At 61.6% G+C, this 56654-nt stretch carries 50 protein-coding genes and 1 pseudogene (2 of these 51 running past the window's edge); 20 read left to right on the top strand and 31 right to left on the bottom strand.

All coding sequences use genetic code 11. The annotated features are described in order from the left end of the window. The 3 genes and pseudogenes from TU75_RS07735 to nhaA all read right to left on the bottom strand — a co-directional run. On the bottom strand, positions 1-84 hold the 5' portion of the coding sequence (locus TU75_RS07735; protein ID WP_003231134.1) for a hypothetical protein. 252 nt of this gene lie to the left of the window's left edge; 84 of the gene's 336 nt are visible here — the first part of the coding sequence; the start codon lies at positions 82-84; the stop codon falls past the left edge of the window. After that, a pseudogene (locus tag TU75_RS26325) lies at positions 81-933 on the bottom strand (S-type pyocin domain-containing protein). The gene TU75_RS07735 and the pseudogene TU75_RS26325 overlap by 4 nt, the downstream one beginning before the upstream one ends. 153 nt (positions 934-1086) lie before the next feature. Further along, positions 1087-2262, bottom strand: coding sequence for a Na+/H+ antiporter NhaA (gene nhaA / locus TU75_RS07725; protein ID WP_060548605.1), 1176 nt, complete (start codon positions 2260-2262; stop codon positions 1087-1089). 217 nt (positions 2263-2479) lie between these two features. Here nhaA and TU75_RS07720 point away from each other — a divergent pair, with 217 nt between their 5' ends. Further along, the gene (locus TU75_RS07720) at positions 2480-3574 is read left to right on the top strand and encodes a PLP-dependent cysteine synthase family protein (RefSeq protein ID WP_060548604.1); all 1095 of its coding nucleotides are present in this window, start codon (positions 2480-2482) and stop codon (positions 3572-3574) included. 230 nt (positions 3575-3804) lie between these two features. Here TU75_RS07720 and TU75_RS07715 read toward each other — a convergent pair whose 3' ends face one another. After that, the gene (locus tag TU75_RS07715; RefSeq protein WP_060548603.1) at positions 3805-5418 is read right to left on the bottom strand and encodes an NAD(P)/FAD-dependent oxidoreductase; all 1614 of its coding nucleotides are present in this window, start codon (positions 5416-5418) and stop codon (positions 3805-3807) included. A gap of 106 nt (positions 5419-5524) precedes the next feature. Continuing rightward, positions 5525-6196, bottom strand: a complete 672-nt coding sequence (locus tag TU75_RS07710; protein ID WP_015371438.1) for a COG3650 family protein — start codon at positions 6194-6196, stop codon at positions 5525-5527. Positions 6197-6279: 83 nt separating this feature from the next. Between TU75_RS07710 and TU75_RS07705 the strand changes: the two genes are divergently transcribed. Continuing rightward, positions 6280-6741 carry a hypothetical protein gene (locus TU75_RS07705; RefSeq protein ID WP_015371439.1) on the top strand — a complete coding sequence of 154 codons (462 nt, stop codon included), beginning with the start codon at positions 6280-6282 and terminating at the stop codon, positions 6739-6741. Here the strand turns inward: TU75_RS07705 and TU75_RS07700 are convergent. After that, on the bottom strand, positions 6726-7325 hold the full coding sequence (locus TU75_RS07700; protein ID WP_015371440.1) for a short chain dehydrogenase: 600 nt from the start codon (positions 7323-7325) through the stop codon (positions 6726-6728). The genes TU75_RS07705 and TU75_RS07700 overlap by 16 nt on opposite strands. Positions 7326-7436: 111 nt before the next feature. Here TU75_RS07700 and TU75_RS07695 point away from each other — a divergent pair, with 111 nt between their 5' ends. Next, positions 7437-8345, top strand: coding sequence for a LysR family transcriptional regulator (locus tag TU75_RS07695; RefSeq protein WP_003231117.1), 909 nt, complete (start codon positions 7437-7439; stop codon positions 8343-8345). Here the strand turns inward: TU75_RS07695 and TU75_RS07690 are convergent. The 9 genes from TU75_RS07690 to TU75_RS07650 all read right to left on the bottom strand — a co-directional run bounded on the left by TU75_RS07690 (position 8342) and on the right by TU75_RS07650 (position 15925). Further along, positions 8342-8827: a DoxX family protein gene (locus tag TU75_RS07690; protein WP_060548602.1), complete on the bottom strand. Its 486-nt coding sequence runs from the start codon at positions 8825-8827 to the stop codon at positions 8342-8344. The two genes, TU75_RS07695 and TU75_RS07690, sit on opposite strands and share 4 nt — an antisense overlap. Then, entirely contained in the window at positions 8824-9579 is a 756-nt protein-coding gene (locus tag TU75_RS07685) for an HvfC/BufC N-terminal domain-containing protein (RefSeq protein ID WP_060548601.1), read from the bottom strand. The genes TU75_RS07690 and TU75_RS07685 overlap by 4 nt, the downstream gene beginning before the upstream one ends. Next, complete coding sequence (bufB, locus tag TU75_RS07680) at positions 9576-10454, bottom strand: MNIO family bufferin maturase (protein WP_060548600.1); 879 nt, start codon at positions 10452-10454, stop codon at positions 9576-9578. Before bufB ends, TU75_RS07685 begins: the two co-directional genes overlap by 4 nt. Positions 10455-10474: 20 nt before the next feature. Beyond that, positions 10475-10759, bottom strand: coding sequence for a BufA1 family periplasmic bufferin-type metallophore (gene bufA1 / locus TU75_RS07675; protein ID WP_060548599.1), 285 nt, complete (start codon positions 10757-10759; stop codon positions 10475-10477). 169 nt (positions 10760-10928) lie between these two features. Further along, on the bottom strand, positions 10929-11630 hold the full coding sequence (locus TU75_RS07670; RefSeq protein WP_003231107.1) for an ABC transporter ATP-binding protein: 702 nt from the start codon (positions 11628-11630) through the stop codon (positions 10929-10931). Between the two features lies 1 nt (position 11631). Then, entirely contained in the window at positions 11632-12399 is a 768-nt protein-coding gene (livG, locus tag TU75_RS07665) for a high-affinity branched-chain amino acid ABC transporter ATP-binding protein LivG (RefSeq protein ID WP_003231105.1), read from the bottom strand. Continuing rightward, positions 12396-13649 carry a high-affinity branched-chain amino acid ABC transporter permease LivM gene (locus TU75_RS07660; protein ID WP_003231103.1) on the bottom strand — a complete coding sequence of 418 codons (1254 nt, stop codon included), beginning with the start codon at positions 13647-13649 and terminating at the stop codon, positions 12396-12398. The genes livG and TU75_RS07660 overlap by 4 nt, the downstream gene beginning before the upstream one ends. Further along, a complete protein-coding gene (livH, locus tag TU75_RS07655) occupies positions 13646-14569 on the bottom strand; it encodes a high-affinity branched-chain amino acid ABC transporter permease LivH (protein ID WP_003231100.1) in 924 nt (307 codons plus the stop codon). The genes TU75_RS07660 and livH overlap by 4 nt, the downstream gene beginning before the upstream one ends. A gap of 228 nt (positions 14570-14797) precedes the next feature. Beyond that, the gene (locus tag TU75_RS07650) at positions 14798-15925 is read right to left on the bottom strand and encodes a branched-chain amino acid ABC transporter substrate-binding protein (RefSeq protein ID WP_003231098.1); all 1128 of its coding nucleotides are present in this window, start codon (positions 15923-15925) and stop codon (positions 14798-14800) included. Between the two features lie 340 nt (positions 15926-16265). Here TU75_RS07650 and TU75_RS07645 point away from each other — a divergent pair, with 340 nt between their 5' ends. Continuing rightward, a complete protein-coding gene (locus TU75_RS07645; RefSeq protein WP_060548598.1) occupies positions 16266-16571 on the top strand; it encodes a DUF2288 domain-containing protein in 306 nt (101 codons plus the stop codon). Between the two features lie 334 nt (positions 16572-16905). Here TU75_RS07645 and TU75_RS07640 read toward each other — a convergent pair whose 3' ends face one another. Together TU75_RS07640 and TU75_RS07635 are read right to left on the bottom strand one after the other, a co-directional pair. Beyond that, positions 16906-19149 (bottom strand): putative bifunctional diguanylate cyclase/phosphodiesterase, encoded by a 2244-nt coding sequence (locus TU75_RS07640; RefSeq protein ID WP_060548597.1) that lies wholly within the window; start codon positions 19147-19149, stop codon positions 16906-16908. 141 nt (positions 19150-19290) lie between these two features. Then, on the bottom strand, positions 19291-19659 hold the full coding sequence (locus tag TU75_RS07635; protein WP_060548596.1) for a YkgJ family cysteine cluster protein: 369 nt from the start codon (positions 19657-19659) through the stop codon (positions 19291-19293). Between the two features lie 255 nt (positions 19660-19914). Here TU75_RS07635 and TU75_RS07630 point away from each other — a divergent pair, with 255 nt between their 5' ends. Further along, complete coding sequence (locus TU75_RS07630; protein ID WP_060548595.1) at positions 19915-21258, top strand: spinster family MFS transporter; 1344 nt, start codon at positions 19915-19917, stop codon at positions 21256-21258. Positions 21259-21416: 158 nt separating this feature from the next. Here the strand turns inward: TU75_RS07630 and rapA are convergent, their stop codons facing one another. Next, positions 21417-24263, bottom strand: a complete 2847-nt coding sequence (gene rapA, locus TU75_RS07625) for an RNA polymerase-associated protein RapA (protein ID WP_003231088.1) — start codon at positions 24261-24263, stop codon at positions 21417-21419. A 219-nt stretch (positions 24264-24482) separates the two neighbouring features. Here rapA and TU75_RS07620 point away from each other — a divergent pair, with 219 nt between their 5' ends. Beyond that, positions 24483-24824 (top strand): hypothetical protein, encoded by a 342-nt coding sequence (locus TU75_RS07620; protein WP_003231086.1) that lies wholly within the window; start codon positions 24483-24485, stop codon positions 24822-24824. A 70-nt stretch (positions 24825-24894) separates the two neighbouring features. Next, positions 24895-25056, top strand: a complete 162-nt coding sequence (locus TU75_RS27625) for a hypothetical protein (protein WP_169794345.1) — start codon at positions 24895-24897, stop codon at positions 25054-25056. 225 nt (positions 25057-25281) lie between these two features. Here the strand turns inward: TU75_RS27625 and TU75_RS07615 are convergent, their stop codons facing one another. After that, positions 25282-26757, bottom strand: coding sequence for an inorganic phosphate transporter (locus TU75_RS07615; protein WP_003231080.1), 1476 nt, complete (start codon positions 26755-26757; stop codon positions 25282-25284). A gap of 334 nt (positions 26758-27091) precedes the next feature. After that, the gene (locus TU75_RS07610) at positions 27092-27292 is read right to left on the bottom strand and encodes a hypothetical protein (protein ID WP_003231079.1); all 201 of its coding nucleotides are present in this window, start codon (positions 27290-27292) and stop codon (positions 27092-27094) included. A 517-nt stretch (positions 27293-27809) separates the two neighbouring features. On the opposite strand from TU75_RS07610, the gene pcaR reads away from it, so the two are divergent. From pcaR to pcaC, 11 genes are all read left to right on the top strand, one after another. Beyond that, positions 27810-28652, top strand: a complete 843-nt coding sequence (gene pcaR / locus TU75_RS07605; protein ID WP_015371448.1) for a pca regulon transcriptional regulator PcaR — start codon at positions 27810-27812, stop codon at positions 28650-28652. A 145-nt stretch (positions 28653-28797) separates the two neighbouring features. Then, on the top strand, positions 28798-30138 hold the full coding sequence (gene pcaK / locus TU75_RS07600; protein WP_015371449.1) for a 4-hydroxybenzoate transporter PcaK: 1341 nt from the start codon (positions 28798-28800) through the stop codon (positions 30136-30138). Positions 30139-30395: 257 nt separating this feature from the next. Beyond that, positions 30396-31253, top strand: a complete 858-nt coding sequence (locus TU75_RS07595) for a CoA transferase subunit A (RefSeq protein ID WP_003231072.1) — start codon at positions 30396-30398, stop codon at positions 31251-31253. Continuing rightward, on the top strand, positions 31253-32032 hold the full coding sequence (locus tag TU75_RS07590; protein ID WP_003231070.1) for a CoA-transferase subunit beta: 780 nt from the start codon (positions 31253-31255) through the stop codon (positions 32030-32032). The genes TU75_RS07595 and TU75_RS07590 overlap by 1 nt, the downstream gene beginning before the upstream one ends. Beyond that, entirely contained in the window at positions 32029-33231 is a 1203-nt protein-coding gene (pcaF, locus tag TU75_RS07585) for a 3-oxoadipyl-CoA thiolase (RefSeq protein WP_169895932.1), read from the top strand. The genes TU75_RS07590 and pcaF overlap by 4 nt, the downstream gene beginning before the upstream one ends. A 17-nt stretch (positions 33232-33248) precedes the next feature. Then, entirely contained in the window at positions 33249-33953 is a 705-nt protein-coding gene (gene pcaH, locus TU75_RS07580) for a protocatechuate 3,4-dioxygenase subunit beta (protein ID WP_003231064.1), read from the top strand. A gap of 1 nt (position 33954) precedes the next feature. Next, positions 33955-34521: a protocatechuate 3,4-dioxygenase subunit alpha gene (gene pcaG, locus TU75_RS07575; RefSeq protein WP_003231062.1), complete on the top strand. Its 567-nt coding sequence runs from the start codon at positions 33955-33957 to the stop codon at positions 34519-34521. Positions 34522-34709: 188 nt separating this feature from the next. Continuing rightward, a complete protein-coding gene (locus TU75_RS07570; protein WP_060548593.1) occupies positions 34710-36005 on the top strand; it encodes an MFS family transporter in 1296 nt (431 codons plus the stop codon). Between the two features lie 10 nt (positions 36006-36015). Continuing rightward, on the top strand, positions 36016-37380 hold the full coding sequence (locus TU75_RS07565) for a 3-carboxy-cis,cis-muconate cycloisomerase (RefSeq protein ID WP_060548592.1): 1365 nt from the start codon (positions 36016-36018) through the stop codon (positions 37378-37380). Between the two features lie 10 nt (positions 37381-37390). After that, entirely contained in the window at positions 37391-38182 is a 792-nt protein-coding gene (gene pcaD / locus TU75_RS07560; protein WP_060548591.1) for a 3-oxoadipate enol-lactonase, read from the top strand. 292 nt (positions 38183-38474) lie between these two features. Continuing rightward, positions 38475-38873, top strand: coding sequence for a 4-carboxymuconolactone decarboxylase (pcaC, locus tag TU75_RS07555; protein WP_015371454.1), 399 nt, complete (start codon positions 38475-38477; stop codon positions 38871-38873). A gap of 129 nt (positions 38874-39002) precedes the next feature. Here the strand turns inward: pcaC and TU75_RS07550 are convergent, their stop codons facing one another. The 8 genes from TU75_RS07550 to TU75_RS07515 form a co-directional block, all read right to left on the bottom strand. Then, entirely contained in the window at positions 39003-39887 is an 885-nt protein-coding gene (locus TU75_RS07550; protein WP_060548590.1) for a polysaccharide deacetylase family protein, read from the bottom strand. A 128-nt stretch (positions 39888-40015) separates the two neighbouring features. Then, positions 40016-41479 (bottom strand): M91 family zinc metallopeptidase, encoded by a 1464-nt coding sequence (locus TU75_RS07545; RefSeq protein WP_231982016.1) that lies wholly within the window; start codon positions 41477-41479, stop codon positions 40016-40018. A 157-nt stretch (positions 41480-41636) separates the two neighbouring features. Then, on the bottom strand, positions 41637-42887 hold the full coding sequence (locus TU75_RS07540; RefSeq protein WP_060548588.1) for an OprD family porin: 1251 nt from the start codon (positions 42885-42887) through the stop codon (positions 41637-41639). 139 nt (positions 42888-43026) lie between these two features. Beyond that, positions 43027-44643 carry a hypothetical protein gene (locus tag TU75_RS07535; protein ID WP_060548587.1) on the bottom strand — a complete coding sequence of 539 codons (1617 nt, stop codon included), beginning with the start codon at positions 44641-44643 and terminating at the stop codon, positions 43027-43029. 12 nt (positions 44644-44655) lie between these two features. Then, complete coding sequence (locus TU75_RS07530; RefSeq protein WP_060548586.1) at positions 44656-46353, bottom strand: molecular chaperone HscC; 1698 nt, start codon at positions 46351-46353, stop codon at positions 44656-44658. Between the two features lie 157 nt (positions 46354-46510). Continuing rightward, complete coding sequence (gene adeC / locus TU75_RS07525) at positions 46511-47968, bottom strand: AdeC/AdeK/OprM family multidrug efflux complex outer membrane factor (protein WP_003233824.1); 1458 nt, start codon at positions 47966-47968, stop codon at positions 46511-46513. Further along, positions 47965-51126, bottom strand: a complete 3162-nt coding sequence (locus TU75_RS07520) for an efflux RND transporter permease subunit (RefSeq protein ID WP_003233826.1) — start codon at positions 51124-51126, stop codon at positions 47965-47967. The genes adeC and TU75_RS07520 overlap by 4 nt, the downstream gene beginning before the upstream one ends. 3 nt (positions 51127-51129) lie before the next feature. Next, entirely contained in the window at positions 51130-52275 is a 1146-nt protein-coding gene (locus tag TU75_RS07515) for an efflux RND transporter periplasmic adaptor subunit (protein ID WP_003233828.1), read from the bottom strand. A 283-nt stretch (positions 52276-52558) separates the two neighbouring features. On the opposite strand from TU75_RS07515, the gene TU75_RS07510 reads away from it, so the two are divergent. After that, complete coding sequence (locus TU75_RS07510) at positions 52559-53191, top strand: TetR family transcriptional regulator (protein WP_003233830.1); 633 nt, start codon at positions 52559-52561, stop codon at positions 53189-53191. 290 nt (positions 53192-53481) lie between these two features. Here the strand turns inward: TU75_RS07510 and TU75_RS07505 are convergent, their stop codons facing one another. The 3 genes from TU75_RS07505 to TU75_RS07495 are packed head-to-tail and all read right to left on the bottom strand — an operon-like array spanning position 53482 to position 56079. Further along, positions 53482-54537 (bottom strand): alkene reductase, encoded by a 1056-nt coding sequence (locus TU75_RS07505; RefSeq protein ID WP_060548585.1) that lies wholly within the window; start codon positions 54535-54537, stop codon positions 53482-53484. Between the two features lie 46 nt (positions 54538-54583). After that, on the bottom strand, positions 54584-55750 hold the full coding sequence (locus TU75_RS07500; RefSeq protein WP_060548584.1) for an MFS transporter: 1167 nt from the start codon (positions 55748-55750) through the stop codon (positions 54584-54586). Positions 55751-55764: 14 nt separating this feature from the next. Next, the gene (locus TU75_RS07495) at positions 55765-56079 is read right to left on the bottom strand and encodes an ArsR/SmtB family transcription factor (protein WP_003233834.1); all 315 of its coding nucleotides are present in this window, start codon (positions 56077-56079) and stop codon (positions 55765-55767) included. Positions 56080-56233: 154 nt separating this feature from the next. On the opposite strand from TU75_RS07495, the gene TU75_RS07490 reads away from it, so the two are divergent. After that, positions 56234-56654 carry the 5' portion of an acyl carrier protein phosphodiesterase gene (locus TU75_RS07490; protein ID WP_060548583.1) on the top strand. 164 nt of this gene lie beyond the right edge of the window, so only the first 421 of its 585 coding nucleotides appear in the window; the start codon lies at positions 56234-56236; the stop codon falls past the right edge of the window.

Raw genomic sequence — 56654 nt, 5'->3', positions numbered from 1 at the left:
TGTTACCTTGCTTCTATCTGTCGTTGCTAAATAACGTACTGCTTCATCGTGATCCAATGATGGGTCGTGGTATCGCATAGTCATTTGGTATCTCCCAATATTTTTCCCTTGCGGTTGGTCTTTCCGGCTTTGATTAAGGCGTTTTTCATCTCTTGCCGTAAGCCACTCCAAGGCCTTACGTGCGCGTGATAGGAGCCTTCAGCTGTGCGATCTATCACCACAAACTCCTTGGTGTGGGGATCAATTGCTATACGTCTACGCGAGTTGGGTGGATTTACTTCTATCGACTCATTGAGTGAATCCAATCCGTTTTCAGGCCTTTTACTTTTAACTGAGTTTCCCTTCTTGCTGTGATAAGGCGCGTCCTCATACTTCCAGCTTACGACGATATACAGGGGCCTGACCCCGGAGTCGGCGGGGAAGACGAGAATGAAGTCCCTGTACTCAGGCGGGTAAATCGGGTCGACAATAATCGTCGCGGCTTTTTCGGTCGGCGGATATACCCATATGTGCGGTGCCGCCTAGTGCCAATGCCCCCAGCCCGGCAGGTATTGCCGCGCCGCTGACTTTTCGCAAGGGCAAACGGCCAGTGGCGTCAGCTTCCAGCGCTCCCAGCAGTGCGTACTCGCCGTAATCCTTGAGTTGATCCAGAGGCACATAACCGGTCGGATCGTGGTAATCGATGAGTGCGTCCGGCAAGTTGCATGACTTGGCAAATACGCAACCCACCTTGGGGGCCTGAGGCGGTGGTGGCTTCACCCGAAAATACGCTTCTTCAGCAATCTGCCGGTCGATCATTTCTCCATGAGCGCGTTGCTGGATGGCCGTCCGGGCCGCTAACTGAGCTTCACTCATGGGCTCAAGTCGTCGATACCCGCCGGTCCCGGTGCCGTAGGATCGCCAGACTTGAACTACGTCCTTGTTGCTTGCCATTGTGCCCTCCTGGCGCGGTGCTTAACGAGATCCGGCGTAGAGGCCGGGTGCTGACGTTAGAACAAGCCGAGGAGGGTGGATGCAGGAAGGAACTGCGAAAGAAGGGGGAATTGGATGAAGCAGGAGCCGGCTCACCGGCTCCTGCTACAAGGGTCAGGCCTTCTTGCGACTTGCCATCGCCGTCACGCCATAACCAATACACGCGGCGAGTATCGACCCGGTGAGGATCCCCATTCGATCCTCCCCGGCAAACTCGCTCGCGCCCGGTACAAATGCCAGAGAGCCGACAAAGAGGCTCATGGTGAAACCGATGCCGCACAGGATCGCCACGCCAAAGACCTGGCCCCAGTTGGCACCGGCGGGCAGGGCGGCGATGCCGGTCTTGATGGCCAGCCAGGTGAGGCCGAAAACGCCGACAGTCTTGCCGATCAGCAAGCCGGCCGCGATGCCCATGGGGACGTGGTGGGTGAAGCTTTCCAGGCTCACGCCGGTGAGTGATACGCCGGCGTTGGCGAACGCGAACAGCGGCAGTATGCCGTAGGCCACCCAGGGGTGCAGGGCGTGTTCGAGGGTGAGCAGCGGTGAGGGTTCGGCGTTCCGGGTACGCATCGGGATGCAGAACGCCAGGGTCACGCCCGCCAGGGTGGCGTGCACGCCGCTCTTGAGCACACAGATCCACAGGATCAAACCGATGATCAGGTAAGGCCCAAGCTTGACTACGCCCAGCCGATTCATCGCGATCAGGGCCACGAGGCAGGCGGCCGCACCGGCCAGCGCAGCGCTGGACAGCTCGGCCGAATAGAACAATGCGATGACGATAATTGCCCCCAGGTCATCGATGATGGCCAGGGTCATCAGGAACAGTTTCAGCGACACCGGCACGCGCTTGCCCAGCAGCGCCAGCACGCCCAGTGCGAAGGCAATGTCGGTGGCCATGGGGATCGCCCAGCCGGAAAGCGCGGCGGGGTAGTCCTTGTTGATCGCCCAGTAGATCAGCGCCGGCACCACCATGCCGCCAATGGCGGCTGCACCCGGCAGCACCACTTGGGACGGTTTGGACAGGTGGCCATCAAGCAGTTCGCGCTTGACCTCCAGCCCGATCAGCAAAAAGAACAGCGCCATCAGGCCGTCGTTGATCCACAACAGGGCCGGTTTGGCGATTTTCAGCGCACCGATCTGCGCCACCACCGGTACATCGAGAAACGCGGTGTACAGGTGCGACAACGGTGAGTTGTTGACAATCAACGCCAACGCGGCGGCCGCGATCAGCAACAGGCCGCTGGCGGCTTCCAACTGGAAGAAACGGGTAAACGAGCTACGCAGAGGCAAGGGGAGGCTCTCCAATCCAGAGTCAATAGGCGGCTACCCTAACCCGTACCGTTAGTTGTTAAAACAAAAGTTATATTCTTATTTGTTATAAGCGAGGGGCTAAGTCAGGCTCGCACTTGAGCCTAGCAATTGTGTGTCCAATTGAGTCGTCACTGTATCTGTGTGATACGTAGGAAACCCCCTAATATCAAGGCTGACATCCTGTGAGAGTCTCCTGATGAGCGACAACCGTACCTGGGCCCGCGAAGCTATTCGTATCATTGAAGCGGACTTCCAGCGCAGCGCCGACACGCACCTGATCCCTCTGCCATTACCTGGCCTGCCGGGTATCGAGTTGTACTTCAAGGATGAGTCCAGCCACCCCACGGGCAGCCTCAAACACCGGCTGGCGCGTTCACTGTTTCTGTATGCGCTGTGCAACGGCTGGCTCAAGCCTGGCGCCCCGGTGATCGAGGCGTCCAGCGGTTCGACCGCAGTGTCGGAGGCCTATTTCGCGCGCCTGCTCGGGCTGCCGTTTATTGCGGTGATGCCCAGCACAACGTCGCGGGAAAAGATTGCCCAGATTGCCTTTTATGGTGGCCAGAGCCATCTGGTAGACGATCCGATGCAGATCTATACCGAGTCCGAACGGCTGGCGCAGGAAAGCGGCGGGCACTTCATGGACCAGTTCACTTTCGCCGAGCGGGCTACCGACTGGCGTGCCAACAACAACATCGCCGAATCGATTTTCCAGCAGATGCGCTTTGAGCAACACCCGGAGCCGAGCTGGTTGATTTCCAACCCCGGCACCGGTGGCACCACCGCGACCCTGGGGCGTTACGTGCGTTATCGCCAGCATTGCACCCGGGTGTTGTGCGCCGATGCCGAGCGTTCAGTATTTTTCGACTATTACCTGAGCGGCGATGCGGGCTTGCGCCTGGACTGCGGTTCACGGATCGAAGGCATCGGCCGGCCAAGGGTCGAAGCGTCGTTTCTGCCCAACGTGATTGATGCGATGGTCAAGGTGCCCGACGCGCTGTCGCTGGCGGCCATGCACTACCTGGCGGGGCGGCTTGGGCGCCGGGTGGGCGGGTCCAGCGGGACTAACCTGGTTGGCGCACTGATGGCCGCGCAGCAGATGAAAGCGGCGGGAGAGTCGGGCTCGATCGTGGCTATTTTATGTGATGGTGGGGAGCGTTACGCCACAACCTATTACGACGAGACTTGGTTGGCGGCCCAGGGGTATGCGCTGGAAGATCTGATCGCGATGGTGGCGGCCAGTGTGGAACAGGGCGAGCCGTTACCGGACAGCATTCGGCGCGCCAATATCTGACACCACCCCACAATCTGCGCAGGCAACTACATCCCTGTGGCGAGCGCGCTTGTTGTGGCGAGCAGGCTTGCCCTGCGTTGGGGTGCGCAGCAGCCCCAGAACCGGCCTCCGCGTAGTATCAGGTATACCGAGGGTTTCTTGATTGGGGGCGCTTCGCACCCCAACGCGGGGCAAGCCCGCTCGCCACAGCAAGCCCGCCTGCCACAACAAGCCCGCTCACCACAACACAGTCAGGCCTCGATACCCAAGATATCCCGCGCCAGCGCCTCGGCAATCCGAATCCCGTCAACGCCCGCCGACAGGATGCCGCCGGCATAACCGGCACCTTCGCCGGCCGGGAACAGGCCTTTCACATTCAGGCTTTGCAGCGAATCGTCACGGGTAATGCGCAGTGGCGAAGAGGTGCGCGTTTCGATCCCGGTCAGCACGGCATCGTGCAGCGAATAGCCCTTGATCTGCTTTTCAAACGCCGGCAACGCTTCGCGAATGGCCTCGATGGCAAACTCAGGCAGGGCCAGGGCCAGATCGCCCAGCGATACGCCGGGTTTGTAGGACGGTTCCACGCTGCCGATGGCGGTAGACGGTCTGCCCGCGATGAAGTCGCCCACCAATTGCGCCGGTGCTTCGTAGTTGCTGCCGCCGAGCACATAGGCATGGGATTCCAGGCGCTCCTGCAACTCGATGCCCGCCAGCGGGCCACCCGGGTAATCCACGTCCGGCGTGATGCCGACCACAATGCCGGAGTTGGCGTTGCGCTCGTTACGCGAGTATTGGCTCATGCCGTTGGTGACCACGCGATTGGGCTCGGAAGTGGCCGCAACCACCGTGCCACCTGGGCACATGCAGAAGCTGTAGACCGAACGGCCGTTTTTGGCGTGGTACACCAGCTTGTAGTCGGCGGCACCGAGTTTCGGGTGCCCGGCGTACTTGCCCAGGCGCGCGGCATCGATCAGCGATTGCGGGTGTTCGATCCGAAAGCCCACCGAGAACGGCTTGGCTTCCATGTACACGCCACGGCCATGCAGCATGCGGAACGTGTCGCGGGCGCTGTGGCCCAGGGCGAGGATCACATGCTTTGAGAGGATCTGCTCGCCGCCGTCAATGACCACGCCGTGCAACTGACCGTCGTCGATCAGCACGTCGGTCACGCGCTGCTCGAAACGCACTTCACCGCCCAGCGCAATGATCTGCTGGCGCATGTTTTCCACCACGCCGGTCAGGCGAAAGGTGCCGATATGCGGTTTGCTGACGTACAGGATTTCTTCCGGAGCGCCGGCCTTGACGAATTCGTGCAGAACCTTGCGGCCGAGGAATTTCGGGTCCTTGATCTGGCTGTAGAGCTTGCCGTCGGAAAAGGTGCCAGCGCCGCCTTCGCCAAACTGCACGTTGGACTCGGGGTTGAGCACGTTTTTGCGCCACAGGCCCCAGGTGTCCTTGGTGCGCTGGCGCACTTCCTTGCCGCGCTCGAGGATGATCGGCTTGAAGCCCATCTGCGCCAGCAACAGACCGGCAAAAATGCCGCACGGGCCAAAGCCGACCACAACCGGCCGTTCGGTCAAACCCTGCGGCGCCTGGCCCACCACCTTGTAGCTGATGTCCGGTGCCGGGTTGACGTTGCGGTCATCGGCAAACTTGAGCAGCAGGGCGGCTTCGCCCACCACGTTCAGGTCGATGGTGTAGATGAAGCACAGCTCCGAGGTTTTCTTGCGGGCATCGTAGCTGCGCTTGAACAGGGTGAAATCGAGCAGGTCATCACTGGCAATCCCCAGGCGCTGCACGATGGCGGGCCGCAGGTCTTCTTCGGGATGGTCGATGGGCAGCTTGAGTTCGGTGATTCGTAACATGACAGGATCCGGTAGGCGGCGGGCAAACAGGCCGGCTGTTTTGCAAACCGGCGATTATAAGCCCCAACCACGGTTTCCCGTCATGCTAAAACAGCGCAGGGGCCAATCAGTCGTCCCGCGAACCACCGAAAGCGGCGCAGCCACGCTGGACTTGACCGTTGATCCGCAATTCGGCGGTCATGTGTTGCAGGCTGCCGCTGACCGGGTCGACGCAGCGTTGCGGGGCCACCCACAATTCGATGTGCTGGTTATTGGCCTCGGTCATCAGGTTGAAACGGCCATCACCCAGTTGCTCTTCAACATAGGGCACCGGCAGCGGCGGCTGGCCTTCGCGTTCCAGCACCATGCCCTTGGCGGTGACGTTGAGTGCCCAGGCCGGCTTGTGGCCATTGGCGCGCAGGATCATGCGCTTGAAATCAGGGTCATCGCAGGCCGAGGTTGAACGCTCGACGCGGTACAGCTGTTGCAGCTCAACCTCGCCCTGAGTGCCGGTGGCCACCCCGGAAAATTTGCCACGCAAGTCGGCAAACAGGGCGCCTTGCTGGCCGGCGAGCGACGCGGCCTCCTGCAGGATGCTGGTGCCGCCGGTGTCCTTGACCATGTAGTTACGCTGGTCGCGACATGGCTGGAACAACAGCTTGCCGCCCACCGCCGTGAGTTCGCCTTGCATACGGGTCATCCCGACGGTGGACGGTTTGGCAGGCTCTCTCTCGAACATCTGGCAGGCAGCGAACAGGGGAAGCAAGGCACACAGAGCAAGGGTACGGGCGGCACGCATTTTCGGGTCTCCTGACAAGTGCCGCCACGTTACGCAGACTGGCGGTGCATCACAAGTGCGGCACACCCTATGGGAAATGGCGCATGGAGGATTCGGACGCGTCCTATCGTCTAGAGTTAGAAAATCGTGGGAGCGTCGGCATCTTTTTTGAAGCGGATACGGCAATGAACATCAAATTGAGCCTCGGTATTGTTCTGCTTTGGGCAAGTGTCGCCGGGGCGGATGAGCCTGCGCGGCTTGTCTTTTCTTCAGTGACGGATTTCACGGACGTTTCGCTCCAGCTTAAAAAGGCCGGAGGCCCTGATCCGGCCAATGTGGAAGTGACTGTCACGTTGAGTCCCGACGCCAGTGCACGGGCAAGGTCCACCACATTGCTGGCTTACCAGAAATACGTGAGGCTTCAGGTGGACGGTTATCAGATCAGCACGTCCAGGGTTCACAGCGTGTTGGGCGCAGAACTCAGGTTTTTGGCTCCCCGCGCACTGGCAATTGAGTGGATGACTCGATTTTCAGGTAACACCCCTGAGTCTCAGCCCACGATGTAGGTCTGACCCGTCTGCAAGCCTTCCACGCTCTTGGCGTAGGCCAACGCCACATCGGCAGCGCTGACCGGCTTGTAACCGCGAAAATACGGCGCGTAGCTGTCCATGGCTTCCAGCAATACCGTCGGGCTGACCGAGTTGATGCGCAGACCCCGTGGCAACTCGATTGCCGCCGCTTTCACAAACGCATCAAGCGCACCATTGACCAGCGCAGCCGAGGCGCCGGTGCGGATCGGGTCGCGGTTGAGGATGCCGCTGGTGAAGGTGAACGAGGCGCCGTCGTTGGCGTATTCACGACCGATCAGCAGCAGATTGACCTGGCCCATCAATTTGTCGCGCAGGCCCAGGTCAAAATCGCTGTCGCGCATGTCGCCCAGCGCGACAAAATTCACGCTGCCGGCCGCGCAGATCAGTGCGTCGAACTTGCCGGTTTGTTCAAACAGCCGACGGATCGAGGCGCTGTCGCTGATATTAGCCTGGAAGTCGCCACTGTCGCGGCCGATGCTGATCACTTCGTGGCGTTGCGCTAACTCTGCCTTGACCGCCGAGCCGATTGTGCCGCTGGCGCCTATCAATAGGATTTTCATCGCGCTGTTCCTCTGAGTCGAAATAAACGTTGGGAAGCTCAGTCTAGGCTGGCTTTGGAGGCGGATAAACGCGCTAATAGGCAACCTTTGGTTTTCAATTGGAAACAATCCATGAGCGAGATGGATGATCTGGCGGCCTTTGCCGTGTTGATCGAAGCGGGCAGTTTTACCGTGGCGGCTGCACGTCTGGGCTGTAGCAAGGGGCAGTTGTCAAAGCGCATCAGCCAGTTGGAAGCACAGTTTGATGTGGTGCTGCTGCACCGTACCACGCGCAAACTGAGCCTCACCGCCGCAGGTGTAGCCTTGTTGCCCCAGGCGCAGGCGTTGGTGGTGCAGATGGAATGCGCGCGTCAGGCATTGGCGCGGCTCAAGGACGATGTGGCCGGGCCGGTGCGCATGACGGTTCCGGTTTCATTGGGTGAAACCTTCTTCGACGGCCTGTTGCTGGACTTTTCCAGGCAATACCCGCAGGTGCAGGTCGAGTTGGAGCTTAACAACAGCTACCGCGATCTGGCGCGGGACGGGTTTGACCTGGGGGTGCGCGCGGGCGACATCGAACATGAGCGGCTCGTGGCCAGGCCCTTGCTGGCCTGGCACGAGATGACCTGCGCCAGCCCCGCCTACCTCGAACAGCACGGTGAACCGCAGACCCCGGCGGATCTGGCCGCCCACACCTGTTTGCTGAACAGCCACTACCGCGGCCGCGAGGAGTGGCTGTACCACCAGCAGCACGAATTATTGCGGGTGCGCGTGAGCGGCACGTTTGCCTCCAACCATTACAACCTGCTGAAGAAGGCCGCGCTGGTCGGCGCCGGTATCGCCCGTCTGCCGTCCTACGCCTTGCCAACGGAACTGGCTGACGGACGACTGCGCTGGCTCCTGCGTGATTATCAGACGCGGAGCATGCCGATGTACCTGGTTCACCCTTACCAGGGCGGGTTGCCACGACGCACCCAGGTATTGGCCGATTATCTCGTGGACTGGTTCAGGCGCAGTGGCGAGGTGTTGAATCGCCTTTAACGGCAGCGACGGGCGATCAAGTGATCGATGGAGAGCCAACCCGGGCCCTTGGCAACCAGCAGCAACAACACTGCGATCCAGGTGCCGTGGGTGGGGTAGGCGTCGGGGTAGACGAACAATTGAATGGTCAGCGTCATCCCGATCAGCGCCAGGGCCGAAAAGCGCGTGGCCAGCCCCACCAGAATCAATGCGGGGAAGAAGTGCTCGGCAAAGGCCGCCATATAGGCGGCCACTTCCGGCGACAGCAGAGGCACCGCATATTCACTGCGAAACAGCGGTACGGTGGAAGCGGCCAGTTTGGGCATGCCCAGTTCGAAGGTGCCGCTGATCAGGTCGATGGCAAAGCCTTCGACCTTGGTTTGCCCGGACTTCCAGAACACTGCCGCGATCGAGAAACGCGCGAGGAACGCGAGCAGGCTGTAGGGGATTTTTTCGAACAGGGCAATGGCCCTGTTTACCTGGCAGGGTGCAGACGTGTTCATGGCGATACCTTCTGTTCCAGATGAGTGATGGCGTCGTGGCTGATCAGCAGCCCGAGGCATTGATGCAGGTCGAATTCGCTTGAGGCTTCGAGGGCATGTTCCACGGCCGTTTCAAGCGCCTCGCTTCGGCCAAGGCTGTTGATAAAGGCCACCGAACCGCTGTCGATACCGAAGATCTTGACCGCCAGCCCGTGGCGCAGCACGAGTGCGCCTTGCGCTTGCCAGGGGTTTACGCTGGCGATGGCGCCCTCGGTCTGGTGGGCGGCCCATATCGTCACGGTCGCGTAGGGCGAGTGCAGCGTGGCGACGCACGGGTGCAGGTGCAGGCGCGACTGGCCGTTCAGTTGCTCGAGAACGCGTGGTTGATCCAGCGCCGGGATGTCAGCTGCGTGATAGGCGCGCACGCGCAGGCGCTTCAGTCTCGCGACATCCGCCAGATAGGGCACGCTCTGGGCCGGCTCGAATGCCTGGATAAAGTCGGCCAGCGTGCTGCCGTACTCGCTGAGCAACGGGCTTTCGGGCGGGTATGCCTGCACGTAGAGGCCGGCCATGGCATGGAAGAATTCATCGCCGACCAACTGCCGCGTCACCGGGTAACTGGTCGCCAGCGCATTGATCAACGCGCTGTGCACATTATTGCGATACACCGCAAAACGGCTGGCCGGGTCGGCGCCGTTGCTGCTGAACACACCCTCGGGGCAGCTCGGTTCGTGAGCGAGCAGGGCCGCGCAGAACGCGTGCTGGGTACTCATGCCATCACCTGCAACAAGTGCCGTTCGGCCTGTTGCGCCTCGGCCTGCAGCACGCTGAAGGCTGGTACCTGGTTATCGCGCTCGATCAACGTTGCGACCGGGCCCGTGCGCGCCAGGACCTGCTCGTACAACTGCCACACCGCGTTGTCGATGGGCGCGCCGTGATCATCGATCAGCAGCCGGTCGCCGAGGCTGTCAGAGTCTTCGGCAAAACCGGCCAGATGAATCTCGCCCACTGCATGCAGGGGGAGCGCGTTGATATAAGCCAGCGGGTCGCGTTGGTGATTGATGCAAGACACGTAGACATTGTTGACGTCCAGCAGCAGGCCGCAACCGGTGCGGCGGATGATCTCGCTGATGAAGTCGGTCTCGTCCAGGGTGGAACGTTGGAACAACAGGTAGGTCGACGGGTTTTCCAGCAGCATTGGCCGCTTGAGCGTGCTTTGTACCTGATCGATGTGCGCGCACACCCGGTTCAGGGTAGTGACGTCGTAAGCCAGGGGCAGCAAGTCATTGAGGAATACCGGGCCATGGCTGGACCAGGCCAGGTGTTCGGAAAAGGCCTGGGGTTGATAGCGTTCGATCAGCGTGGCCAGGCGAGCCAGGTGCGCGCCATTGAGCGGGCCTTCGCCGCCGATGGACAGGCCTACGCCATGCAGCGACAGTGGATACTGCTCGCGAATCAAACCCAGGTAGTGATGAAAAGGCCCGCCGGCCACCATGAAGTTTTCGGCGTGCACTTCAAAAAAACCGAGGTCAGGACGGGTTTCGAGTACTTCAATGAAGTGCTCGCTTTTCAGTCCCAGCCCGGCCCGCAAGGGGAGGCCGGGCACCTGAGCCGGTGAGACCCTGTGGTGGGGTAAATGCGTCATCATCGGCACTCGGTTGGCGGGGATCAGGATTTGGCGGTAAAGGCCTTGTCCTGGCCGAAGCCGGTTGGCGATGTGGTGCTGGGGAGTTGGCCGCAGGTGCCGGCCGGGACCAGTTTCCAGGCGTTGGCCTGGTCCTTGGTTTTGGAGGTGCCGGCGCAGGTTGTACCGGCGCCCGCGCTGCAATCGTTCTTGCCGGCTTCAGCAACGCCGAAGCATTTCTGCATGTCGTCGGCGGCAAAGGCAGGGGCGGTGAGGGCGGACAGGCTCAGAGCCAGGATAAGAGAGGTGGCAGACAGTTTTGTGGTCATGGTGTGACTCCAGCAGTGGGTTGAAGTAGCAGGCTCGATTGCCTGCCTGCACCACTAGAGGCAGTAGGGGGATATTCGTTACAAGGGCATTCGAAAAAAACTGCCTGTCACACAAGGCAATGTGGGAGGGAGCAAGTCGAACCGCCCCTCCCACATTTCAGCGCCGGTTTTAGCCGCCCAGGTACGCTTCACGCACTTTTGGATCGGTGAGCAACTGCTCACCGGTGCCCTGCATCACCACCCGGCCGTTTTCCAACACGTAGGCGCGGTCGGCGATTTTCAGTGCCTGGTTGGCGTTCTGCTCCACCAGAAACACCGTCACCCCGTCCTTGCGCAGCTGTTCGATGATGTCGAAGATCTGCTGGATGATGATCGGCGCCAGTCCCAGGGAGGGTTCGTCCAGCAGCAACAGCTTGGGTTTGCTCATCAGCGCGCGGCCGATGGCGAGCATTTGCTGTTCGCCGCCGGACATGGTGCCGCCGCGCTGGCTGAAACGCTCCTTGAGCCGGGGGAACAGGTGCAGCACCTTGTCCATCTGTTCCTGGTAGTCGCCCTTGTCGGTGAAGAACCCGCCCATGGCCAGGTTCTCTTCGACGGTCAGGCGTGAGAACACGCGGCGGCCTTCGGGCACCACCGCGATGCTCTTGCGCATGATGTGCGACGACTCCTGACCCACCAGCTCTTCACCCAGGTAGCGGATGCTGCCGCTGTGGGCCTGGGGCGATCCGCACAGAGTCATCAGCAGTGTCGACTTGCCCGCGCCGTTGGCACCGATCAGCGTGACGATTTCACCCTGGCGCACTTCCACGTTGACGCTGTGCAGGGCCTGGATCTTGCCGTAGAAAGTGGAAACGTTTTCGAATTGCAGCATTTTACGCTTCCCCCAGATAGGCTTTGATCACTTCAGGATTGTCGCGGATCTGCTCCGGCGTGCCGTTGGCCAGCGGCGTGCCCTGATTGATCACGACGATGTGGTCGGAAATGCTCATGACCAGTTTCATGTCGTGTTCGATCAGCAGCACCGTGGCGTTGTGTTCCTCACGCAGCACGCTGATCAGCGCCTTGAGGTCCTCGGTTTCCTTTGGGTTCAGGCCGGCGGCGGGTTCGTCGAGCATCAGGATCCGCGGGCGGGTCATCATGCAGCGGGCGATTTCCAGGCGACGTTGCTGACCATAGGCCAGGGTGCCGGCAGGACGGTTGGCAAACTCGGTGAGGTTGACCTTGTCCAGCCAGTACTCGGCGTATTCCATGGCCTCGCGCTCGCTCTTGCGAAACGCCGGGGTCTTGAACAGGCCGGCAAAGAAGTTGGTGTTCAGGTGACGGTGCTGGGCAATCAGCAGGTTCTCGACCGCCGTCATGTCCTTGAACAACCGCACGTTCTGAAAGGTGCGCACCACGCCCTTGCGGGCGATTTCGTGACCGGCCAGGCCCTGGATCGGCTGGCCGTCCAGCAGGATGCTGCCGCCACTTGGCTTGTAGAAACCGGTGAGGCAGTTGAACACCGTGGTCTTGCCGGCGCCGTTGGGGCCGATCAACGCAACCACCTGTTTCTCTTTCACGGTCAGGGCCACGCCGTTGACCGCCAGCAAACCGCCAAAGCGCATGCTCAGATTTTCGACTTTCAGGATCTCGCGGCTCATTTGCGCAGCTCCATGTGTGGACGTTGCATGGGCAGCAGGCCTTGCGGGCGCCAGATCATCATCAGCACCATCATGGCGCCGAACATCAACATGCGGTACTCGCTGAACTCACGCATCATTTCCGGCAGCAGGATCATCACGATCGCGGCCAGGATCACGCCCAACTGCGAGCCCATGCCACCCAGTACCACGATGGCGAGGATGATCGCCGACTCGATGAAGGTGAAGGATTCCGGCGTCACCAGGCCCTGGCGAGCCGCGAAGAAGCTGCCGGCGAAACCGGCGAACGCAGCCCCCAGGGTGAACGCGGAGAGTTTGATGATGGTCGGGTTCAGACCCAGCGCACGGCAGGCGATCTCATCCTCGCGCAGCGCTTCCCACGCACGGCCGATTGGCATGCGCAGCAGGCGGTTGATCACGAACAGGGCGGCCAGTGCCAGCAACAGCGCCACCAGGTAGAGGAACACCACCTTGCTCACCGGGTTGTAGGCGATCCCGAAGTACTCGTGGAAGGTCTGCATGCCTTCGGCAGCGGTACGGTCGAACGACAGTCCGAAGAACGTTGGCTTGGGAATGCTGCTGATGCCGTTGGGGCCGCCAGTGATGTCCGTGAGGTTACGCAGGAACAGGCGGATGATTTCCCCGAAACCCAGGGTCACGATGGCCAGGTAGTCACCGCGCAGGCGCAACACCGGGAAGCCCAGCAAGAAGCCGAACGTGGCTGCCGCCATGCCGGCCAGCGGCAGGCAGATCCAGAAGCTCCAACCCAAATAGTGCGAGAGCAGCGCGTAGGTGTAGGCACCCACGGCGTAGAAGCCCACATAACCCAGATCGAGCAGGCCGGCGAGGCCCACCACGATGTTCAGGCCCAGGCCCAGCAACACGTAGATCAGGATCAGGGTTGCGATATCGACCGCGCCGCGCGAGCCGAAGAACGGCCAGATCAACGCCGCCACGATCAGGCCGATGATGATGTAGCGCTGGGTACGCGGCAGGGTCAGGAACTGGCTGACCTTGGGCGACACCAACGGGCCACGGTTGCCCTTGAACAAGGCGCCGACCTGCTGCGTGAACAGCACGCGCAGGAACATCAGCACCGAGCACAGGGCGATGATGGTCAGGGTCACGGGACCGGTGCCATGCACTTCCAGGTTGATGCCGACAATGCTCAGCTTGAGACCCAGCACCGGAAAGGCCACGGCCCACACCAGCAAGGCGCTGAAAAACGCCGATTTAAGATATCTGCTCATACTTTCTCAACCTCCGGACGGCCCAGAATGCCGGTCGGACGGAACAACAGCACCAGAACCAACAGGCCGAACGCCACGACGTCCTTGTACTGATCGCCGAAGATGTCGGCGCCAAACGCTTCGGCCACACCCAGCACCAGCCCGCCGAGCATCGCGCCCGGAATGCTGCCGATGCCGCCCAATACCGCTGCGGTAAAGGCCTTGAGGCCTACCAGGAAACCGGCGTTGGGGTTGATCACGCCGTACTGCATGCTCAGCAGTACCGCCGCGACAGCCGCCAGTGCGGCGCCGATCACGAAGGTGAGGGCGATGATGTTGTTGGTGTTGATGCCCAGCAGGTTGGCCATCTTGATGTCTTCGGCGCAGGCCCGGCAGGCGCGCCCCAGACGGGAACGGGAGATAAACAGCGTGAGACCCAGCATGGCCACCAGGGTGACGACGAAAACCAGAATCTGCATGTAGGAAATCAGCACTTCCTGTGCGCCACCTGGGCCGAAGGAAAAGCTCCCCGGGATCAGGTTGGGGATGGACTTGTCCTTGGAGTCCTGGGACAGCAATACGGTGTTCTGCAGGAAAATCGACATGCCGATGGCGGAAATCAGCGGGATCAGACGGTTGCTGCCACGCAAGGGACGGTAGGCAACGCGCTCGATACTGTAGCCATAGGCACTGGTCACGACGATCGATGCGAGGAATGCAGCGGTCATCAACAGCGGCAGTGAGTGGATACCCATCATGGCCAGCCCGGCAAGGGCGATGAAGGCCACGTAGGAACCAATCATGTACACCTCGCCATGGGCGAAGTTGATCATTCCAATGATGCCGTAAACCATGGTGTAACCAATGGCTATCAAGGCATAGGTGCTGCCAATGGTCAGGCCATTAACCAGCTGTTGGAAAAAATGATAGATCTCAGGCATTACAGCGCTCCTAAAAACCCGATACGCATTTCACTGGTGGAGTCATGTTCCGGCCTTGCGCTGTGTTCTGTGAGCACATTTGCACAAAGCGTTTGCCAGCGAACCGCTGGTGACGGTTTTAAGATTTTCAGGTGAGCCAGCGCCCGGATCGCGGGTGACAGGCCCATAAACCTCGTAAAACAAAGCCCACTGCTCTCACAGTGGGCTTGTTGGGCAGTAACGCCTGGCTTACTGAGGGGAAGCTTCGGTTTTTGGTTTGCCGAAGTGCCATTCGTAGACCACGAACTTGAAGTCCTTCAGGTCGCCCTTGGCGTCAAAGCTCAGATCGCCGGTAGGGGTCTTGAAGGTGCCCGCGTGGATGGCTTCGGCCACTTTGGCGGTGTCTTCGCTTTTTGCAGCGGCGATGCCGCCGGCAATCACTTCAACCGCCGAGTAGGCCGGGAACACGAACGGACCGGTCGGGTCCTGCTTGTTCTTGGTGAACTCTTCAACGATGGCCTTGTTGGCAGGGTCGGTGTCGAAGGATTTCGGCAGGGTTACCAGCAGGCCTTCGGAGGCGCCCTGGGCGATCTGCGAGATGGAGTCGTTGCCGACGCCTTCCGGCCCCATGAATTTCGCGTTCAGGCCTTTTTCTTTGGACTGACGCAGGATCAGGCCCAGCTCCGGGTGGTAGCCGCCGTAGTAGACGAAGTCGACGTTGGCTTGCTTGAGCTTCTGGATGACCGAGGAGAAGTCCTTGTCGCCAGCGTTCAGGCCTTCGAAGACCGCCACTTTCACGCCTTTCTTCTCGAGGGTCTGTTTAACGGCGGTGGCGATGCCTTCACCGTACTGCTGCTTGTCGTGCAATACGGCGACGATTTTCGGTTTTACGTGGTCGGCAATGTAGTTGCCGGCGGCCGGGCCCTGGGCGCTGTCCAGGCCGATGGTGCGGAAGATCAGCTTGTAGCCACGGGCGGTGATTTCCGGGCTGGTGGCGGCCGGGGTAATCATGATGACGCCTTCGTCTTCATAGATGTCCGATGCCGGCTGAGTGGAGCTGGAGCACAGGTGACCGACCACGAACTTGACGCCGTCGTTGACCACTTTGTTGGCGACCGCCACGGCCTGTTTAGGGTCGCAGGCGTCGTCGTATTCCTTGGCCTCAAGCATTTTGCCATCGACGCCGCCCTTGGCGTTGATGTCGGCGATTGCCTGCTTGGCACCCATGAATTGCATGTCACCGTACTGCGTCACAGGACCGGTCTTGGGACCGGCGATGCCGATCTTGATGGTGTCGGCTGCGAACGAATGGCCGGCAACCCCAGCCAGGACCATAGCGGCAAACAGTTTGGAAATCTGCTTAGTAGCCTTATTCATAGTGCTCCACTCATGCTGTTGTATTTTTTATAGTTCCAGCGGCCTTGTGGGCTGCAGAACCGGATCGGATATGCGGATATCCCCCCGGCGGTGCCCTGGCAACTGTACCGGTACAGTGTAGAGCGCCGGTTGATCGCTTGAAAAGCTGGGTGCTGGGGGCAAATCCAGGGGGTGTCGCTTAAATGAAAGTAAAAGACAGAATTGCGGCGGGGTCATGCCAGTGTTCCGGGCAATCCTTGGCTTTCCTGACACTTTCTTTCGGTTACACATTTGCAACTGGGTTTTTCTGACTGAAGCTCAACGTTATGATTGCGCCGATTTTTTCTTCAGGTGAATTCCCATGACGCAAGAACCTAGCACCCTCTATGCCAAGCTGCTCGGTGAAACCGCCGAAATATCCTGGAAGGAGCTTGAGCCGTTCTTCGCCAAGGGTGCCCTATTGTGGGTCGATGCCGACCTGGATTTGATCGAAGCTGCCGAGGGAATGGCCGAGGATAACCGCGATAAAGTCGCCGCCTGGCTGGCCGAAGGCCGCCTTGGCGAAGTGTCTGCAACGCGGGCGCTGGACTTGGTGGCGCGTGACCCTGGCCTGTGGGCGGTGGTGGTCTCGCCGTGGATTCTGATCCAGGAAAGGGCGGCTCAATAAATGAGCGCACTAAAAATGTGCGTTATTTTCCAGCGCTAATATGTGTAGCGGAGTAACCGCTGCTGCCGTGATGGCACCTTGCCGTGGTAAAAGGTCACAGGCAGGGTGACGTTAACGTCACGGGAACAGTTTTGAGCCGCGGGGCAGTCGGTAGAGATTGTTTCAGAATGTGGCAGAGCGATCATTATTTTTCGGCTGTCAGATTGTCTTCGCGAGCAAGCCCGCTCTCACAGTTGATCGCATTCCTGCCGAATGAACACGGTCAAATTGTGGGAGCGGGCTTGCTCGCGAAAAATATCAACGGCGCCGCAGTTCTCATTGAATACCCGCAGCGTCACCGAATAGGCCTGACCAGGGCGCCAGGTCCCGGCTGGCTCTGCGCCGGCTCCTTGACCGCTGAAGCCTCGGCCGCCAGCGGATTACGCAGGTGAATCCCCTGAATGACCCCAATCACCTCACTTGCAGGCACCGCAGGGCTCAGCAGGTAGCCCTGGATGAAGTCGCAACCGTGTTTATGCAGTAAGTCGAACTGCGCCTGGGTTTCCACGCCCTCGGTCACCACATTCAGATGCAGCGTGTGCGCCATCCCGATAATGGCCTGGACAATCTCGATGTCGGCGGCGGATTTGGGCAAGTCCTGGATAAACGAGCGGTCAATCTTCAACGTGTTGAGCGGCAGTCGCTTGAGGTAGGCCAGGGACGAATAACCGGTGCCGAAGTCATCGATGGCCAGCGATACCCCCAGTGCACGAATGTGCCGCAGCAACGCCAGCGTGCTGCTGATATTGCCCATCAGCGCATTTTCCGTGACTTCCAGTTCCAGGCGGGCAGCCGCGATCCCGCTGAAGCGCAGTGCCTCTTCGACTTCATCGGCCAACTCATCGCGTGCCAGGTTCAACGCCGAGCAGTTGACGGTCATGTTCAGGTCGCCGTAGCCCTTGTCGGACAAAACGCTCAAGTCGTGACACGCCTGGCGCAACACCCAGTTGTCCAGTTCGGCGATCAGCCCGTTGCTTTCGGCGATCCCGATAAAGCGGTCGGGCGCCAGCAGCCCGTGTTGCGGATGCTGCCAGCGCACCAGTGCCTCCAGGCGGGTGACCTTGCCCAGTTTCATGTCGAAGATCGGTTGATAGAACAGCACCAGCCCGGTGCGCTCGCGCAAGGCTGCGCGTAACTCTTCCTCCAGTTGCAGCTCGAGGAAGGCGCGGGTTTTCAGGTTGGCGTTGAAGAAATTCAAGCTGTTGCGCCCCGCATCCTTGGACTGGTAGAGCGCCAGGTCTGCGGTTTTCAGCAGTTCTTCGCAGGTTACGCCGTCATCGGGAAACAGGCTGATACCAATGCTGGTGGTCATCACCATGCGCCGCCCAGCCAGTTCGATGGGTTCTTTCATCTGCTGCATGATGCGTTGGGCCAGATGCCGCGCTTCGTCACGGTGGTGGATGCTGATCAGGATGCAGAATTCGTCGCCGCCAAAGCGCGCGACCACGTCGGCATGGCTGCGCACCGAGCTCTTGATGTGGCTGGCCAGCACGGTCAGCAACTGGTCGCCGGCGTCGTGTCCGAGGCTGTCGTTGATCCGCTTGAAGTGGTCAATATCGAGAAAGATCACCGCCATCATGCCCTTTGACGCGGTCTTTTCCGCGAGCTTCTCCACGAAGATCTGGTTGAAGCCGCGACGGTTGAGCAGGCTGGTCAGTGCGTCGTAGTGCGCCACCTGCTGCAGGGAGGCGCGCGCCTGGTCCAGTTCGCTGAGCAGCGCATTGACGCGGCGCAGGTCACGCTCCTTGTGCTGCAGCTTTTTGTCGGCCAGGGCGGCGCTGATGCTGCTGCCGATCACCAGCAGGGTGATCACGGCCACCGAGAGCCCCAGCTGGATCGGATTGGTGTTCGACGGTGAGGACAGGTCCGCGCCGGTAGGCACCACCATCTGCATGGCGGCCATGCCGGTGAAATGCATGCTGATGATGCCGGCGCCAAGCACCAGGCTGGCGGCGTATTTGAGCAACTGGTGAAACACCCCCGCGCCGTTGCGCAGGTAACTGGACAGCAACAGGGCCGCGAGGCTGGCGCCGATGGCAATGGCCACCGAGGCCATGAACAGCCCGGCGCCAAAGTACACCTGGGCCTGGGAGCGCATGGCCGCCATCCCCACGTAGTGCATCAGCGCAATGCCCACGCCCATCCACAGCGACGCCAGCAGGTACTGATCGAAGCGCAGGGTCGCGTGACTGAGGGTTTTCATGGCAAACAGCGACGCGATCAGGGCGATCAGCAACGAGACGAACGTCATGATCAATTCATAGTGAATGGCGATTGGCACCTGGAACGCCAGCATGCTGATGAAGTGGGTGGACCAGATGCCGCCCGCCAGGCATCCGGCGCCCAGCCAGCGCCAGTGGCGGCGCGCGGTGGGGTCTTCGACGTGGCCGACGCGTTCGGCCATGTCCAGCGTGCCGAAACCGGCCGCACAGGCGACCAGGTAGGCCAATAGCACGAGAAACGGGTTATGACTGCAATTGAGTAATAAGTGCCCGTTGTGCGGAAGGTCGGTGAAAAAGTGCAGACCCAGCCATTCCATAGCATGTCCCGTCATTGCGTAGTTACGTCACGGCCTACGGCGATGACCTATGGGGACGAGTATAGAAGGCTCACAGAATTCGCAAGGCGTAATGGCACATTGCTGTCTTTGATTTTGGCATGCCGGGCATAGCGTTTGATGCTAAGCGCTGATAGGCATCGCCAGTTCGAAGGCGGGCGCTTCCAGCGGCAGCAGGCCGAACGCTGCGCGGGCTGCATCGCAATCGACGTTTTGTTCGCCCTGGCTCCATGACGCGTCAAACTCGCGACACGGGCTCGAGCGCAGTTCATAAATCGAACAACTGGTGCCTTTGCCCACTTCGCCCTCCAGGCTGCAGCAACGCGCGGGTTTCTGGTCGGTGCCGATCATCGCCACGCGGGTCGGGTTGATCTGTACCACCAGATCGTCGGGCACCGTGCCGCCGGATGAGGCGCACTCGCCCCAGAAGAAAGACACACGAAAGTATGAACAGCAGGCACCGCAATTCAGACACGGACTGGCTTCGGACATGGGCGTCATCGATAAGAAAGGTAAGGGGGAGGTACAACGGGAAGGCTCGCCATTCTATCCGGGCCGTGGCCGTTGGGAAGAGGGGGGCGCACTTATATTTTTTGTAGGAAAAGTCCCGCAATGCCGGGTCAAATCATGCCCTATCAGCTTTACGAATCATTACAGACAAGCGCCGCTCGCCTGACTATGTTGCAGTGACCTGAGCAGGATGCATCGGGCATCGCAGCGCTCATAACAATAAAAAGAGACGGACCCATGCAGAACTCGACCCAAGCGGCGAATGCCTGGCGCATTCTGTTCCTGCTGTTCCTGGCCAACCTGTTCAACTTCTTCGATCGCACCATTCCGGCGATCATCATCGAGCCCATCCGCATGGAATGGCACCTCAGCGACTTCCAGCTTGGCATCATCGGCACCGCGTTCACGCTGGTGTATGCCATCGCCGGCCTGCCGCTCGGGCGCCTGGCCGACACCGGTTCGCGCAGCAAACTGATGGGCTGGGGCCTGTTTGCCTGGAGCGGGCTGACCGCCGTCAACGGCCTGGTCGGCAGTTTCTGGACCTTCCTGCTGGTGCGCATGGGCATCGGGATTGGCGAAGCCAGTTATGCTCCGGCCGCCAACTCGCTGATCGGTGACCTGTTTCCGGCGCACCGCCGTGCACGGGCCATGGGCATTTTCATGCTCGGCTTGCCGCTGGGCCTGTTGCTGGCCTTTTTTACCATCGGCTGGATGGTCAAGGCGTTCGACAGCTGGCGCGCACCGTTCTTTATCGCGGCAGTACCGGGAATGATCCTCGCGGTGTTCATGTTCTACATCAAGGAACCCAAACGCGGCGCGGCGGAAAACGTGCAGGTCGCCCAGGAACGCGTCGATCGCCCGATTCGCCGCGTGCTGGCGGTGCCGACCTTTCTATGGCTGGTGCTGGCCGGGCTGTGCTTTAACTTTGCCACTTATGCGTGCAACTCGTTTCTGGTGCCGATGCTGCAGCGCTATTTTCTGCTGCCGCTGCAGGAGGCGGCGGTGGCCACCGGTGTGATCGTCGGCCTGACGGGGCTGGTGGGCCTGACGCTGGGTGGGTGGGTGGCCGACAAGATTCACCAGCGGGTAGCCAATGGGCGGCTGTTGTTCGCTGCTTTCAGCCTGGTCATTTCCACCGTCACCACTGCCTGGGCGTTGCACGCCGGGCGTATCGAGATTGGCGTGTTCGTGGCGTTGTTCAGTGTGGGCTGGCTGTTTGCGTATAACTTCTACACCTGTGTGTACACGGCGATCCAGGACGTGGTGGAGCCCCGTTTGCGCGCCACCGCGATGGCGTTGTTTTTTGCCGGCCTGTACCTGCTGGGCGGCGGTATGGGGCCGATTGTGGTGGGTGGCCTGTCCGATCACTTTGCGCATTCGGCGATGTATGCGGCGGGGGCGCAGCAGATGACCGAGGCTTACAAGGCGGTCGGGTTGCACGACGCCATGTACCTGATTCCGGTGGCGCTGTTTCTGACCCTGCTGTTTCTGTTCCAGGCCTCGCGCAGTTTTGTACGCGATGCCAGGCGGATGAAGGAGGGGTTGGTGGCGGTGGAGGTGCCGGATGCTGCGGTGGCTTGAGACCGAGGTGAGGCTATCGCAGGCAAGCCAGCTCCCACACTTGAACGGGTTCACCAATCAAAGTGAACTGCACCCAACATGTGGGAGCGGGCTTGCCCGCGATGAGGCCCTCAAGGCCCATACAAAAGGTCCGTATTGTCAGTAGGGCAGGGTGGCAATCAACCCGCCACCAGCACCCGGATCGCTTCGAGTCGCAGTGCTGCCTTGTCCAGCATCGCCAGGCCTTGCTCACGCTGATTACGCAACGCCACCAGCTCGCTGTCACGCACCGTCGGGTTGACCGCCTGCAGCGCCGTCAGACGCCCCAGCTCTTCGTCGGTGTCTGCCGCCAGGCGACGTTTGGCTTCGGCCACACGCTCGGCATGACGCGGAGTGATCTTCTCTTCGCCGGCGTTGATACGCGGGGTGAGTTGATCGCGCTGAGCCTGGATGAACTTGTTGGCGCTGGCCCGTGGCACGCTTTCGAGCTGATCGTTGAGGGTTTCGAACGACACGCGCCCGGACAGGTCGTTGCCGTTGGTGTCCAGCAGGCAGCGCAGCGCCGCCGGCGGCAGGTAGCGACCCAGTTGCAGCGCACGCGGCGCGACCACTTCACTCACATAGAGCAGCTCCAGCAGCACGGTGCCCGGCTTGAGTGCCTTGTTCTTGATCAGCGCCACTGCGGTGTTGCCCATCGAGCCCGACAACACCAGGTCCATGCCGCCCTGCACCATCGGGTGCTCCCAGGTGATGAACTGCATGTCTTCGCGCGACAGCGCCTGGTTACGGTCGTAGGTGATGGTCACACCTTCGTCGTCGCCCAGGGGGAAGCTGGCGTCGAGCATTTTTTCGCTGGGCTTGAGGATCAGCGCGTTTTCCGAATGGTCTTCGCTGTCGATGCCGAACGCGTCGAACAGGGTTTCCATGTAAATCGGCAGGGCGAACTGGTCGTCTTGCTCAAGGATGTCCTCAACCAGCGCATCGCCTTCACCCGCGCCGCCGGAGTTGAGTTCCAGCAGGCGGTCGCGACCGGTGTGCAGTTCCTGTTCCAGGCGCTCGCGCTCGGCACGGGCCTCGTCGATCAGGGCTTGCCACTCGCTGTCGTCGGCGCTCTCCAGCAGCGGCAGCAGGCGCGGGCCGAACTGATGCTGCAAGGCGTTGCCGGTCGGGCAGGTATTGAGGAAGGCGTTCAACGCTTCGTGGTACCACTGGAACAGGCGCTCTTGCGGGCTGGTTTCCAGGTACGGCACGTGCAGTTCGATCACATGCTTCTGACCGATCCGGTCCAGACGGCCGATGCGCTGCTCCAGCAGGTCGGGATGGGACGGCAGGTCGAACAGCACCAGGTGGTGGGCGAACTGGAAGTTGCGGCCTTCACTGCCGATCTCCGAGCAGATCAGCACCTGGGCGCCGAATTCTTCATCGGCGAAGTAGGCGGCGGCGCGGTCGCGCTCAAGGATGTTCATGCCCTCGTGGAACACCGTGGCCGGAATGCCGGAGCGCACGCGCAGGGCGTCTTCCAGGTCCATGGCGGTTTCTGCGTGGGCGCAGATCACCAGGACCTTGGTGCGCTTGAGCATTTTGAGCTGGTCGATCAGCCATTCGACGCGCGGGTCGAAGCGCCACCAGCGGTGTTCCTCCTCGACATCCGGCTGCGACTGGAAGCTGACCTCCGGGTACAGCTCGGCGTGTTCGCCCAGCGGCAGCTCCATGTATTCGTCCGGGTTGGGCAGCGGGTAAGCGTGCAGCTTGCGTTCCGGGAAGCCCTGCACGGCGGCGCGAGTGTTGCGAAACAGCACGCGGCCGGTGCCGTGACGGTCGAGCAGTTCACGCACCAGGCGCGCGCTGGCTTCGCTGTCGCCATCGTTGACGGCGGTGAGCAGCGCTTCGCCTTCATTGCCGAGGAAACCCTGAATGGTCTGGTGCGCCTTGGGTGACAGGCGACCCTTGTCGAGCAACTCCTGCACGGCTTCGGCCACTGGGCGATAGTTCTCGCTCTCGGCGCGGAAGGCATGCAGGTCGTGGAAGCGGTTCGGGTCCAGCAGGCGCAGGCGCGCGAAGTGGCTGTCCTGGCCCAGTTGTTCCGGGGTGGCGGTGAGCAGCAGCACGCCCGGGATCACTTGCGCGAGTTGTTCGACCAGCGAATATTCCTGGCTGGCCTTTTCTTCGTGCCAGACCAGGTGGTGCGCTTCGTCGACCACCAGCAGGTCCCAGCCGGCGGCGAACAGCGCGTCCTGGGCCTTCTCGTCGTCCACCAGCCACTCCAGCGCCACCAGCGCGAGCTGGGTGTCTTCGAACGGGTTGGAGGCATCACTTTCGATAAAGCGTTCTTCGTCGAACAGCGCAACCTGCAGGTTGAAGCGGCGGCGCATTTCCACCAGCCACTGGTGCTGCAGGTTCTCCGGTACCAGGATCAGCACGCGGCTGGCGCGGCCCGACAACAACTGGCGATGGATGACGAGGCCCGCTTCGATGGTCTTGCCCAGGCCCACTTCGTCGGCCAGCAATACCCGTGGCGCGATGCGGTCAGCGACTTCACGGGCAATGTGCAATTGGTGCGCGATGGGTTGCGCGCGCACGCCGCCCAGGCCCCATAGCGAGGACTGCAATTGGCGGCTGGTGTGTTCCAGGGTGTGGTAGCGCAGCGAGAACCAGGCCAGCGGGTCGATCTGGCCGGCGAACAGGCGGTCGCTGGCGAGGCGGAACTGGATGAAGTTGGACAGTTGGGTTTCCGGCAGGGTGACCTGCTCGTTCTGTCCATTGAGACCGTGGTACACCAGCAGGCCGTCGACGTCGTCGACTTCCTGCACGGTCATTTTCCAGCCTTCGAAATGCGTGATGGAATCACCCGGCGAAAACCTCACGCGGGTGAGGGGCGCATTCCGTAGCGCATACTGGCGTGTGTCGCCAGTGGCCGGATAGAGCACGGTCAACAAGCGCCCGTCCTGTGCCAGAACGGTGCCTAGCCCCAGCTCTGCTTCGCTGTCACTAATCCAGCGTTGCCCCGGTTGATACTGCTGCGCCATGCTGCCTGACTCCCGCCGTGAAAAAGCCGACTATCTTAACGGAACAAGGTCCGACCCCCAAGGACTCTGACGAAAACTACTCCGTTTGAGTGAGCGTGCGCGCTGTGAATCGACGGGTGGCGGGCACTTGTGAGTGTCGACTGAGTCACAGGTTGGCGATGCTGCGCTCAAGTCGGTGCTCAGCGCGCCGACAGCCTGAAGATCAGGAGAGTAACTATTATGCTGCCACCCATGCTGCCCGTCAGCGTCGTACCGGTCACGTCGCAACTCGACCCGGTAAGGCCCAAGCCGGATATACCGCCCGTGGTGCCAGTGCAAGCGGGTTCCAATGAAAGCACCATCGACCTGAAGAAGGGCGATGCCGAACAGTCGACTTTTTTGCTGCGCGAGGAACAACGCCGTCAGCAGGAACAACAGAAACGCCGTCGAGAAGCGGACCAGGACCCGGAACAGCACCTCGCGATTCCAGGCGATGTGCTCAATGCCGATAACACTGTGCCCGTCATCCCGCTGATCGAAGATGAGCCACGCCAGGGGCTGTGGGTGGACGTCGAGGTGTGAAGGTGTATTTGCGGTCACGCGGGGCAGGCCGCATTATTGCGCCATCCCCCGCCACAACGTAAGCCAAGCCATGAGTGACGATGACAAGCTGATCGACCTGAATGCCGAACGTGCCAAGCGTGTGCATGACCTCAATGACAAGCGCTTGAATGAAGTGCGCCACGCGTTTGAACAGGCAATGCCGCTGGCAAAGCCGAAGAAAAAAACCAAGAGCAAGCCGAAAAAGCGCTGAGCAATGTGCATCCATTGACCCTGGTCAATTCCCCGCTTCACCTTCTTCGTTAATGTAGCCCTGGTTTATCCGCACAGGTCTTTGCGGATTACAGGGCACGCAAGGCATTTTGGGCGACTTCGGTCGCCTTTTTTTGTGCGCCGCTGGAGGGTGTGGGACCCAGTTCAGCCCATAAAAAAAGGTGCGACCCTCGCGGATCGCACCTTTTTTACTGCAGGCTTTTTATCAGCTGCCCAGCGCCTTGGACGCCAGCCAGAACAATCCGGCCGACAGTGCCACGGTAGCGGGAAGGGTCAGCACCCAGGCCATCAGGATGGTCTTGACCGTGCCACCTTGCAGGCCGCTTTTATTGGCGACCATGGTGCCCGCCACACCGGACGACAACACGTGGGTGGTCGACACCGGCAAGGCGAAGATGTTGGCGAAGCCGATCATGGTGGCGGTGGTGATCTGCGCCGACATGCCCTGGGCGTAGGTCATGCCCTGCTTGCCGATCTTCTCCCCGATGGTCAGCACCACCCGCTTCCAGCCCACCATGGTGCCCAGGCCCAGAGCCAGGGCGACCGCCAGAATCACCCAGAACGGCGCGTATTCGGTGGTGGCGGTCAGGTCTTTGCGCAGCTTGTCGAGGTCGGACTTCTCGCGCGCATCCAGGCCCGGCAGCTTGCCGACTTTCTTCGCGGTGTCGTCCAGGCAGAGCAGGTAGCGACGCACTTCGATGCGCTGGTCGGCACTCAGCGAATGGTAGTCGGACACGCCTTTCAAGGTGTCCACCAGCGCATTGATGGTCGGCTCGGTCTGTTGCGGGTTGCACTGGAACTTGCCCGGCAGGTCGTCCTTCACGCTTTTGCCCAAGGCCAGGAACTCGCCCAGGGTGGCGTTGTTGCGCTGGTAGAACTGGCTCAAATGCACGGTGGCGTCGCGGGTGCGTTCGATCTGATAGGTGGTGCTGCCCAGGTCGAGAACGAACTGCGCCGGCACGATACCGATCAGCACCAGCATGATCAGGCCGATACCTTTCTGCCCATCGTTGGAGCCGTGCACGAAGCTCACGGCCATGGCCGAGATCACCAGCACGAGGCGGTTCCAGAACGGCGGGTGTTTCTTGTCGTCGAGTTTGCGGCGCTGGTCCGGAGTCTTGTGCATCTTCGACAGCGGACGCCACCACTTCAGGCCGATCAGCACCAGGGCGGCGACGATGAAGCCGGCCATTGGCGAAAACACCAGCGAGGCGCCGATATCGACCGCCTTCTGCCAGTTCACACCGTCCGCCAGCGGAATATCGTTGATCAGGGCGTTGGCCAGGCCGACGCCGAGGATCGAACCGATCAGCGTGTGCGAGCTGGAGGCCGGAATACCGAAGTACCAGGTGCCCAGGTTCCAGGTGATCGCCGCCGCAAGTAATGAGAAGACCATCGCCAGACCGTGGCCGGTGTTCACATTGATCAGCAACTCCACCGGCAGCAGATGCACGATGGCGTAGGCGACACCCACACCGCCGAGCAGCACGCCGAGGAAGTTGAACACCCCGGAGAAGAACACGGCCAGGTGCGGCGGCATGGCTTTGGTATAGATGACTGTGGCCACCGCGTTAGCGGTGTCATGAAAGCCATTGATGAACTCGAAGGCGAGGACAAAGGCCAGGGCGAGCAACAGGCTCACTAGAACCCACGCATCCAGTCCGCTGAATAAATCGATCATGAAGGTTTTCTGACCCGGTCGTAAGGGGGCGCGATTATGCCAGAAAACCTCGGTAATCGATGCACTAGCTGCTCATCGGTAGCAATCTTCCCGGAAAAAATCTGTGGGAAGCGCACGCATCCCAGCGTTTCCGGGGCTTTGACAAGTCGTTGATTTATAACGCGCGGGGCTGCAACGGCGCGGTTTTGTCACAAAATCGTCACTTCTGAAACATTTGTATGAAAATTCCCAGCGCGCCGTAGGTCGCTAGCTCAAATGTAGGAAAAGACAGGTGTTCTCAGCCGACACTCGACCGACAAAGACTGCAACACCCTGACCACTCACGCCGAAGGCCTTATGACTCTTCGGCCTTGAGTTCCTGTTCGATCTTCTCGATTTCCTGGGCAAATGCCTGATCAAGCAAGCTGGCGCGCTTGCGCCAAGGCTTGCGCTCTGGCTCGGGCTGCGCGGCGTAGGTGGTGACTTCCCCGCCGTAAACGTCCTTGTAACGTTGTTCCTGGCGCTCAAGTTCCGCGCGCAGTTCGTCTTTCGTCACATTTATTACCTGATTGAGTTGAGTTTAATTAGCGTGCAGCACTAAGGCAGAAACTCGCGCAACGATGCCAAATTGAACAGTTGAACCGTTCACCTTGAACATTAATGCGCGATAAGACTTCGTTTAAAACCTTGCTATAACAGGCAATGCACGTCTTGGGCGCTGCCTGGCGAGCTCCAAAGCCGATACGGGTACCGGGTTGACCTCTGCACAGGCAGCATTATAGCGGTGCATTTGAATAACACTACCGGCATAAAGTTAAAAACCCGCAACTTCGTGTGAGACTTTTGTTACGCGCGAGTCGGTAGTGGCTAAAAAGCCGACTTCATAACTAATTGTTTTTACCGCCGTGGAAGATGGCTTGAATTAAGGTGCCATCGTCAGGCAAATTGCGATAATCGACTGCTCGTCCGATAATCGCCCAATGACGCCGACCTCGCCTTGTCTGCCGTGGCGGTGCGGTTTGTAATAGCCAGCAGCCCTCCCTGCGCTTGCAGAATAAGAGAAAGGATCCGAAATGAATGACCAATTGCGTAACGCCTTCGCATCGGTGGCGCCGCCCATCGTGGCTTCACCGGCCAAGCGCATCCAGGCGTTCACTGGCGATCCGGACTTCATGACCTCCCTGGCCCGGGGGCTTGCGGTGGTGCAGGCATTCCAGGAGCGCAAACGCCATCTGACCATCGCCCAGATCAGCCACCGCACCGAAATCCCCCGCGCCGCCGTGCGCCGGTGTCTGCACACGCTGATCAAGCTCGGCTACGCCACCACCGATGGGCGCACCTATTCGCTGTTGCCCAAAGTGCTGACCCTGGGCCACGCCTATTTGTCGTCGACCCCGCTGGCCGTGTCCGCCCAGCCGTACCTGGACCGCATGAGCGAGCAACTGCACGAAGCCTGCAACATGGCCACGCTCGAAGGCGACGACATCCTCTACATTGCCCGCTCCGCCACCACGCAACGCCTGATTTCGGTAGACCTGTCGGTGGGCGGGCGCTTGCCGGCCTACTGCACCTCCATGGGCCGCATCCTCCTGGCGGCGCTGGACGACGCCTCGCTGCAGGATTACCTCGACCATGCCGACCTGCCCACCAAGACCAGTCGCACCCTGACCACCCCCCAAGCGCTGTTCGAATGCCTGCAACAGGTACGCCAGCAAGGCTGGTGCATCGTCGATCAGGAACTCGAGCAAGGCCTGCGTTCCATCGCCGTGCCGGTGTACGACGCCTCCGGCCAGGTATTGGCCGCGCTTAATGTCAGCACCCATGCCGGGCGTGTCAGCCGCAGTGAGCTGGAGCAGCGTTTCCTGCCGAGCATGCTCACGGCCAGTCGCGAATTGAGTACGCAACTGTTTGCCTAAGCTGTTCGATGACCGCACAGATCCGCGCGGGATGAATTGACGGTGTTTGCCCGCGCTTATTAATGTGCGGCAGCGCTCTCGGGCGCATCCAACAATAATGACGACCTCAGGTCGTTGTCCCGCCATCGGTGTGGAAATAACAATAATGACGCAACCTTCTGTCGGCACCCCTCTGGACGTCCAGTCCTTCATCAATGCCCAGCCACTGTCACGCTACCAGTGGCGTGTGGTGATCCTGTGTTTCCTGATTGTCTTCCTCGATGGCCTCGACACGGCCGCCATGGGCTTTATCGCGCCGGCACTGTCCCAGGACTGGGGCATCGACCGCGCCAGCCTCGGCCCGGTGATGAGCGCCGCGTTGATCGGCATGGTGTTCGGCGCTCTGGGCTCCGGGCCGCTGGCGGATCGCTTCGGCCGCAAGGTGGTGCTGGTGAGTGCGGTGCTGGTGTTCGGCGCCTTCAGCCTGGCGTCGGCCTACAGCTCGAATGTCGACCAATTGCTGGTGCTGCGCTTTCTCACCGGGCTGGGCCTGGGCGCCGGCATGCCGAATGCCACCACGCTGTTGTCCGAATACACCCCTGAGCGCCACAAGTCACTGCTGGTGACCAGCATGTTCTGCGGCTTCAATCTGGGCATGGCCGGTGGCGGATTTATCTCGGCCAAGCTGATTCCGGCATTCGGCTGGCACGCCTTGTTGATGATCGGCGGCATCCTGCCGTTGATTCTGGTGGTGGTGCTGATGCTGTGGCTGCCCGAGTCGGCACGCTACCTGGTGGTGCGCAATCGCGGCACCCACAGGGTGCGCGAAGCGCTGTCCCCCATCGCGCCCGCCATAATCGCCCAGGCCAGCGCCTTCAGTGTGCCCGAGCAGAAAACCGTCAAGGCCCGCAACGTGTTCGCGGTGATCTTCTCCGGCACCTACCGCGCCGGCACCTTGCTGCTGTGGCTCACTTACTTCATGGGCCTGGTGATTGTGTACCTGCTCACCAGTTGGCTGCCGACCCTGATGCGCGACAGTGGCGCCAGCATGGAACAGGCCGCCTTTATCGGCGCGCTGTTCCAGTTTGGCGGCGTGTTGAGTGCGGTCGGTGTGGGCTGGGCGATGGACCGCTTCAATCCGCACAAAGTCATCGGCACGTTCTACCTGCTGGCGGGGGTGTTTGCCTACGCAGTGGGGCAGAGCCTGGGCAATATCACCTTGCTGGCGACGTTGGTGCTGATTGCGGGGATGTGCGTCAACGGCGCGCAATCGGCGATGCCGTCCCTGGCCGCGCGTTTCTACCCGACCCAGGGCCGCGCCACGGGTGTGTCGTGGATGCTTGGCATTGGTCGGTTCGGCGCGATCCTTGGCGCGTGGATGGGCGCCACGTTGCTGGGCTTGGGCTGGAACTTCGAGCAGGTGCTCACCGCGCTGGTGATCCCGGCGACACTGGCCACTGCGGCCGTGCTCATCAAAGGCATGGTCAGCCATGCGGATGCCACCTGAGGGCTGGTGGCGTTTAAACAGGTGGGAGAGGGCTCGCTCCCGATTGCGGCGGATCAATCAGCACATCCGGGGCTGACACACTGCTATCGGGAGCCGGTCCCCTTCCATATTGGACCGAGTCAACTTACCAACAAGTGTTCGATTATCGAACGTTTAGTCGATTATCGGATTGTTTGGCGCCATGCCCTCGGCTTAATCTTCAGGCACTTCGGCGCCACCTCAGCGCCTTTTTCGATCCGCACCGGGAGCTCCACCCCATGGCTGACATTCTCACCCTGCGTGATGCGGTCAAGCGCTTCGTGAACGACGGTGACACCGTCGCTCTCGAAGGCTTCACCCACCTGATCCCTACGGCCGCAGGCCATGAAATCATTCGTCAGGGCAAGAAAGACCTGACGCTGGTGCGCATGACGCCCGACCTGATCTACGACCAGTTGATCGGTGCCGGCTGCGTGCGCAAGCTGATTTTCTCGTGGGGCGGCAATCCGGGGGTGGGCTCCCTGCATCGACTGCGTGATGCGGTGGAAAAACACTGGCCGCAGCCGCTGGAGATTGAAGAACACAGCCATGCCGACCTGGCCAATGCCTACGTCGCCGGCGCCTCCGGGCTGCCGTTCGCGGTGCTGCGCGCCTACGCCGGTTCCGACTTGCCCAAGGTCAACCCGCTGATCAAAACCGTGACCTGTCCGTTTACCGGCGAAGTGCTGGCGGCGGTGCCGTCGGTACGTCCGGACATCACCGTGATCCACGCGCAGAAAGCCGACCGCAAGGGTAACGTGCTGCTCTGGGGCATTCTCGGCGTGCAGAAGGAAGCCGCCCTGGCGGCCAAGCGCTGCATCGTGACCGTCGAGGAAATCGTCGATGACCTGAACGCGCCGATGAACAGCTGCGTGCTGCCGACCTGGGCCCTGACCGCCGTGTGCCATGTACCAGGCGGCGCACATCCGTCCTACGCCCACGGCTACAACGAGCGCGACAACCGTTTCTATCAGGCGTGGGACCCGATTGCCCGCGACCGTGGGACCTTTACCGCATGGATCGACGAATACATCCACGGCACTGCCGATTTCAGTGAATTCCAGGCCAGGCTGGCCGCCGCGCAGGAGGCCAAGTAATGGCTTACTCGACCAACGAAATGATGACCGTCGCCGCCGCGCGCCGCCTCAAGAACGGCTCGGTGTGCTTCGTCGGCATCGGCCTGCCGTCCAAGGCCGCCAACCTGGCACGCCTGACCTCGTCGCCCGACGTGGTGCTGATCTACGAGTCCGGCCCGATTGGCGCCAAGCCTTCCGTGTTGCCGCTGTCCATCGGCGATGGCGAACTGGCGGAAACCGCCGACACCGTGGTGCCCACCGGCGAGATTTTTCGCTACTGGCTGCAAGGCGGGCGCATCGACGTCGGCTTTCTCGGCGCGGCCCAGGTCGACCGTTTCGGCAATATCAACACCACCGTGGTCGGTGACTATCACCAGCCCAAAGTGCGCCTGCCGGGTGCCGGTGGCGCGCCGGAAATCGCCGGTTCCGCCAAGAGTGTGCTGATCATCCTCAAGCAGTCGGCACGCTCGTTTGTCGACAAGCTGGACTTCATCACCTCCGTCGGCCACGGCGAGGGCGGCGATTCACGCAAGCGCCTGGGCCTGCCGGGCGCCGGGCCCGTTGGCATTATTACCGACCTGTGCATCATGGAGCCGGAAGAGGGCAGCCATGAGTTCGTGGTCACCGCGCTGCACCCTGGGGTAACTCGCGAGCAAGTGGTGGCCGCCACCGGTTGGGCGATTCGCTTTGCCGAGCAGGTCGACACCACTGCCGAACCGACTGAGGTGGAGCTGACCGCCCTGCGTGACCTTGAAGCCCGCACGGCCGCCGCCCATGGCCAAGCGCCTGGAGAAGCCTGATGCGTGACGTCTTTATCTGTGATGCCATCCGCACCCCCATCGGCCGCTTTGGCGGTGGCCTGTCCACTGTGCGCGCCGATGACCTGGCGGCGCTGCCGATCAAAGCGCTGATGGAGCGCAACCCGTCCGTGGACTGGAGCGCGGTGGACGAGGTGTTCCTCGGCTGCGCCAACCAGGCCGGCGAAGACAACCGCAACGTCGCGCGCATGGCGCTGTTGCTGGCGGGCCTGCCGCAGAGCATTCCCGGCGTGACCCTCAACCGTTTGTGCGCCTCGGGCATGGACGCCATCGGCACCGCGTTTCGCGCTATCGCCAGCGGCGAAATGGAGCTGGCGATTGCCGGTGGCGTCGAGTCGATGTCCCGTGCGCCGTTCGTGATGGGCAAGGCCGACGCCGCGTTTTCGCGCAACATGAAGCTTGAAGACACCACCATCGGCTGGCGTTTTATCAACCCGTTGATGAAGGCCCAGTACGGCGTGGACGCAATGCCGCAGACCGCCGACAACGTCGCCGATGATTACGGTGTGTCCCGCGCCGACCAGGATGCCTTTGCCCTGCGCAGCCAACAACGCACAGCGGCTGCCCAGGCTGCCGGGTTCTTTGCCGAAGAAATCGTGCCGGTGCGGGTTGCCCATAAAAAAGGCGAAACCCTGGTGGAACACGACGAGCATCCACGGGACACCACCCTCGAAGCCCTGGCCAAACTCAAGCCGGTCAATGGCCCTGACAAGACGGTCACTGCCGGCAACGCGTCCGGTGTGAACGACGGTGCGGCGGCGCTGATTCTGGCGTCCGCCGACGCGGTGAAGAAACACGGCCTCACGGCCCGGGCCCGCGTTTTAGGCATGGCCAGCGCCGGTGTCGCGCCGCGTGTGATGGGCATCGGCCCGGTGCCGGCGGTGCGCAAGCTGGTGGAGCGCCTTGGCCTGGCCGTCAGCGACTTCGATGTGATCGAACTCAATGAAGCTTTCGCCAGCCAGGGCCTGGCGGTGCTGCGTGAGCTGGGGATTGCCGATGACGCGCCTCAGGTCAATCCGAACGGCGGCGCCATCGCCCTTGGACACCCGTTGGGCATGAGCGGTGCGCGGTTGGTACTGACAGCCCTGCATCAGTTGGAAAAAACCGGTGGCCGTAAAGGCCTGGCCACCCTGTGCGTGGGCGTCGGCCAAGGGTTGGCCCTGGCGATTGAACGCGTCTAACAAGAGAGGATGGCTCCATGAGTGACAAGCCCGGTTATCGGCGCCCGCACGCGGGCACTCAACCTGATTACCTGCACCCGGCCTATCAATCGACGAACCTGCGTTCGCCGTCCCAGCCGTTGGTGTTCCTGCCCCATTCCTTGTCGGAAATCACCGGCCCCACCCTCGGTGCCGAGCGGATCAACGAGAAGGACCACGACCTCACCGCCCAGCATGACGGCGAGCCGCAAGGCGAGCGCATCATCATTCACGGGCGTGTGCTGGATGAAAACGGTCTGCCGGTGCCGGGCATCCTGGTGGAAATCTGGCAGGCCAACGCCGCCGGGCGCTACCACCACGAGCGTGACCTGCACGACGCGCCGCTGGACCCCAACTTCACCGGCACCGGGCGCACCGTTACCGACGCCGATGGCTGGTATCAGTTCCAGACCATCAAGCCCGGCGCCTACCCGTGGGGCAACCACCACAACGCATGGCGCCCGGCGCATATCCACTTCTCGCTGTTCGGGCCGAGCGTGCTGACCCGGTTGGTGACGCAGATGTATTTCCCCGGCGACCCGCTGCTGGAATACGACCCGATCTACAACTGCGTGCCGGACACCTCGGCCAAGCAGCGTCTGATCGCCAGCTTCGACCTGGAAAAAACCATTCCTTCCTATGCCCTCGGCTACCGCTGGGACATCGTCCTGCGCGGCCGCGACGCCACGCCGATGGAGAAATGAGATGAGCCTGTATGCAACCACGTCCCACACGGTGGGGCCTTACTACCACATCGGCCTGACCTGGCTGAACCGCGAAGACTTGACCGTCGCCGCCACCCTGGGCGACCGCGTGGCGATCAGCGGGCAAGTGGTGGACGGCAACGGTGATGTCGTCAATGACGCCATGCTTGAGGTCTGGCAGGCCAACGCCGTCGGCAAGTATGACCACCCGGAGGATGAGCAGGCCAAACCCGTCGACCCGAACTTCGAAGGCTTTGGCCGCGTGCCGGTGGATGCCGAGGGGCGGTTTCGCTTTACCACGATCAAGCCGGGCAGCGTGCCGGGGCTCAAGGGCTCCATCCAGGCACCGCACCTGGTGGTGCTGGTATTCGCGCGAGGCCTGGTGAAGCACTTGCTCACGCGGATTTATTTTGCCGGTGACGCGTTGAATGGGGATGACCCGTTGCTGGCTTGTGTGCCGGCCGAGCGGCGTGGGACATTGATTGCCGAGCAGGATGCTGAGGGGGTTTATCAGTGGAATGTGATTTTGCAGGGGACGGATAAGGAGACGGTGTTTTTTGATTATTGAGTAAGGCTTGAGGGCCCCATCGGGAGCAAGCCCTCTCCCACATTTGAAGGGTGAATACAGTCAAGTGCGGGAGGGGGGCTTGCGCCCGATGAGGCCAGTCCAGGCGCACCTACCCAAAAGTCTGCTTGCGGAACATGGTTGTTGCAAAGTATGTCTAGGCTATAACCCTTTCCACTGAGTCAAAAACCATGACAACAAAAACGAGTCACTACACGGGAGAAGAACGCAGCAAACGGATCTTCGCGATTGTCGGTGCATCTACCGGCAACCTGGTCGAATGGTTCGATTTTTACGTTTACGCCTTCTGCTCCATTTACTTCGCCCCGGCATTTTTCCCGTCCGACAACCCCACGGTGCAACTGGCCAACACCGCCGGTGTGTTCGCTGCAGGGTTCCTGATGCGGCCCATCGGCGGCTGGCTGTTTGGCCGAGTGGCCGACAAACACGGGCGCAAGAGCTCGATGATGATTTCGGTGCTCATGATGTGCGCCGGCTCGCTGGTGATCGCCTTTCTGCCCACCTACAAGGACATCGGCGCCTGGGCGCCGGCGCTGCTGCTGCTGGCGCGGCTGTTCCAGGGCTTGTCGGTGGGGGGGGAATACGGCGCCACCGCGACTTACATGAGTGAAGTCGCGCTCAAGGGCCAGCGCGGTTTCTTTGCTTCGTTCCAGTACGTGACCCTGATCGGCGGGCAACTGCTGGCGGTGTTGGTGCTGGTGGTCCTGCAACAGCTTCTCAGCGAAGAAGAGTTGCGCGCCTGGGGCTGGCGGATTCCCTTCGTGATCGGCGCCATTGCCGCAGTGATCTCCCTGCTGCTGCGCCGCACGCTCAAGGAAACCACCAGCAAACAAACGCGCCAGGACAAGGACGCCGGCAGCATCGCCGCGTTGTTCCGTCACCACAAAGCGGCGTTCATCACCGTGCTGGGCTACACCGCCGGCGGCTCGCTGATTTTCTACACCTTTACCACCTACATGCAGAAGTACCTGGTGAACACCGCTGGCATGCACGCCAAAACCGCCAGCTACATCATGACCGGCGCACTGTTCGTGTACATGTGCATGCAGCCGCTGTTCGGCATGCTTTCGGACCGGATCGGCCGGCGCAATTCGATGCTCTGGTTTGGCGCCCTCGGCACCCTGTGCACGGTGCCGATCCTGCTGACCCTGAAAACCGTGACAAGCCCGTTTCTGGCGTTTGTGTTGATCGCCCTGGCGCTTGCTATCGTCAGCTTCTATACCTCGATCAGCGGGTTGGTGAAAGCCGAGATGTTCCCTCCCCATGTGCGCGCCCTTGGCGTGGGCCTGGCCTACGCCGTGGCCAACGCGATCTTCGGCGGTTCGGCGGAGTACGTGGCGCTGGGCCTCAAGTCCATGGGCATGGAAAACACCTTCTATTGGTATGTCACCGGCATGATGGCGGTGGCGTTCCTGTTCAGCCTGCGCCTGCCGAAACAGGCAGAGTACCTGCACCACGATTTGTAAGGGATCCGTTATGACGCTGCGCACGAGCAACCAATTGTTCGACGCCTACTTCACCGCCGACGGCATGGCCGAGGTGTTTTGCGACCAGGGCCGCGTGCAGGGCATGCTGGATTTCGAGGCGGCGCTGGCCCGTGCGCAGGCCCTGGTCGGGTTGATCCCGCAGGCCGCCGTCGCGCCGATTGCCCAGGCCTGCCTGGCCTCGCTGTACGACGTCGACGCCCTGGGCGTGGCGATTGCCACGGCGGGCAACTCGGCGATTCCGCTGGTCAAGGCACTGGGCAAGTTGATTGCCAGTGAAGACGCCGGGGCCGAACGCTATGTGCATTTGGGCGCGACCAGCCAGGACGTGATGGACACTGGCCTGGTGCTGCAGGTGCGCCAGGCGCTGGCTTTGATCGACGCGGACCTGGCGCGCCTGGGTGACGTGCTTGCCGCCCAGGCCCAGCGCTACGCAACGGTGCCACTGGCCGGGCGCACCTGGCTGCAACACGCCACGCCGGTCACCCTGGGGATGAAAATCGCCGGTTGGCTGGGCGCAGTGACCCGCAATCGGCAGCGTCTGGCACAGTTGAAACCACGCTTGCTGGTGCTGCAGTTCGGCGGCGCGTCCGGCACCCTGGCGGCACTGGGTGAACACGCCATGCCGGTGGCCGAGGCGCTGGCGGCAGAGTTGCAATTGGGCCTGCCCGAACAACCCTGGCATACCCAGCGTGACCGTCTGGTGGAGTTCGCTGCGGTGCTTGGCCTGATCGCCGGCAGCCTCGGCAAGCTGGGTCGCGATATCAGCCTACTGATGCAGACCGAAGCCGCTGAAGTCTTCGAACCGTCGGCGCCGGGCAAGGGCGGTTCATCCACCATGCCGCACAAACGCAACCCGGTGGGCGCCGCCGTGCTGATCAGCGCCGCCACTCGGGTGCCGGGGCTGGTGGCGACCATGTTCAGCGCCATGCCCCAGGAGCACGAACGCAGCCTGGGTTTGTGGCACGCCGAATGGGAAACCCTGCCGGATATCTGCCGGCTGGTGTCGGGTGCGCTCAAGCAGGCGTTGCTGGTGAGTGAAGGCCTAGAGGTCGATGCTGAACGCATGGCGCGTAACCTGGACCTCACTCAGGGCCTGGTGTTGGCTGAAGCGGTCAGTATCGTGCTCGCCCAACGGCTGGGCCGCGAAACCGCGCACCATCTGCTGGAGCAATGCTGCAAGCGCGCGGTCGCCGAGGGGCGGCATTTGCGCGCGGTGTTGGCCGATGAAGCGCAGATCACTGCCGAGCTGTCAGCCACTGAACTGGACCGTCTGCTCGACCCGGCGCACTACCTGGGTCAGGCCCACACCTGGGTCACCCGCGCCGTTACCGAACATTTTGCCTTGACCGCCTGAGGAGGCTGCCGTGCCCTTTGTCCAACTCGCCGACGGCGAACTGCATTACCAACTCGACGGGCCTGCCGATGCACCAGTGCTGGTGCTGTCCAACTCCCTGGGCACCGACCTGCATATGTGGGATATCCAGATACCGGCCTTCACCCGGCATTTTCGCGTGCTGCGCTGCGACACCCGTGGCCATGGCAAGTCCCTGGTCACGCCGGGGCCCTACAGCATCGAGCAACTGGGCCGCGACGTGCTGGCGCTGCTGGATGCGCTGGGTATTCACCGTGCGCATTTCTGCGGGTTGTCCATGGGCGGGCTGATCGGCCAATGGCTGGGCATCAACGCCGGCGCGCGCCTGCAGCGCCTGGTGGTGTGCAACACCGCCGCGAAGATCGGCACCCCCGAGGTGTGGGACCCACGCATCGAGACCGTGCTGCGTGACGGCGCGGCGGCGATGGTCGCGCTGCGCGATGCGTCGATTGCCCGCTGGTTCACCGCTGACTTTGCGGCGGCCAATCCGCACCAGGCGCAACAGATCACCGACATGCTCGCCAACACATCGCCCGAGGGCTACGCCGCCAACTGCGCCGCCGTGCGCGACGCGGATTTTCGCGCGCAACTGGCCTCTATCAAGGTGCCGACCCTGGTGATCGCCGGCACGGAAGACGCCGTAACACCGCCGGCCGGCGGCCACTTTATCCAGAACCATGTGAAGGGCGCCGAGTACGCCGAGTTCTATGCGGCGCACCTGTCCAACGTGCAGGCGGGCGCCGCGTTCAGCGACCGCGTTATCGAATTTCTGCTGGCCCACTGACCCAGTGATGGCTGGTCTTGCAGTGGCGAGCGGGCTTGCCCTAATGCCGTTCAGTTAAGGAAAATGTGTGGGTTTATTGTGGCGAGCGGGCTTGCCCCGCGTTGGGGTGCGAAGCGCCCCCAATCCAGCAAACGCGGTGTACCTGATACGGCTCAGCGCCTGGTTTTAGGGCTGCTGCGCAGCCCAACGCAGGACAAGCCTGCTCGCCACATGAATCTGCGCTTAACTGAACGGCATTAGGGCTTGCCACAAAAAAACCGCTCGCTACATTTGCTGTTTAGAGGAGCTGTTTGTGGACGAGAAACAACGTTATGCCGAGGGCCTCAAGGTGCGCCGCGAAGTGCTGGGCGATGCCCATGTCGATCGCAGCCTCAACGCCCTGACCGAGTTCAACGGCGAGTTTCAGGAGATGATCACCCGTCACGCCTGGGGCGATATCTGGACCCGCCCGGGCCTGCCTCGGCATACCCGCAGCCTGATCACCATCGCCATGCTGATCGGCATGAACCGCAGCGAAGAGCTGAAGCTGCACCTGCGGGCCGCCGCGAGCAATGGCGTGACCCGTGCCGAGATCAAGGAAGTGCTGATGCAGAGCGCGATCTACTGCGGGATTCCGGCGGCGAATGCGACGTTCCACCTGGCCGAATCGGTGTGGGATGAGTTGGGGGTTGAGTCACGTCAGCAAGCCTGAGTCTGAAATACCGACAAAATCTGGGAGCTGGCTTGCCTGCGATGGCATCCACTCGGTGTGCCTGATGTAACAAGGTGTCTGCATCGCAGGCAAGCCAGCTCCCACAGGAGACCTCCTGTGTTTGCAAGGTCAGTGTGAGTCGGCATCCCACACCCAATTCCACACACCTGGCAGGTGCACCGGCGCATTCACATCCTTGATCGTGCGCCTCAGCGCCGCGCGTTGCAGGGCGGCGGTGTCGGTGTAGAACGGCTCGGCGGCGGTGTTCATGCCGTTGATGCGCGCGCTGTCGAGCAGGATCTGCAGATATTCCTGCATGTGCCGCGCGGTGTAGCGGTTGATGTCATGGAAGGTCACCACCACTGGAATCACCCCATCCACCGTCGGCAGCTCGCCCAGGGCAATGTGTTCGCGCACCACCGACAGTTGCCGATAGAGGTTGGCGCGACGCCGGGGGCTGGCGTTGAAGCCCCAGATCTTGCCGTCATTGGCACTCAGGTCGGTGAGCAAGACGCTCATGCCATGGCGCTGGTAGGCGGCAAAGGTACGTTTGTCGTAGTTCCAGAACGGCGGGCGCACCAGCACGGGCGGTGCGCCGGTGATCCCGGCGATGTCTGCTGCACCCAGGGTGAGGGTGCGTTCCAGTTCGGCATCGCTCAGCCAGCGGTGGTTGGTGTGAAACGCGGTGGCGGTGTGGAAACCCAGTACATGCCCGGCGGCAAATTCACGCACCATGGTTTTGCGCCCGCGGGCACTGCCGCCGGAACGCGCCCCTTCGGTCTGCACGAAAAACACCGCCTTGATGCCCGGCAAAATCGGGTTATGCGCCAGATCAGCCAGCACTGAACGGCTCGGGTTGTTGTAGCCCGAGGCGCTGGGACCGTCATCGAAAGTGATTAAAAAGCGGATCGGCGCCTGGGCCTGCAAACGCTGCGCGGTCTGTGGCGTCAAGGCGATGGGCTGGCCGATACAGCCGCTGAGCAGAACCGACAAAAGGACAATGAGGTATTTCATGGCGGCCTTCGAAGAGGTAGGCGTCCGTGTCGTTGAGGTCCATGTGCCGGGTGAGGGCGCGTGCACGATACAGCATGCACACGCCGCGATCACCGGTATAAATGGCCGTCTGGCGGGGCGATTCAGATTCAGGCGTAACGGGTTCGCAGGAGCAGGCCCATTTCTGCATTCAATGTGTTTTCGGTAAACGGCGCGGGGTTGGTTGAAGTGGGAGGGGTGTTGGGGTCGTTGTCGAAGTCGAAGGGCGGCGCGTTGCTCACCAGGCCGACGGCTTGCAGTTCACTGTTGGGTGGGCCTGGGCGCTCGGGTTGATCGCGGGTCGGCACGCTCGCACCTGGCAGGAAGGTGCCGTTGGCGCCATTCCAGGCGTGCGCCATTTCATGGAAAAGCTGGTTGAGCGGCAAGAACAACGGATCCGTCCCGTAAACCGCGGCCGGGTTGTAGAAAATCGTGCCTTTGTCGGCCCGTGAACCCGGTACCCCATCCTTCAGGTAGCCCCACTTGGGGTCGGTGCGTTCAGCTGGAACCTGATTGTTCTGCTCAAGGTGTTGCAGCTCGGTGCTCCAGAAGAGATAGGAGTTGCCACGATTACTGGGCACGATGAGAACTGGACCGCCATTTTTCACGGCCATCTCATCAAGCGCTTTCAGCATTTTTTGCCCTTGTGGCGATGCGCGAAGCAAGGTCAGATCGTCTTCGACTCGCGCAATGAAGTCGGGTGGCCCCTGGATGCTGAAGGCTTTTCGGCCCGCGTCGGTCAGCGTCATGGGGGTGAGCGTTGAGCCTTGTGTGCCGATCAGGCGAGCTGTCGCCTGTACATGGATGCGCGCCTTGATCGCATTCGCGCACAGGGTGTTGCGCCCTTGCCCTGAGTAAAACGTGGTGCGGTCATGGCCCACCAGCAGGTCGTCACCCAGGCCGCCGTTGAGCACCGTGTGCCCGTTGCCTGCGTACAGCTGGTCATTGCCGGCACCGCCATCGAGGTGGCTCTGTTTGTTGGCAGGCCCGCTGCCTGCGTACAAGCGATCATTGCCAGCATTGCCGTACATCACCGCGTGGCCCCGGCCCCCTTTGAGTATGTCGTTGCCGTCATTGCCTTCGGCGTAGCCGGTGTCGCTGCCGAGGGTAATGTCATCATCGCCACGGCCGCCATACACGCTGGTTTTGCCGCCGCCCGCCTGAATCACGTCATTGCCGTCTTCAGCGTCGATTTCGATAAGCAGGTTGACGTTGGGGGCGACGGTAATACGGTCGTCGCCCGCTCCGGACTTCAGGTGAAGCAGAGTCGGGATATTTGAGCGGCCGTCTGGAGTGTCGAGGACGTAGTCACGACCATTTACCTGAGCGTACAGCTGGCCATCAGGGCGTTGGCTGATATGAATCCGGTCGGCGCGTTTACCTGTTTCGAGGAACAGAACATTCGCCAGTGTCTCTGGACGCTCAGGGTTTTTCAGGCCCTGGGTGAGTGCCTGACTGGCGCGCAGATTTCCATCATCCACCAGCACCTTGGTGCGGGTCTTGACACGCGGGGGGCCGGACGGCGGTTGTCCGGGCGCCATGGCGTGGTTGTGAGAAGAAGTGACTGTAGTCATGGCCTGTACCTGTATGTCGGATAAGGTGATGTGCAGCGCCGCCTTACGACGCCTGCTCTTCAGTCGTGCCAGCGCAGGGAAACGTTCATGCCTTAAATGAGCCAAGTTGCTACAAAAACAGCCACGACCCATCGGCTCGTGGCTGTTGCCGGGGGCGTTACAACAGGCTGATGGGATAGCTGACAATCAAGCGGTTTTCGTCGAACTCATTGTTGCTGTAGTCGCGCCGCATGCTGGAGTTGCGCCAGCGCATCGTCAGGTTTTTCAAGCTGCCGCTTTGCACGGTGTAGCCCAGTTCGCTTTCTCGGCCCCATTCCTTGCCATCCGTCACGCTGCCGGTATGCACATTGCTGCCGCTGATATAGCGGTTCATCAAGGTCAGCCCTGGCACGCCGAGGGCGGCAAAGTTGTAGTCGTGGCGCACCTGCCAGGATTTTTCCTCGGCGTTGTCGTAGCTCGAGTTGTAGCTGTCGTTGGCCAGGGTGCCGCCGCTGGTGCCGTTGACGCGCATCCATTGGCTGTTGCCGCTGAGTTTTTGCAGGCCCACATAGAAAGTGTTGCCGCCGTAGCGTGCGGAAAACAGGCCGGACCAGGTCTTGTTGTCCAGCTTGCCGGCGCGGGCGCTGCCGTCGTCGGTGCCGTAGAAGAACCCGAGGTTGGCGCCCAGGGTCCAGTCGCCCAAGGGCTGGCTGTGGATCAGGTTGATGAACTGCTGGCTGTAGATGTCCTTGAGCTGGGCATTCCAAAGGCCGACCTGAGTGCGTTTGTCGTTGAAGGCGTATTCGCCGCCCTGGAAGTTGAAGCGGTCGGAGGTGAACGCGGTTCTGCCGACCATCGACAGGTCAGTCATGCTGCTGTCGTCACGCGGGCTGTTGGCGCGGAACTGGCCGCCATACAGGGTCAGGCCGTCGATTTCCTTGGAGGTGATCTGCCCGCCCCGCAGGGTCTGCGGCAGGGAGCGGCCATCGTCGGCGCGCAGGATCGGCAGCACCGGCATCCATTCGCCGACCTTCAGTTCGGTTTTGGAAAGGCGCGCCTTGAACGCCACGCCCAGGCGCCCGAAGTCGTCCGCCGGACGGCCATCACGGTCCAGCGGCAGCAACTGAGTGCCACCAGTACCGCGTCCGCCATCGAGCTTGAGCGAGTACAGGCCCAGCACATCCACGCCAAAGCCTACCGTGCCCTGGGTAAAGCCGGAGCGGGCGTCGAGGATGAAACTCTGCGTCCACTCCTGCGCGCCGCCCTGGGCCTTGGTCGGGTTGGTGAAATTGCGGTTGAAGAAGAAATTGCGCACGTTGAGGTTGGCGCTGGCGTCTTCGAAAAAGCCGTGCTCCTCGGCGCAGACGGGCAGGGCAAGACTTGCGACAGCGGTTGCCAGCAATAGCTGGCGCGGGCGAAATGTGCTCATGGCGTAGGACCTGTTGTTATTGGGGTTATGCAGGTGCGCGCATGGTGCGGGGCGGGGCGGGAGCGATGAAAGTGGGGCAGGGCGGGTTGTGGGCGATGATCGAACGCAAGTTGCCGGGCGCCAGGCCCGGCTTTTGTGATTAAGGCTTGGGCGGGTTGAAGTGGGTCCAGGGCACCGCCGGCAGGTAATGCTGGGCGGCAATGATCAGCGCTACCATCGCCACTAGAAACCCCACTTGCAACGGGCTCCAGAATGCCCAGTGCAGACCGTTCAGCCAGGGCCAGCCTTCGCTGAATCGTTGGCTCATGTGGCCGATGCGTTTTTTGTGCAGCAGGTTGATCAGTAGCGAGCCGGCATAGGTGACCGCTCCCAGCACGCCGAGCATCAGGCCGCAGGCTATGAGCATGATCACCTGCGGCACTCCATGGCGTATCACTAGCCAGTAGTCGTTGGGGTTGAATCGCTTGGGAATCAGGTACTGGGTCAGCCATATATCCTGCACCCTGTATACCGAACTCATGCTCGCCCAGAATTGGGTGACGCGAAATCCAACAATGGCCGGTGCCAACGACATCAACAGGAGGATGAACACGGACATCAAGTCCAACGTGTTCGGTGTGTCGTGGGCAATGCTCAGGCCCATGCCCAGTGCGAAGACTGCCCATAGCCGGATAAACACCTGGGTGTAGATCGGCCGTGGCACGAATTTTCGCCAGAAATACAGGTCGTTTTGATGCAGGCGTTCGACCAGTTGCGGATAGCGCCAGGTCAGGGTGTCTGCCAGGTGCTGACAGGCGTTCCACTCGTTTTCGCCAAACCCGTCGATCATGCGTTTGTGTTGCGTCGCCGTCATCGGCGTGAGCAACAATCGGGCGGCCAGGGCATCGGCTGACATGCGCCGCTTATCCTGGGCCTTGTCTTGCAGATGCTCGTAAAAAGTCTCCTGCTCACAACGCGACACCAGGCTACGCCACATCCACGCCGGTTCCGGAAACACACCTTTCTGGTCATCCCAGCCGAAGGTCTGGCACACGCGCTCGAACATCGGCACGCTCCACTGGGTGTTGTAAAGCAACTGGAGGATCATGCGTTGCCAGTGCTGCTGCAGGTCGAACACCTGCAGCCATGCCTGGCTGTTGAACTGCCTCAGATGGGTGACGAATTCACGCTCGGCCTTTTGCTCCAGCTGTTCCTCCAGGGCCATGCGGTAGGCTTGCAGCAACTCGTTGCTGAGCGCTTCGTGCTGCCAGGACGTCATGGCTACCTGTTGCCAGGGTGTCAGCCATTCCAGGTGCTGCACGGCCCAACGCGCGATTGCGGTGCGTTCGCCCGGGGCTTCAAAGCAATGACGCAGCAGGGCGGCCTGGAATGCCTCGGTGCACAGATGCTGTTGAGCTTGGGCCCAGCGTTCATCGAGATTGTCGGCGTTCAGACCCGCGACCAGTGCCAGCGCCGGGTTTGGCGCGGGCGGCTCGAAGGGTGCAGGTTCAAGCGGTCGCACCTGCATCCACTCAGCCGGGTCGTCGAGGCTGGCGCTGATGGCCTCGGTCACGGGCATAGCGGCGGCGGGGCCGTCGTCTTCGTGATCGGCGCGCCAGCGCGCTTCATTCAGGCAGTGTTCATAGGCTTCGCGCAGGCGCTGAAAGCCCTCGGGGTCATCGTCCGGACGGCACCCCTTGAGCAGCCGCGCGTAGGTGCGCTTGATCGTGCGTTCTTCGGCGTCGTCCGCCAGTTGCAATAGTGTCCAGCCGTCCATGTGCAATCGTCCTCAGCGCCAGAACCCGTTATCGAGCTGTTCAAGTTGACGGGTCAGTTCGCTGCGCGCCTCACGGATGCTGCGTTCGTCCTGACTGTCGAGCACCTGCTGGAACTGCGCCGCCCAGTGTCCCAGTTGCTCACGCAGCTCGCCGAGGCTTTCCTGATAGAGGCGTTCGAGGCGGGCCGTGAGCACGGTATTGACCTGCTGGTCGCGCGGGTGAATCTTCAACAGGGCCAGCGCCTGCAGGCGTTGCTGGATCTCCTGTGGGCTGAGCACACCGGGGTTGTTCTCGATCACCAGCGAGTGTTGTTCACCGGTGAGCGGGATGTTCACCTGGGCTTCGAGCAACCCGTTGTTGTCGTAGGTAAAACGCACGTCCAGCGAGACTTCGCCCGCTTTGCGCTTGGGCACTGGAATTTCCAGCTGGCCCAGCTCGATGTTGTCTTTCACCAGGCGGCTTTCGCCCTGGTAGATTTTCAGCAGCACGCGAGTCTGGTCGTCGGAGAGCGTAAACACGCTTTTGACCCGACTCACCGGCACGCTGCTGTTGCGTTCGATCAACGGCAGGTAGTGGCCGTTCTCGATGTGGTTGCCATATTGGTTGGCTGTCTCGATCCCCAGGGTGTAAGGGCACACGTCAGTCAGCACCACTTCTTCCAGGGCCGCCGAACGCGCCTTGAGCGCTGCCTGGATCGCCGCACCATGGGCGACCACCTGGTCCGGATCGAGGCTGATGGAAGGGAAGCGGCCGAACAGCCCCGCGGCGAGTTTGCGCACCAGCGGCATGCGCGTGGTGCCGCCGACCAGCAGAATCTCATCCAGATCACCCACCCGAATGCGTGCGTCGCGCAGGGCACGTTCAATCGGCGCGCGCAGGCGTTCGAGCAGCGGTGCATAGAGCCTGGCGAGTTCGGCCTGGGTGATGGTTGTTACCCATTGCCGGCCGTCGACGCGCAGGGTGAAGTCGGCGCTGTCGTCCTGGCCGAGGGCTTTGCGCACACGCTCGGCTTCGCGGCGCAGTGCGTGCAGCACGCTGCTGGTGGGCGGGAAATCCTCGGCATTGCGCTGGCTGTCGACGAAGTGATCCAGCAGCAGCGTGTCGAAGTCCTCGCCGCCCAAAAAGTTGTCACCGGCGCTGGCGCGCACTTCCATCACGCCGTCAAACAGCTCGATGATCGACACGTCGAACGTGCCGCCGCCGAGGTCGAACACCAGGAACGAGGTTTCCTTGTCGCGCTGGTGCAGGCCATAAGCCAGGGCGGCAGCGGTGGGTTCATTGATCAGTTTTTCAACGTTGAGGCCCGCCAGCTCCCCGGCGATGCGCGTGGCTTTGCGCTGGCCGTCGCTGAAGTAGGCGGGCACGCTGATCACCGCTTCGGTGACGGCTTCACCGTAGCTGCGCTCGATGTCTTCCTTGAGGCTTTTGAGCACCAGCGCCGAGAGTTCTTCGGGCCGAAAGGTGCGGTCACCGAGGCGTACCTCGGTGGCACTGCCCATGTAGCGCTTGAACAGCGATGTGGTCAGGTGCGGGTGCGTGTGCAGGCGCTCCCTGGCGGCCTGGCCGACCAGCACGCGGCCCTGATCATCGAGCCCGACCACACTGGGTGTCAGCAGTTGGCCAAGGGCGTTGGGTACCAGCTCGGTGGCATCGCCGCGCCAGACGGCGGCGAGGCTGTTGGTGGTGCCCAGGTCGATTCCTACGATCATTACGACAAGCTCCCTCTGTGGTCTGTAAGAATCTGTGACAGATATTACCCCGAAAGGTTGAACGGAACGCAAGACGCCGGATTTGCCGCCAGCACATTGCGCGCATAAAAAAACCGCTTCCGGTGACGGAAGCGGTTTTTGATTTACACCCAGGCTGTCAGAACAACTTCAACTTCGGCGCGTCTTCTTTCACCGGCTCGTTCTGCGCAGTCTGCGCATTCCAGCCACCGCCGAGGGCCTTGTACAGGTTGACCTCGCTGGTGAGCTGCGCCAGGCGGTCGGTGATCAGCGATTGCTGGGCACTGAACAGTTGGCGCTGGGCGTCGAGGAAGGTCAGGTTGCTGTCCACGCCAATGCGGTAGCGACGTTCGGCCAGGCGGTAGTAATCCTGGTTGGCCGCGACGAAGCCGCGCTGGGCGTCCAGTTGCTGCTTGTAGGTTTCACGCGCGGCGAGGCCGTCGGAAACTTCCTGGAAGCCGGTCTGGATAGCCTTCTCGTAGTTGGCCACGTTGATTTCTTTCTGGATCTTCGAGTAGTCCAGGCTGGCGCGCAGGCTGCCGGCATTGAAGATCGGGATGTTGATCTGCGGGGCAAACGACCAGCTGCCCGAGCCGCCCTTGAACAGGCCACCCAGGTCCGGGCTCAGGGTGCCGGCATTGGCCGTCAGGCTGATGCTCGGGAAAAACGCCGCGCGGGCGGCGCCGATATTGGCGTTGGCCGCCTTGAGGTTGTACTCGGCCTGCACGATGTCGGGACGTCGTTGCAGCAGGTCGGAGGGCAACCCGGCCGGCACTTCGGCGAGCAGGTCATCAGACAGTGGCTTGCTGGCGATATTCGCCGGCAGGCCGGTGCCCAGCAGCAGGGTCAGGCTGTTTTCGTCCTGGGCCACCTGGCGTGTGTAGCGCGCCAGTTGCACCCGGGCATTTTCCACCGAGGTGCGTGCCTGGCTCAGGTCGAGGGCCGAGGCCACGCCGACTTCGCTGCTGCGCGAGGTGAGCTTGAAGCTCTGTTCGAACGCGCCCAGGGTGTCCTGGGTGAGCTTGAGCAGTTCCTTGTCGGCCTGCCAGGTCAGGTAGGCGTTGGCCACGCTGGCCACCAGGCTGATCTGCGTACTGCGCCGTGCTTCTTCGGTGGCGAAGTACTTTTGCAGGGCCTCTTCACTCAGGCTGCGCACACGGCCGAACAGGTCCAGCTCGTAGGAACTGATCCCGAGGGTGGCCGAGTACTGGCTGGTGATGCCCGATTGACCGGTCTGCGACATGCGTGCCGGGGTGCGCTGGCGGCTGCCGGCGCCGTTGGCCGACACGGCCGGGAACAGGTCGGCACGCTGGATGCGGTACTGCGCGGCGTACGCGTCGATGTTCAGCGCCGCGACGCGCAGGTCGCGGTTGTTCACCAGTGCGGTCTGGATCAGCTGCTGCAGGGCAGGGTCATGGAAAAACTGCTTCCAGCCCTGTTCGGCAGCGGCCTGGCCCGGCGCCTGGGCCGACGAATACGCCGGCCCCTGCGGGTACTGCGCGGCCACCGGCGCTTCGGGGCGCTGATAGTCAGGTATCAGCGAGCAGCCACTGAGCACGAAGGCGGTGACGGCTAGGGAAAGTAGCGACTTGCTCATTGGCCAGCCTCGTTAGAAGTTTGCGTGGTTTCAGTCTTTTTGCGCTTGCCGATGGCCGACACGGTTGCGAAGAACAGTGGCACCCAGAAGATCGCCAGCACGGTGGCGGTGATCATACCGCCGATCACGCCGGTACCGATGGCATGTTGGCTGCCTGAACCTGCGCCCGAGGAGATCGCCAGCGGCAGCACGCCGAGGATGAACGCCATGGAGGTCATGATGATCGGACGCAGACGCATGCGGGACGCCTCGATGGCCGCCTCGACGATGCCCTTGCCCTGTTCGTGGAGTTCCTTGGCGAACTCCACGATCAGGATGGCGTTTTTCGCCGCCAGGCCCACCGTTACCAGCAAGCCCACCTGGAAGAACACGTCGTTGGACAAGCCGCGCATGCTGGTGGCGATCAACGCCCCCACCACGCCCAGCGGCACCACGAGCACCACCGCGATCGGAATCGACCAGCTTTCGTACAGCGCCGCCAGGCACAGGAACACCACCAGCAGCGACAGCGCGTACAGCGCAGGCGCCTGGGAGCCGGACAGGCGTTCCTCATACGACAGGCCCGTCCAGGCGTAGCCGATACCGGCCGGCAACTGCTTGGCGATGCGCTCGACTTCGGCCATCGCGTCGCCGGTGCTGTAGCCCGGTGCCGGGGTGCCGAGGATTTCCATCGCCGCCACACCGTTATAGCGCGACAGTTTTGGCGAGCCGTAGATCCACTTGCCCGAAGCGATGGCCGACAACGGCACCATCTTCCCGGAATCGCTGCGCACGTACCATTTGTTCAGGTCTTCAGGCGACATGCGGCTGGCCGCTTCACCTTGCACGTACACCTTCTTCACACGGCCACGGTCGATGAAGTCGTTGACGTAGCTGCCACCCAAGGCAATCGCCAGGGTCTGGTTGATGTTCGACAGCGTGATCCCCTGGGCACTGGCCTTCTCGTCGTCGACGGTGAGCTCGTACTGCGGCTCATCGTTCACGCCGTTGGGGCGCACACCGGCAAGGATCTTGCTCTGGGCGGCCATGCCGAGGAACTGGTTGCGCGCGGCCATCAGCTTCTCATGGCCGACACCGCCCTGGTCCTGCAGGAAAACGTCGAAACCGGTGGCATTGCCCAGCTCGAGGACTGACGGCGGCACGATGGCAAACACCATGGCGTCCTGGAACGTCTGCATGAAGTAACCCTGGGCACGCTTGGCGATCGCGAACACCGAGGTGGAATCGTCACGCTCATCCCACGGCTTGAGCATCACGAAGGCCAGGCCCGAGCTTTGGCCGCGACCGGCGAAGTTGAAGCCGTTCACGGTAAATACCGATTTCACGCCCTTGCCTTCGCCCGGCTCGCCTTCCTTGGTGTTGAGCAGGTAGATACGCATGTCGTCGATGACTTTCTGCGTGCGCTCGGCGGTGGAGCCCACCGGCGTCTGCACCTGGGCAAAGATCACGCCCTGGTCTTCGTCGGGCAGGAAGGCTGCCGGGATACGCATGAACAGCCAGATCATGCCGGCGAAGATCAGTGCGTACACCAAAAACGCCGGGATCTTGTGCTTGATCATGTTGCCCACGCCGCGCTCGTAGCTCAGTACGCCACGGTCGAAGGTGCGGTTGAACCAGCCGAAGAAACCGCGCTTGGGTTGGCCGTGCTTCTCAGGATCGATCGGTTTGAGCATGGTGGCGCACAGCGCCGGGGTGAAGATCAGCGCAACCAGTACCGACAGCGCCATGGCCGAAACGATGGTGATGGAGAACTGTTTGTAGATCACACCGGTGGAGCCGCCGAAGAATGCCATCGGCAGCAGTACCGCCGAGAGCACCAGGGCAATACCCACCAGGGCGCCCTGGATCTGGCCCATGGACTTGACCGTCGCCTCCTTGGGCGACAGGTGTTCCTCGGCCATCACCCGCTCGACGTTTTCCACCACCACGATGGCATCGTCCACCAGCAAGCCGATGGCCAGGATCATGCCGAACATGGTCAGGGTGTTGATGGTGAAACCGAACGCCGCGAGGATGCCGAAGGTGCCCAGCAATACCACCGGTACGGTCATGGTGGTGATGATGGTGGCGCGGAAGTTCTGCAGGAACAGGAACATCACCAGGAACACCAGCACGATCGCTTCGATCAGGGTGTGTACCACCCCGGAGATCGATTCGGTGACCACCGGCGTGGTGTCATACGGCACCACTGCCTTCATGCCTGGCGGGAAGAACGGTTCCAGCGACGCCACCGTGGCGCGGATGGCCTTGGCGGTGTCCAGGGCGTTGGCGCCCGAGGCGAGTTTGATCGCCATGCCGGAAGCCGGGTTGCCGTTGAACTGCGCACTGATGCTGTAGTTCTGGCCGCCCAGTTCGATGCGGGCCACGTCATGCAGGCGAACCTGGGAACCGTCGGGATTCACCTTCATCAGGATATTGCCGAACTGCTCGGCGTTTTGCAGACGGGTCTTGCCGATGATCGTCGCGTTCAGTTGGGTGCCGGGCAGGGCAGGCAGGCCGCCCAGTTGGCCGGTGGCCACCTGCACGTTCTGCGCGGCGATCGCGTTGCTGACGTCGACCGGGGTGAGCTGGAAGTTGTTCAGCTTGGCCGGGTCCAGCCAGATGCGCATCGCGTATTGCGAGCCGAAGACCTGGAAGTCACCGACGCCCGAGGTACGCGAAATCGGGTCCTGGATGTTGGACACGATGTAGTTGGAGAGGTCGTCCTTGGTCATGCTGCCGTCTTCGGACACCAGACCGATCACCATCAGGAAGTTCTTCACCGACTTGGTCACGCGGATACCCTGCTGCTGCACTTCCTGCGGCAGCAGTGGAGTCGCCAGGTTCAGCTTGTTCTGCACCTGCACCTGGGCGATGTCCGGGTTGGTACCCTGGTTGAACGTCGCGGTGATGGTCATGCTGCCGTCGGAGTTACTGTCCGAGGCGACATAGCGCAGGTTGTCGATACCGTTGAGCTGTTGCTCGATGACCTGCACCACGGTGTCCTGCACGGTTTGCGCGGACGCGCCCGGGTAGGTCACCTGGATGTCGATGGCGGTTGGCGCGATGGCCGGGTATTGGTTGATGGGCAGCTTCAGGATCGACAATGTCCCGACCAGCATGATCACCAGGGCGATTACCCAGGCGAAAATGGGACGGTCGATAAAAAATTTCGACATGGATTACTCCCCTTTGCCGGCTGCGGCGGCAGGAGCAGCAGCGCCAGCAGGCTTGGCGTTGTCAGCCTCCTTGACCTTCACCTCGGCACCCGGCTTGACGTACTGCAGGCCTTCGGTGATCACACGGTCACCGGCGTCGAGGCCTTTTTCCACCAGCCAGTAGGCGCCGGCGGTGCGGTTGGCGACCAGGGTGCGTTGCTCGACCTTGTTGTCCTTGTTCACGATCAGTGCGGTCGGGATGCCCTTGAGGTCACGGGTCACGCCTTGTTGGGGCGCGAGGATGGCCTTGCTGTTCACACCGGCCTGCAACTGGGCGTGCACGAACATGCCGGGCAGCAGGGTGTGGTCAGGGTTGGGGAACACGGCGCGCAGGGTCACGGAACCGGTGGTCTGGTCGACCGATACTTCGGAGAATTCCAGCTTGCCATCATGGCCGTAGTCGCTGCCGTCTTCGAGGGTCAGCTTGACCTTGGCGGCGTTGGCACCGGCTTTTTCCAACTGGCCGCTTTCCAGGTCGCGGCGCAGTTTCAGCATTTCGGCCGAAGACTGGGTGACGTCGACGTAGATCGGGTCCAGTTGCTGGATCACGGCCATGGCATCGGCCTGGCCATTGCTGACCAGTGCGCCTTCGGTGACCGAGGAACGGCCAATGCGCCCGGAGATCGGCGCGAGCACTTTGGTGTAGCGCACGTTGATCTGCGCGGTTTGCATATCGGCTTCAGCCGTCATGCGGTTGGCCAGGGCGGTGTCGTACTCCTGGCGGCTGACGGCTTGCTCATCGACCAGCTGCTTGTAGCGGTCGGTGATCGACCTGGTCTGGGTCAGCTTGGCCTGGGCGCTTTTGAGCGTGGCCTCATACACTGACGGGTCGATCTGATAAAGCTGCTGGCCTTCCTTCACGTCCGCGCCTTCCTTGAACAGGCGCTTGAGAATGATGCCGTTGACCTGTGGGCGAACTTCCGCAATGCGGTAGGCCGTGGTGCGGCCTGGCAGTTCGGTGGTCAAGGTGAAGGCTTGCGGTTGAAGGGTGACCACACCGACCTGAGGGGTTTGAGCGGGCGGCGCCGCCTCTTCCTTTTTACATCCGCTGAGCAGCGATGCCAGGGCGACGGCAGTGACCAGAGCGGTAACAGCTGGCTTAAGTTGCATGAAGATCCTCGGGTCAGGCGCGCAAAGTGCGCACAAGAAGTGTGGAAGGGTGGAAAACAAGTGAGTAGATAAGTAGCTTGCTACGCAATATACTTACGTTCATGGTTGTTTGTAAACTCTTGACAGACTTCGCGCAATGTTGACAAAGCAACGCCCGAAGCCTCGATTTTCTTACGTTCGGCGCCCTTGACGGCGTCGTCCCAAAAATAGACGGATGATCGTTCGCGGCTATTAACGTTGCGTTAACAATCATCCCAAGTGTCCTGATTGAGGTTTTACTGCCATGGTTCGTCGCACCAAAGAGGAAGCTCAGGAAACCCGCAGCCAGATTCTCGATGCCGCCGAGCATGCCTTTTATGAGCGAGGCGTGGCGCGTACCACGCTGGCCGATATTGCGTCGTTGGCGGGCGTCACGCGGGGCGCCATTTACTGGCATTTCAGCAACAAGTCCGATCTGTTGCAGGCGCTGCTCGACACGCTGCACGAGCCCCTTGATGACTTGGCCCGGGCCAGTGAAAGCGAGGATGAGCTTGACCCGTTGGGCTGCATGCGCAAGTTGCTGATTCGTCTCTATCATCAAGTGGCTCTGGACCCGAAAACCCGGCGTATCAACGAAATCCTGTTTCATAAGTGCGAGTTCACCGATGAGATGTGCGACATGCGCCGCCAGCGCCAGACGCACACGCTCGAATGCAACCTGCGCATCGGGCTCACATTGCGTAATGCGGTGCATCGCGGGCAGCTCCCGGAAAACCTCGACACGGTGCGGGGCGCGGTGTGCATACACGCCTACATTCACGGCTTGATCGGTCAATGGCTGTTGGTGCCCGACAGTTTTCAATTGCATCAGGACGCCGAGCGTTGGGTCGATGCAGGGCTGGACATGCTGCGCCTGAGCCCCAGCCTGCGCAATTGAGACAAAATGCGTAATTGCATCAGGTTGTGTCAACAGTAAAGCCCAGGGGCGGTCAATCGTCCCTCTGCCTGATTCGTGGGATGACTTTATATACGGGCTGGCGCGCAGTTGATAGGTAGCCGGCTAAGTATTTTGTAGCGTTATTGTTGCGGTTCTGTGAAGCATTGTTTCCAACGGGATACATCAGGTAAAAAAACGTGGGAGGGGGCTTGCTCCCGATGGCGGTGTGCACGTCAGTAAATCAACTGACTGACACATGGCTATCGCAAGCAAGCCCCCTCCCATGTTGCTTACAGCGCCAGGGTTGGGTAATCGATATAGCCGACCGGGCCCTTGGCGTAGAAGGTTTCCGGGTGCGCTTCATTGAGCGGTGCGTCGGTTTTCAGGCGCGCCGGCAGGTCAGGGTTGGCGATGAACGGGACGCCGAATGCCACCGCGTCGGCCTTGCCCGCTGCCAGCCAGGCATTGGCGCTCTCTTTGGTGAAGCGTTCGTTGGCGATGTACATGCCGCCGAAGGCTTCCTTCAGGCGCGGACCGAGGCTGTCGCCGGCTTCTTTTTCACGCGAGCAGATGAACGCAATGCCACGCTTGCCCAATTCGCGAGCCACATAAGTGAAGGTCTCGGCAGGGTTGTCGTCGCCCATGTCGTGGGCGTCGGCGCGTGGCGCCAAGTGTACGCCCACGCGGCCGGCGCCCCAGACGTCGATGGCGGCGTCGGTCACTTCAAGCAACAGGCGGGCGCGGTTTTCCAGGGAACCGCCGTACTGGTCGGTGCGCTGATTGGTGCTGCTCTGCAGGAACTGGTCGAGCAGGTAGCCGTTGGCGCCGTGGATCTCGACGCCGTCAAACCCTGCGGCCTTGGCGTTTTCGGCGCCGGTGCGGTAGGCCTCGACGATGTCGGCGATTTCAGCGGTTTCCAGGGCGCGCGGGGTCGGGTAGTCGGCCAGCGGGCGCACCAGGCTGACGTGGCCTGCTGCCTGCACCGCGCTCGGTGCTACCGGGACTTCGCCGTTCAGGTAGGACGGGTGGGAGATGCGGCCCACGTGCCACAGTTGCAGGAAAATCTTGCCGCCTGCGCCGTGAACCGCCTTGGTCACATTGGCCCAGCCGCGCACCTGGTCGCTGGACCAGATACCCGGGGTGTCTGGATAACCCACGCCCATGGGCGTCACCGACGTCGCCTCGCTGAGGATCAGCCCGGCGGAAGCGCGCTGTACGTAGTACTCGGCCATCATCGCGTTGGGCACGCGGCCTTCATCGGCGCGGCAGCGTGTCAGCGGCGCCATGATGATGCGGTTCGACAGTTCCAGGTCGCCCAGTTTGATCGGATCGAAAATAGTCGTCATCGGGAAAATACCTTTCTGTTTAAGTGGATCAGTCTGTTCAAGTGGATCAGTGAGTCGCAGGGGCCAGATCGGCATCGCCGCGCTGACGGAAAGTGAGCAGGGTCACCAGCAGGGCGAAGATCGCCAGGGCCGCAGCCGCCAGCGGCACGCTGGTGAGGCCGAAGCCGTGGGCGATCACGCTGCCGCCGACCCAGGCGCCGAGGGCGTTGCCAATGTTGAAGGCGCCGATGTTGAGGGTAGACACCAGGTTGGGCGCAGCCTTGCCGAATGTCACCACGTTGATCTGCAATGCGGGCACTGCGGCAAATGAGGCGGTGGCCCACAGGAACAGGGTGATTTCGGTCGGGATCAGCGCGACGCTGGTCCAGGTCAGCACCGTGGAGATCACCGTCATGCTGATGAACACGCCGATCAGAGTGGCCGCCAGACGCTTGTCCGCCAGCTTGCCGCCGATGATGTTGCCCAGGGTCAGGCCCAGGCCGATCAGCAGCAGGGTCCAGGTCACGCCGTGGGGCGAGACGCCGGTGACATCACCGAGCAACGGGGCAACGTAGGTAAAGAGGGTGAACATGGAGGCGGCGAACAGCGCGGTCATGCTCAACGACAACCAGATGCCGGCGCCCTTGAGGGCAGCCAGTTCGGCGCGCATGTCGAGTTTTTCTTCGTCACGCCTGGCCGGCAGGAAGCGGATCAGGCCGATCAACGCCACCACGCCGATCACCGTCACCGCCCAGAAGGTCGAGCGCCAGCCGGCCTGCTGACCCAGCGCGGTGCCCAGCGGCACGCCGAGCACGTTGGCCAGGGTCAGGCCGGTAAACATCAGGGCCACCGCCGAAGCGCGCTTGTTGGCCGGTACCAGGTTGGCCGCCACCACCGAGCCGATACCGAAAAACGCACCGTGGCACAACGCCGTGACCACCCGGGCGAACATCAGCACGTTGTAGTCGCTGGCCAGGGCGCAGAGCAGGTTGCCCACGATGAAAATACCCATCAACGCCACCAGCGCCGCCTTGCGTGGCAGCCTGGCGGTGGCCAGCGCCATGAACGGTGCGCCGATGGCCACGCCGAGGGCGTAGCCGGTCACCAGCCAGCCGGCGCCGGGGATCGACACACCAAGGTCGGCCGCCACGTCGGGCAGAAGGCCCATGATGACGAATTCGGTGGTGCCGATGGCGAAGGCGCTCAGGGCCAGGATGAGTAGCGAGAGGGGCATTGGGGTGTCCTTGGTTAGTGCGCTGCGCTGAGTTCAGCGATGAGCGCCGTGAGGAAAGCCTGGATCACTTCCTCGTTGCGTTTGAAAAAGTGCCATTGACCGGCCTTCTGGCTGCTGATCAGACCCGCCCGTTGCAAGGTGGCCAGGTGGGCCGACACGGTCGACTGGGACAAGCCGCAGCGCTGGTCGATCTGCCCGGCACAGATGCCGTATTCGTGGTTGTGCAGTTGCTCGGGGAACTGCGCCTTCGGGTCTTTGAGCCAGGTGAGGATGTCTCGTCGTACTGGGTGCGCCAGGGCTTTTATTATTTCGTCGAGGTCGATGGACATGGCAGGTGCTCGGTGTTGTGTAGCGTTATATCGCGATGAGGCGAACCTTAAATCGTTACAACCCGATATACCAATATGATTTTGCTCTGAGGTCAGCTCAAATCGGTATATCGGGTTATAACGATACGTTGGCGGCGGTGCTAGACTGCGCGCCATGAATTATCTCGCACATCTGCACCTGGGCGGCCAACTCCCTGCGCAACTGCTGGGCAGTCTCTATGGCGACTTTGTCAAAGGCCGCCTGCAGGGCCAGTACAGCCCGCAAATCGAAGCGGCGATCCAGCTGCATCGTTCCATTGACCGATTCACCGACAGCCATCCCTTGATAGGAGAGGCGTTGTCGCGCTTCAGCCTCACCCGCCGGCGTTATGCCGGGATCGTCCTCGATGTGTTTTTCGATCACTGCCTGGCGCGGGATTGGGCGCGGTATGCCGACCAGCCGCTGGAACGCTTTACCTCGCAGGTGTATCGCGTATTGGCGGCTGAACCGCAGTTGCCGGGGCGCCTGGCACAGATTGCACCGTATATGGCGGCCGATGATTGGCTGGGGTCTTACCGCAAGTTTGCGGTGATGG

Source organism: Pseudomonas poae (assembly GCF_001439785.1).
GTDB lineage: Bacteria > Pseudomonadota > Gammaproteobacteria > Pseudomonadales > Pseudomonadaceae > Aquipseudomonas > Aquipseudomonas poae.
Note: the sequence above shows the minus strand (reverse complement) of the source record. Positions and strands in the feature narration are given on the sequence as shown.

What these genes read in the sequence shown, in the direction of transcription:
- TU75_RS07670 (WP_003231107.1), bottom strand. Translation starts at nt 11,630, where the DNA reads ATGCTGCAATTCGAAAACGTTTCCACTTTCTACGGCAAGATCCAGGCC.
- pcaK (WP_015371449.1), top strand. Translation starts at nt 28,798, where the DNA reads ATGACGCAACCTTCTGTCGGCACCCCTCTGGACGTCCAGTCCTTCATC.
- TU75_RS07505 (WP_060548585.1), bottom strand. Translation starts at nt 54,537, where the DNA reads ATGACGACTATTTTCGATCCGATCAAACTGGGCGACCTGGAACTGTCG.
- TU75_RS07550 (WP_060548590.1), bottom strand. Translation starts at nt 39,887, where the DNA reads ATGAAATACCTCATTGTCCTTTTGTCGGTTCTGCTCAGCGGCTGTATC.
- TU75_RS07615 (WP_003231080.1), bottom strand. Translation starts at nt 26,757, where the DNA reads ATGATCGATTTATTCAGCGGACTGGATGCGTGGGTTCTAGTGAGCCTG.
- TU75_RS07535 (WP_060548587.1), bottom strand. Translation starts at nt 44,643, where the DNA reads ATGGACGGCTGGACACTATTGCAACTGGCGGACGACGCCGAAGAACGC.
- TU75_RS07645 (WP_060548598.1), top strand. Translation starts at nt 16,266, where the DNA reads ATGACGCAAGAACCTAGCACCCTCTATGCCAAGCTGCTCGGTGAAACC.
- TU75_RS07710 (WP_015371438.1), bottom strand. Translation starts at nt 6,196, where the DNA reads ATGCGTGCCGCCCGTACCCTTGCTCTGTGTGCCTTGCTTCCCCTGTTC.
- TU75_RS07595 (WP_003231072.1), top strand. Translation starts at nt 30,396, where the DNA reads ATGGCTGACATTCTCACCCTGCGTGATGCGGTCAAGCGCTTCGTGAAC.
- TU75_RS07590 (WP_003231070.1), top strand. Translation starts at nt 31,253, where the DNA reads ATGGCTTACTCGACCAACGAAATGATGACCGTCGCCGCCGCGCGCCGC.
- TU75_RS07545 (WP_231982016.1), bottom strand. Translation starts at nt 41,479, where the DNA reads ATGACTACAGTCACTTCTTCTCACAACCACGCCATGGCGCCCGGACAA.
- TU75_RS07720 (WP_060548604.1), top strand. Translation starts at nt 2,480, where the DNA reads ATGAGCGACAACCGTACCTGGGCCCGCGAAGCTATTCGTATCATTGAA.
- TU75_RS07690 (WP_060548602.1), bottom strand. Translation starts at nt 8,827, where the DNA reads ATGAACACGTCTGCACCCTGCCAGGTAAACAGGGCCATTGCCCTGTTC.
- adeC (WP_003233824.1), bottom strand. Translation starts at nt 47,968, where the DNA reads ATGAGCAAGTCGCTACTTTCCCTAGCCGTCACCGCCTTCGTGCTCAGT.
- livG (WP_003231105.1), bottom strand. Translation starts at nt 12,399, where the DNA reads ATGAGCCGCGAGATCCTGAAAGTCGAAAATCTGAGCATGCGCTTTGGC.
- TU75_RS07495 (WP_003233834.1), bottom strand. Translation starts at nt 56,079, where the DNA reads ATGTCCATCGACCTCGACGAAATAATAAAAGCCCTGGCGCACCCAGTA.
- TU75_RS07650 (WP_003231098.1), bottom strand. Translation starts at nt 15,925, where the DNA reads ATGAATAAGGCTACTAAGCAGATTTCCAAACTGTTTGCCGCTATGGTC.
- TU75_RS07630 (WP_060548595.1), top strand. Translation starts at nt 19,915, where the DNA reads ATGCAGAACTCGACCCAAGCGGCGAATGCCTGGCGCATTCTGTTCCTG.
- TU75_RS07715 (WP_060548603.1), bottom strand. Translation starts at nt 5,418, where the DNA reads ATGTTACGAATCACCGAACTCAAGCTGCCCATCGACCATCCCGAAGAA.
- TU75_RS07635 (WP_060548596.1), bottom strand. Translation starts at nt 19,659, where the DNA reads ATGTCCGAAGCCAGTCCGTGTCTGAATTGCGGTGCCTGCTGTTCATAC.
- TU75_RS07660 (WP_003231103.1), bottom strand. Translation starts at nt 13,649, where the DNA reads ATGAGCAGATATCTTAAATCGGCGTTTTTCAGCGCCTTGCTGGTGTGG.
- TU75_RS07540 (WP_060548588.1), bottom strand. Translation starts at nt 42,887, where the DNA reads ATGAGCACATTTCGCCCGCGCCAGCTATTGCTGGCAACCGCTGTCGCA.
- bufB (WP_060548600.1), bottom strand. Translation starts at nt 10,454, where the DNA reads ATGATGACGCATTTACCCCACCACAGGGTCTCACCGGCTCAGGTGCCC.
- TU75_RS07520 (WP_003233826.1), bottom strand. Translation starts at nt 51,126, where the DNA reads ATGTCGAAATTTTTTATCGACCGTCCCATTTTCGCCTGGGTAATCGCC.
- TU75_RS07530 (WP_060548586.1), bottom strand. Translation starts at nt 46,353, where the DNA reads ATGATCGTAGGAATCGACCTGGGCACCACCAACAGCCTCGCCGCCGTC.
- TU75_RS07570 (WP_060548593.1), top strand. Translation starts at nt 34,710, where the DNA reads ATGACAACAAAAACGAGTCACTACACGGGAGAAGAACGCAGCAAACGG.
- TU75_RS07695 (WP_003231117.1), top strand. Translation starts at nt 7,437, where the DNA reads ATGAGCGAGATGGATGATCTGGCGGCCTTTGCCGTGTTGATCGAAGCG.
- pcaH (WP_003231064.1), top strand. Translation starts at nt 33,249, where the DNA reads ATGAGTGACAAGCCCGGTTATCGGCGCCCGCACGCGGGCACTCAACCT.
- TU75_RS07565 (WP_060548592.1), top strand. Translation starts at nt 36,016, where the DNA reads ATGACGCTGCGCACGAGCAACCAATTGTTCGACGCCTACTTCACCGCC.
- TU75_RS27625 (WP_169794345.1), top strand. Translation starts at nt 24,895, where the DNA reads ATGAGTGACGATGACAAGCTGATCGACCTGAATGCCGAACGTGCCAAG.
- TU75_RS07685 (WP_060548601.1), bottom strand. Translation starts at nt 9,579, where the DNA reads ATGAGTACCCAGCACGCGTTCTGCGCGGCCCTGCTCGCTCACGAACCG.
- livH (WP_003231100.1), bottom strand. Translation starts at nt 14,569, where the DNA reads ATGCCTGAGATCTATCATTTTTTCCAACAGCTGGTTAATGGCCTGACC.
- TU75_RS07620 (WP_003231086.1), top strand. Translation starts at nt 24,483, where the DNA reads ATGCTGCCACCCATGCTGCCCGTCAGCGTCGTACCGGTCACGTCGCAA.
- TU75_RS07500 (WP_060548584.1), bottom strand. Translation starts at nt 55,750, where the DNA reads ATGCCCCTCTCGCTACTCATCCTGGCCCTGAGCGCCTTCGCCATCGGC.
- TU75_RS07640 (WP_060548597.1), bottom strand. Translation starts at nt 19,149, where the DNA reads ATGGAATGGCTGGGTCTGCACTTTTTCACCGACCTTCCGCACAACGGG.
- TU75_RS07705 (WP_015371439.1), top strand. Translation starts at nt 6,280, where the DNA reads ATGGAGGATTCGGACGCGTCCTATCGTCTAGAGTTAGAAAATCGTGGG.
- rapA (WP_003231088.1), bottom strand. Translation starts at nt 24,263, where the DNA reads ATGGCGCAGCAGTATCAACCGGGGCAACGCTGGATTAGTGACAGCGAA.
- pcaR (WP_015371448.1), top strand. Translation starts at nt 27,810, where the DNA reads ATGAATGACCAATTGCGTAACGCCTTCGCATCGGTGGCGCCGCCCATC.
- bufA1 (WP_060548599.1), bottom strand. Translation starts at nt 10,759, where the DNA reads ATGACCACAAAACTGTCTGCCACCTCTCTTATCCTGGCTCTGAGCCTG.
- TU75_RS07510 (WP_003233830.1), top strand. Translation starts at nt 52,559, where the DNA reads ATGGTTCGTCGCACCAAAGAGGAAGCTCAGGAAACCCGCAGCCAGATT.
- TU75_RS07515 (WP_003233828.1), bottom strand. Translation starts at nt 52,275, where the DNA reads ATGCAACTTAAGCCAGCTGTTACCGCTCTGGTCACTGCCGTCGCCCTG.
- pcaG (WP_003231062.1), top strand. Translation starts at nt 33,955, where the DNA reads ATGAGCCTGTATGCAACCACGTCCCACACGGTGGGGCCTTACTACCAC.
- TU75_RS07700 (WP_015371440.1), bottom strand. Translation starts at nt 7,325, where the DNA reads ATGAAAATCCTATTGATAGGCGCCAGCGGCACAATCGGCTCGGCGGTC.